General features: G+C 58.7%; 51 protein-coding genes, 3 tRNA genes and 1 pseudogene. 34 read left to right on the forward strand and 21 right to left on the reverse strand.

All coding sequences use genetic code 11. The annotated features are described in order from the left end of the window. Window positions 1-405: 405 nt before the first annotated feature. Window positions 406-1,707 carry a tyrosine-type recombinase/integrase gene (locus tag E9954_RS30350; protein WP_168442703.1) on the reverse strand — a complete coding sequence of 434 codons (1,302 nt, stop codon included), beginning with the start codon at window positions 1,705-1,707 and terminating at the stop codon, window positions 406-408. Between the two features lie 344 nt (window positions 1,708-2,051). Here E9954_RS30350 and E9954_RS30355 point away from each other — a divergent pair, with 344 nt between their 5' ends. From E9954_RS30355 to E9954_RS30415, 14 genes are all read left to right on the forward strand, one after another. Beyond that, on the forward strand, window positions 2,052-3,620 hold the full coding sequence (locus E9954_RS30355; RefSeq protein ID WP_136083073.1) for a tyrosine-type recombinase/integrase: 1,569 nt from the start codon (window positions 2,052-2,054) through the stop codon (window positions 3,618-3,620). Between the two features lie 480 nt (window positions 3,621-4,100). Further along, window positions 4,101-4,625, forward strand: a complete 525-nt coding sequence (locus tag E9954_RS30360; protein ID WP_136083074.1) for a hypothetical protein — start codon at window positions 4,101-4,103, stop codon at window positions 4,623-4,625. Window positions 4,626-4,838: 213 nt separating this feature from the next. Further along, window positions 4,839-5,009: a hypothetical protein gene (locus E9954_RS32830; RefSeq protein ID WP_168442704.1), complete on the forward strand. Its 171-nt coding sequence runs from the start codon at window positions 4,839-4,841 to the stop codon at window positions 5,007-5,009. A 153-nt stretch (window positions 5,010-5,162) separates the two neighbouring features. Next, window positions 5,163-5,567: a hypothetical protein gene (locus E9954_RS30365; RefSeq protein ID WP_136083075.1), complete on the forward strand. Its 405-nt coding sequence runs from the start codon at window positions 5,163-5,165 to the stop codon at window positions 5,565-5,567. Between the two features lie 12 nt (window positions 5,568-5,579). Further along, window positions 5,580-6,104 (forward strand): hypothetical protein, encoded by a 525-nt coding sequence (locus E9954_RS30370; protein WP_136083076.1) that lies wholly within the window; start codon window positions 5,580-5,582, stop codon window positions 6,102-6,104. A 131-nt stretch (window positions 6,105-6,235) separates the two neighbouring features. After that, window positions 6,236-6,454, forward strand: a complete 219-nt coding sequence (locus E9954_RS33995; RefSeq protein WP_407947782.1) for a helix-turn-helix domain-containing protein — start codon at window positions 6,236-6,238, stop codon at window positions 6,452-6,454. Continuing rightward, entirely contained in the window at window positions 6,451-6,696 is a 246-nt protein-coding gene (locus E9954_RS30380) for a hypothetical protein (protein ID WP_136083078.1), read from the forward strand. The genes E9954_RS33995 and E9954_RS30380 overlap by 4 nt, the downstream gene beginning before the upstream one ends. Continuing rightward, on the forward strand, window positions 6,696-7,148 hold the full coding sequence (locus E9954_RS30385; protein WP_136083079.1) for a hypothetical protein: 453 nt from the start codon (window positions 6,696-6,698) through the stop codon (window positions 7,146-7,148). The genes E9954_RS30380 and E9954_RS30385 overlap by 1 nt, the downstream gene beginning before the upstream one ends. Window positions 7,149-7,151: 3 nt before the next feature. Continuing rightward, on the forward strand, window positions 7,152-8,171 hold the full coding sequence (locus E9954_RS30390; protein ID WP_136083080.1) for an IS1595 family transposase: 1,020 nt from the start codon (window positions 7,152-7,154) through the stop codon (window positions 8,169-8,171). A gap of 176 nt (window positions 8,172-8,347) precedes the next feature. Continuing rightward, a complete protein-coding gene (locus E9954_RS30395; protein ID WP_136083081.1) occupies window positions 8,348-10,513 on the forward strand; it encodes a phage tail protein in 2,166 nt (721 codons plus the stop codon). A gap of 2 nt (window positions 10,514-10,515) precedes the next feature. Then, complete coding sequence (locus E9954_RS30400; protein ID WP_136083082.1) at window positions 10,516-10,812, forward strand: helix-turn-helix domain-containing protein; 297 nt, start codon at window positions 10,516-10,518, stop codon at window positions 10,810-10,812. A gap of 90 nt (window positions 10,813-10,902) precedes the next feature. Next, window positions 10,903-11,595 carry a hypothetical protein gene (locus tag E9954_RS30405; protein ID WP_136083083.1) on the forward strand — a complete coding sequence of 231 codons (693 nt, stop codon included), beginning with the start codon at window positions 10,903-10,905 and terminating at the stop codon, window positions 11,593-11,595. 3 nt (window positions 11,596-11,598) lie between these two features. Beyond that, a complete protein-coding gene (locus tag E9954_RS30410; protein ID WP_136083084.1) occupies window positions 11,599-12,870 on the forward strand; it encodes a toprim domain-containing protein in 1,272 nt (423 codons plus the stop codon). Beyond that, window positions 12,863-14,356 (forward strand): DUF5906 domain-containing protein, encoded by a 1,494-nt coding sequence (locus E9954_RS30415; protein WP_136083085.1) that lies wholly within the window; start codon window positions 12,863-12,865, stop codon window positions 14,354-14,356. The genes E9954_RS30410 and E9954_RS30415 overlap by 8 nt, the downstream gene beginning before the upstream one ends. Before the next feature lie 902 nt (window positions 14,357-15,258). Here E9954_RS30415 and E9954_RS30420 read toward each other — a convergent pair. Next, window positions 15,259-15,335, reverse strand: a tRNA-Asp gene (locus tag E9954_RS30420). A gap of 342 nt (window positions 15,336-15,677) precedes the next feature. Between E9954_RS30420 and E9954_RS30425 the strand changes: the two genes are divergently transcribed. Further along, window positions 15,678-17,666: a hypothetical protein gene (locus E9954_RS30425; RefSeq protein WP_136083086.1), complete on the forward strand. Its 1,989-nt coding sequence runs from the start codon at window positions 15,678-15,680 to the stop codon at window positions 17,664-17,666. Between the two features lie 9 nt (window positions 17,667-17,675). On the opposite strand, the gene E9954_RS30430 is transcribed toward E9954_RS30425, so the two are convergent. The 7 genes from E9954_RS30430 to E9954_RS30460 all read right to left on the reverse strand — a co-directional run bounded on the left by E9954_RS30430 (window position 17,676) and on the right by E9954_RS30460 (window position 27,964). Continuing rightward, window positions 17,676-18,932 (reverse strand): glutamate-5-semialdehyde dehydrogenase, encoded by a 1,257-nt coding sequence (locus E9954_RS30430; protein WP_136083087.1) that lies wholly within the window; start codon window positions 18,930-18,932, stop codon window positions 17,676-17,678. Between the two features lie 14 nt (window positions 18,933-18,946). Continuing rightward, window positions 18,947-20,035, reverse strand: a complete 1,089-nt coding sequence (proB, locus tag E9954_RS30435) for a glutamate 5-kinase (protein WP_168442705.1) — start codon at window positions 20,033-20,035, stop codon at window positions 18,947-18,949. Between the two features lie 69 nt (window positions 20,036-20,104). Then, window positions 20,105-21,355 (reverse strand): Wadjet anti-phage system protein JetD domain-containing protein, encoded by a 1,251-nt coding sequence (locus tag E9954_RS30440; RefSeq protein ID WP_136083089.1) that lies wholly within the window; start codon window positions 21,353-21,355, stop codon window positions 20,105-20,107. Beyond that, a complete protein-coding gene (locus E9954_RS30445) occupies window positions 21,352-24,819 on the reverse strand; it encodes an ATP-binding protein (protein WP_136083090.1) in 3,468 nt (1,155 codons plus the stop codon). Before E9954_RS30445 ends, E9954_RS30440 begins: the two co-directional genes overlap by 4 nt. A gap of 2 nt (window positions 24,820-24,821) precedes the next feature. Further along, entirely contained in the window at window positions 24,822-25,514 is a 693-nt protein-coding gene (locus tag E9954_RS30450) for a DUF2398 family protein (RefSeq protein WP_136083091.1), read from the reverse strand. Further along, window positions 25,504-27,054: a DUF2397 family protein gene (locus E9954_RS30455; protein WP_136083092.1), complete on the reverse strand. Its 1,551-nt coding sequence runs from the start codon at window positions 27,052-27,054 to the stop codon at window positions 25,504-25,506. Before E9954_RS30455 ends, E9954_RS30450 begins: the two co-directional genes overlap by 11 nt. A 100-nt stretch (window positions 27,055-27,154) precedes the next feature. Then, entirely contained in the window at window positions 27,155-27,964 is an 810-nt protein-coding gene (locus tag E9954_RS30460) for a PaaX family transcriptional regulator C-terminal domain-containing protein (RefSeq protein WP_136083093.1), read from the reverse strand. Between the two features lie 123 nt (window positions 27,965-28,087). Here E9954_RS30460 and rsmD point away from each other — a divergent pair, with 123 nt between their 5' ends. Both rsmD and coaD read left to right on the forward strand, forming a co-directional pair. Continuing rightward, the gene (gene rsmD, locus E9954_RS30465; protein ID WP_136083094.1) at window positions 28,088-28,645 is read left to right on the forward strand and encodes a 16S rRNA (guanine(966)-N(2))-methyltransferase RsmD; all 558 of its coding nucleotides are present in this window, start codon (window positions 28,088-28,090) and stop codon (window positions 28,643-28,645) included. After that, window positions 28,642-29,127, forward strand: coding sequence for a pantetheine-phosphate adenylyltransferase (gene coaD, locus E9954_RS30470; protein WP_136083095.1), 486 nt, complete (start codon window positions 28,642-28,644; stop codon window positions 29,125-29,127). Before rsmD ends, coaD begins: the two co-directional genes overlap by 4 nt. Here the strand turns inward: coaD and E9954_RS30475 are convergent. From E9954_RS30475 to E9954_RS34000, 5 genes are all read right to left on the reverse strand, one after another. Continuing rightward, window positions 29,114-29,935 (reverse strand): metal ABC transporter permease, encoded by an 822-nt coding sequence (locus E9954_RS30475; protein ID WP_136083096.1) that lies wholly within the window; start codon window positions 29,933-29,935, stop codon window positions 29,114-29,116. The genes coaD and E9954_RS30475 overlap by 14 nt on opposite strands. Then, the gene (locus E9954_RS30480; RefSeq protein ID WP_136083097.1) at window positions 29,928-30,605 is read right to left on the reverse strand and encodes a metal ABC transporter ATP-binding protein; all 678 of its coding nucleotides are present in this window, start codon (window positions 30,603-30,605) and stop codon (window positions 29,928-29,930) included. Before E9954_RS30480 ends, E9954_RS30475 begins: the two co-directional genes overlap by 8 nt. A gap of 2 nt (window positions 30,606-30,607) precedes the next feature. Further along, window positions 30,608-31,510 (reverse strand): metal ABC transporter substrate-binding protein, encoded by a 903-nt coding sequence (locus E9954_RS30485; RefSeq protein ID WP_136083098.1) that lies wholly within the window; start codon window positions 31,508-31,510, stop codon window positions 30,608-30,610. Between the two features lie 10 nt (window positions 31,511-31,520). Next, the gene (locus E9954_RS30490; RefSeq protein WP_136083099.1) at window positions 31,521-32,780 is read right to left on the reverse strand and encodes a zinc-regulated TonB-dependent outer membrane receptor; all 1,260 of its coding nucleotides are present in this window, start codon (window positions 32,778-32,780) and stop codon (window positions 31,521-31,523) included. Between the two features lie 63 nt (window positions 32,781-32,843). Further along, window positions 32,844-33,176, reverse strand: a complete 333-nt coding sequence (locus tag E9954_RS34000; protein ID WP_407947783.1) for a DUF2946 family protein — start codon at window positions 33,174-33,176, stop codon at window positions 32,844-32,846. Window positions 33,177-33,316: 140 nt separating this feature from the next. On the opposite strand from E9954_RS34000, the gene E9954_RS30495 reads away from it, so the two are divergent. The 3 genes from E9954_RS30495 (at window position 33,317) to E9954_RS30505 (ending at window position 34,710) form a co-directional block, all read left to right on the forward strand. Beyond that, a tRNA-Ser gene (locus E9954_RS30495) sits at window positions 33,317-33,406 on the forward strand. Window positions 33,407-33,431: 25 nt separating this feature from the next. After that, window positions 33,432-33,506: transfer RNA gene (locus E9954_RS30500), tRNA-Gly, on the forward strand. 94 nt (window positions 33,507-33,600) lie between these two features. Next, window positions 33,601-34,710: an ABC transporter ATP-binding protein gene (locus E9954_RS30505; RefSeq protein ID WP_136083100.1), complete on the forward strand. Its 1,110-nt coding sequence runs from the start codon at window positions 33,601-33,603 to the stop codon at window positions 34,708-34,710. Window positions 34,711-34,715: 5 nt separating this feature from the next. On the opposite strand, the gene E9954_RS30510 is transcribed toward E9954_RS30505, so the two are convergent. Further along, window positions 34,716-36,221 carry a sulfatase family protein gene (locus tag E9954_RS30510; RefSeq protein ID WP_222847379.1) on the reverse strand — a complete coding sequence of 502 codons (1,506 nt, stop codon included), beginning with the start codon at window positions 36,219-36,221 and terminating at the stop codon, window positions 34,716-34,718. A 147-nt stretch (window positions 36,222-36,368) separates the two neighbouring features. Between E9954_RS30510 and E9954_RS30515 the strand changes: the two genes are divergently transcribed. Beyond that, window positions 36,369-37,802: a sulfatase family protein gene (locus tag E9954_RS30515; protein ID WP_136083101.1), complete on the forward strand. Its 1,434-nt coding sequence runs from the start codon at window positions 36,369-36,371 to the stop codon at window positions 37,800-37,802. A gap of 96 nt (window positions 37,803-37,898) precedes the next feature. Here the strand turns inward: E9954_RS30515 and E9954_RS30520 are convergent, their stop codons facing one another. Beyond that, window positions 37,899-38,099, reverse strand: coding sequence for a hypothetical protein (locus tag E9954_RS30520; RefSeq protein ID WP_136083102.1), 201 nt, complete (start codon window positions 38,097-38,099; stop codon window positions 37,899-37,901). Window positions 38,100-38,126: 27 nt separating this feature from the next. Continuing rightward, window positions 38,127-39,002: a S1C family serine protease gene (locus tag E9954_RS30525; RefSeq protein WP_136083103.1), complete on the reverse strand. Its 876-nt coding sequence runs from the start codon at window positions 39,000-39,002 to the stop codon at window positions 38,127-38,129. A 97-nt stretch (window positions 39,003-39,099) separates the two neighbouring features. Here E9954_RS30525 and E9954_RS30530 point away from each other — a divergent pair, with 97 nt between their 5' ends. Further along, complete coding sequence (locus E9954_RS30530; protein ID WP_136083104.1) at window positions 39,100-39,420, forward strand: hypothetical protein; 321 nt, start codon at window positions 39,100-39,102, stop codon at window positions 39,418-39,420. A gap of 71 nt (window positions 39,421-39,491) precedes the next feature. Here E9954_RS30530 and E9954_RS30535 read toward each other — a convergent pair whose 3' ends face one another. Beyond that, on the reverse strand, window positions 39,492-40,799 hold the full coding sequence (locus E9954_RS30535) for an RsmB/NOP family class I SAM-dependent RNA methyltransferase (protein ID WP_136083105.1): 1,308 nt from the start codon (window positions 40,797-40,799) through the stop codon (window positions 39,492-39,494). A 79-nt stretch (window positions 40,800-40,878) separates the two neighbouring features. On the opposite strand from E9954_RS30535, the gene E9954_RS30540 reads away from it, so the two are divergent. The 12 genes and pseudogenes from E9954_RS30540 (at window position 40,879) to E9954_RS32835 (ending at window position 52,123) form a co-directional block, all read left to right on the forward strand. Next, window positions 40,879-42,039: a nucleoside-diphosphate kinase gene (locus E9954_RS30540; protein ID WP_136083106.1), complete on the forward strand. Its 1,161-nt coding sequence runs from the start codon at window positions 40,879-40,881 to the stop codon at window positions 42,037-42,039. Between the two features lie 75 nt (window positions 42,040-42,114). Beyond that, the gene (locus E9954_RS30545; protein WP_136083107.1) at window positions 42,115-43,311 is read left to right on the forward strand and encodes an amino acid aminotransferase; all 1,197 of its coding nucleotides are present in this window, start codon (window positions 42,115-42,117) and stop codon (window positions 43,309-43,311) included. Window positions 43,312-43,503: 192 nt separating this feature from the next. Next, window positions 43,504-43,935: an RrF2 family transcriptional regulator gene (locus tag E9954_RS30550; protein WP_136083108.1), complete on the forward strand. Its 432-nt coding sequence runs from the start codon at window positions 43,504-43,506 to the stop codon at window positions 43,933-43,935. Next, window positions 43,932-45,119 carry an FprA family A-type flavoprotein gene (locus E9954_RS30555; protein WP_136083109.1) on the forward strand — a complete coding sequence of 396 codons (1,188 nt, stop codon included), beginning with the start codon at window positions 43,932-43,934 and terminating at the stop codon, window positions 45,117-45,119. The genes E9954_RS30550 and E9954_RS30555 overlap by 4 nt, the downstream gene beginning before the upstream one ends. A gap of 11 nt (window positions 45,120-45,130) precedes the next feature. Beyond that, window positions 45,131-45,250 carry a rubredoxin-like domain-containing protein gene (locus tag E9954_RS33765; protein ID WP_342793912.1) on the forward strand — a complete coding sequence of 40 codons (120 nt, stop codon included), beginning with the start codon at window positions 45,131-45,133 and terminating at the stop codon, window positions 45,248-45,250. A gap of 92 nt (window positions 45,251-45,342) precedes the next feature. Beyond that, the gene (gene rd / locus E9954_RS30560; RefSeq protein ID WP_136083110.1) at window positions 45,343-45,507 is read left to right on the forward strand and encodes a rubredoxin; all 165 of its coding nucleotides are present in this window, start codon (window positions 45,343-45,345) and stop codon (window positions 45,505-45,507) included. Between the two features lie 115 nt (window positions 45,508-45,622). Next, a pseudogene (locus tag E9954_RS33770) lies at window positions 45,623-45,769 on the forward strand (type II toxin-antitoxin system HicB family antitoxin); the annotation flags it as partial. A 113-nt stretch (window positions 45,770-45,882) separates the two neighbouring features. Next, complete coding sequence (locus E9954_RS30570; protein ID WP_136083112.1) at window positions 45,883-46,224, forward strand: hypothetical protein; 342 nt, start codon at window positions 45,883-45,885, stop codon at window positions 46,222-46,224. A gap of 50 nt (window positions 46,225-46,274) precedes the next feature. Beyond that, window positions 46,275-47,519 (forward strand): TolC family protein, encoded by a 1,245-nt coding sequence (locus E9954_RS30575; protein WP_136083113.1) that lies wholly within the window; start codon window positions 46,275-46,277, stop codon window positions 47,517-47,519. Continuing rightward, window positions 47,516-48,688, forward strand: a complete 1,173-nt coding sequence (locus E9954_RS30580; RefSeq protein WP_136083114.1) for an efflux RND transporter periplasmic adaptor subunit — start codon at window positions 47,516-47,518, stop codon at window positions 48,686-48,688. The genes E9954_RS30575 and E9954_RS30580 overlap by 4 nt, the downstream gene beginning before the upstream one ends. 10 nt (window positions 48,689-48,698) lie before the next feature. Beyond that, entirely contained in the window at window positions 48,699-51,782 is a 3,084-nt protein-coding gene (locus E9954_RS30585) for an efflux RND transporter permease subunit (RefSeq protein WP_136083115.1), read from the forward strand. A 194-nt stretch (window positions 51,783-51,976) separates the two neighbouring features. Then, on the forward strand, window positions 51,977-52,123 hold the full coding sequence (locus E9954_RS32835; protein ID WP_168442706.1) for a hypothetical protein: 147 nt from the start codon (window positions 51,977-51,979) through the stop codon (window positions 52,121-52,123). A gap of 224 nt (window positions 52,124-52,347) precedes the next feature. Here the strand turns inward: E9954_RS32835 and E9954_RS30590 are convergent, their stop codons facing one another. The 3 genes from E9954_RS30590 to E9954_RS30600 all read right to left on the reverse strand — a co-directional run bounded on the left by E9954_RS30590 (window position 52,348) and on the right by E9954_RS30600 (window position 56,347). Further along, window positions 52,348-54,168 carry a DUF2062 domain-containing protein gene (locus E9954_RS30590; protein WP_136083116.1) on the reverse strand — a complete coding sequence of 607 codons (1,821 nt, stop codon included), beginning with the start codon at window positions 54,166-54,168 and terminating at the stop codon, window positions 52,348-52,350. A 74-nt stretch (window positions 54,169-54,242) separates the two neighbouring features. Continuing rightward, entirely contained in the window at window positions 54,243-55,670 is a 1,428-nt protein-coding gene (locus E9954_RS30595; RefSeq protein WP_136083117.1) for a sensor histidine kinase, read from the reverse strand. After that, window positions 55,667-56,347: a response regulator gene (locus tag E9954_RS30600; RefSeq protein WP_136083118.1), complete on the reverse strand. Its 681-nt coding sequence runs from the start codon at window positions 56,345-56,347 to the stop codon at window positions 55,667-55,669. The genes E9954_RS30595 and E9954_RS30600 overlap by 4 nt, the downstream gene beginning before the upstream one ends. Window positions 56,348-56,433 lie beyond the last annotated feature (86 nt).

Here is a 56,433-nt window from a genome sequence, read left to right on the forward strand (position 1 = left end):
GGGTAGGGGGTGTGGGGCCCCAAACGACGTTTCACATCGTTTCATCGCTTCCAGCCATTGGAACATCAAACCAATAACTGTCAACCGGAGCCGAAGGCCCCTCGGTTTCCCCCCAGAGGGCCCCCCCTTCCGTCGCGTCGCGTGCGCGCCGCGCCCCTGTTAATCCCTGTTATTAACAATGAAATGTAACGACATGAAACAACCCTTCTTTGCTCCGTATGTTTCCCTGATTTAGAGATTGCCGGAACGTCGGAGCACAACCGAATGGTTTCCCCCCTGAAAGGAACCCCCCTTCCGTCGCGTCGCGCCCTGTACTTCCCTGCACTAAGCAGGGAAAACAGTCTGAAGCAAGTCTCTGCTATCCCTTATGCCTTCCATTTTATGGATCTCTGCATATATTGGATGCTATGCAGCCATTTCGTTGAGGATCTTTTCAATCTTTCTGACCAGTTCTTTCTTTTTCATCGAGTCTGCCTGGTCAATTAGTTCCCTTAATTGTGCTGAGGGGGATTTCCTTTTTGTGTTTCTGCCCGTCAGGGTTTTGGGTAGAGCGGACTCGAGCGCCTCTCGAAAATCTTCCCGTCCCGGCCGGAAATAATGCTTCAGCACAATATTAACTGTTGAATGTCCCGTTACCCGCCGAACCAACTCCATCGGAACTCCTGCCGTCAAGGCCATGGTGATCCACGTTGTGCGCAGAGAATGGAAGCCTTTGATATTGGAGGCCTTTTTATTCGGACCCGCCTTTGTCGCCGCAATACCTGCCGCTTTGATCGCCTGCGACAGCCGCCAACTGATTCCATGATGATTCACCCGATACATTTCGGCCGCCTCTGGGAACACATAAATTCCTTTGCGAGGCTGCTTTTCAATCTCCTCTCTCAAAAGCGGAAAGAGGGGAATCTCAGCTGTTTCTCCCGTTTTCGAGGTGTCCACCGTGATAAATCCATTCTTCAGGTCTACGCTCTCCCATTTCAGCATACAGCAATCGCCTCGGCGCATCGCCGTACACATCCCGGTAATGAAGATGGGGCGAAAAAGTTTATCGCAGTGTGAAATAATGGTGTTTAGCTCCTTCTCGGTGAACGGTTCTCTGTGCACATTGGTTTTCCGTTTTGGTGGAATGCCATCAAACGGATTCCGGAGCACACCAGTTCCGGCGGAGGGGACGAAGACGCTTCGGAGTAGGATCAGCTTATGATTGTAGGTTTCCGCACCAAAACCTTTCTCATCAAGGTTTCGCATCCACTCTAAGGCCATGCTGTGCGTGATTTGCGACATGAAGCCAACATGTGGGTGCTTATTAACGGTGTAGTCTCGGAAGGCCTTTAAAGAGCCATGTTGCGTCCGCCGCCAATTAGCCGACCGCGGCTTTTTGGATGGGAGATCATCCCAAACTTCTTCCATCTGGGTAAGCGGCGCGTTCTGAAGCGCATCGCCGGCCTTCAGCTCATAAAGATCCTGCAGATGTTTTTCCGCAGCTTTATGGCTTCGAGCCTCGAAAATCAAACCGTCCAGTTTTACCTGGGCTTGAGCGCGCGATCGTTCAAACAGCGAATCCCCGACTTCCCGAAGAGTAAGGGGAACCTTCCCCTTTATTTCAATGCCGAGGTTCGCGCATTTAGACTTCCCATTAATTTCAAAACGGCCATACCACCATTTTGATTTCAGGGATTTGTCCTTTTTCCGAATAATTTCCAGGGCCATTTCCATTCTCCGTCTTGCGTTACAGTTTGAAGCGCTCCTATACATAGAGAACTTTTCAAACGGCCGAACCCGAACTTTCCCCCGAACTCGGCCGACAAGGCAGAAAATAAAAAAGGCCTGCTTTTCAGCAGACCCTTGTAAACATTACCTTAAATAGTGGCGAGAGTGACGGGACTCGAACCCGCAACCTCCAGCGTGACAGGCTAGTCGCGAATCGGTAAAAACTGGGGAAATAATTGCAAAATATAAAAATGTTCCCGGAATGTTCCCAAAAACAGCTTGTTTTGCCCTGCCAATTATCCTATTTATTCTGACGTTATCAGAATAAATCAGGAGGCTGTAAAATGGGCTTGGCGATTAAGAAAAATTCGGCGTGGTGGTATGGCCGCTACATGATCGATGGCAAAGAGCATTTCACCAACCTGCAAGTCAGGATCAGGGGAAGTCGTCCGGTCAAATTGAGCGAGACGGGAAGCGTCCAGTTTGAGAATTCACGCGGGGAGGCGCAGGGGGCACTTGATAAGCTGCTGGAAAACATTCAGGCGGGGCGTAGTGAGGCGAAGTTGGCGGAAGCGGTCTATGAGGCGCGTTCGGGCGAAAAGCTCAAGCGGTACACCATCAGCGACCTTCCCCAAATCTGGATCGACAAGCCCCGCCAGCGGAAGCCGTCGGAGCGGCATTCCAAACAGACAGTGGCCAAGCTGGAACGGTTCGGCTCGTTCCTGGCATCCGCCTATCCGGAACTCTCCCGTATTGACCAGTTGCGCCCGATGCATGTACAGGCCTTTCTTGAACAGCTGGGACGGCGGGGCGTCACCTCCGAGACCTGGAATAAATACCTGGTGGCTATCAAGGCGGTATTGAAACGGGCAGGGGTTCCTGCTGCCCGTGAAATCCTATCGAAGGAAACCGAGACCGTTTCCCGGCAACCGTTTTCGATTGATGAACTACAGGCCATCTTCGAAGCGGCAAGGGAATCCGATCCGCTAATCTATTCGCTGGCCGTAACTGCCGCCTGTACCGCCATGCGGCAAAAGGACTGCTGTTATCTCCGGTGGGATGATGTTGACCTAGGCGCGGGGTTCATCAGCGTTAAAACCAGCAAGACGGGGCAGGAAGTGGATATTCCGCTTGCTGATGTGCTGAGGGATGAAATCAAGGGGCAGGTGGGCAACGGGGCGGAATACGTCTTTCCGGATGCGGCCAAGCTGTATACGGCGAACCGTAGCGGGATTTCCTCCCGGTTCAAGCGGGTGCTGAAGGTTGCCGGATTCGATACGGGAAGCCCTCGGCCTCCCGTTGAATGCAAATCCGATCCGTGTAAGCCTGGGGAACTGCACCGGGCGGCAAGCAAACTGTTCAAAGGCGATAAGCTGGAACGCGCCAAAGCGGTGGTTGATGTTTATATGGCAGGGAACGGGGTAAGGCCGACCGCCAAGGAAACCGGCTTGAGCGTTAGCACGGTCTCGCTTTATCTCAACGAACTGGAGGCCGCAACCGGAAAGGCGATCATCCGGGGCAAGCGCCGCCCTGTCGATCCCGCCAAGCTTCCGACGCGGGGAGCCATGGCCAAGGAGCGGGAACGCGGATTGCTCAAAGCCTCGCTAAGGGATTTCCATTCCTTCCGCACCACCTTCGTAACCCTCGCTCTGATGCGTGGCATGCCGCTGGACATTGTTCGGAAGATCACCGGCCACAAAACTGCCGACGTGGTTATGAAGCACTATTTCCGCCCGCAACGCGAACAGCTCCGCGCCGCCATGCAAAGCACCATGCCCGGCCTGTTGACCAGCGGGGCGAAGCCCACCGATCCGGCGGCCCGCGCCGCCGATCTACTACGCACGGCCAAGGCCGACAACTGGCAAGCGGTCATTGATGAAGCCCTTGGGGTTCTGGAGTCTAGTGATCATTGAACAAATAGATTCTTTTGTTTGGGTATTTTTTAGGCCTCAGTGCAGTAAAATAAACCCGTACAAATTGAACGTTTATTCTTGGCAGGATTCTAAAAGATCAAATATAAACAAACGCATGAGTGGAAAGAAATCGGGGAAAAGTCAAGGAAAGGTTACATGGGCACAGGCGTTCAGAGATATAGTAATTGCCTCAATGAACAAGGGTCAGCTCCCGGTGTTGGCCGTCTTTATGCTTATTGGATTGCTTATATGGAAGCTTCCGGAAACTGAGGTTCTAAAGCTGTGGGGGGTTCTTATTGACAAGTTGTCGAACGGAGAGCTACTTTCATACCCCCTTTTAGGTTTTGTAACATTAGGGTGGTTCTACCACTCCAGACGGCAACGGCGGCACTTTCTTGCGGAATATGAAAGGATCGCTACCGAGAAGTCTGAGTTGCAAGAAAAACTGACTGGAACTAAATTGAAATCGAGCAGTAACTCATGATGGCAAATTTCATTATATTTTTCTCATTCATTGCGCTCTTGCATTTTTTATACGAAGGAATTCTTCTTCCTTTGGTTCATATGCGTTTAAGAAATAAGTTCTTTAAGCTGCGTGATGAATTGCGTCGGGAGCGGATTGATAATCCAAAGGAATGCAAACTTGAAGTATTCTCATATCTGGATGATGGCATTGGAAGGTTTATAAATAATCTACCTCATTTGACGCCATCGGCACAGGCTCGCGCCTACAGCGAACTTGGCTCAAATAAAGAACTCAGGAAGGCCACCGAAAAGCGGCTAGATATGATTCAGAGTTCAGAGTCTGAGCAGGCAAAAAAAATCTTCCGAGAAGTTAACTCGGCTGTAGAAATGGCACTTATTGCAAATGTAGGTATCTGGTTTATATACTTGGTTCCTATTGCGTTGCTATGTCTGTGCTTCTCGAGGTTGGCTCAATTGGCTAAGGATCTGGTCGCTATGCCACCTAAAAGCGCTGATCAGGTTTTGCAACACGCATATTAACCTTCCGCCGCTTTGGGCTTGGATTGGGGTAGCTGGCGGGTTACACCTTTTTTGAATTAGCTGGCCGGGTGGTTGGCGCGGGATTAGAGCCCCGTTTAAAACAATAAACAGAAATCCAATGAACTTTTGCCGTCCAACTTTGTGTGGAGCCCTCTTCTGTTGGGCTCGCTCTAACGCATGAGGTTGGGCGGCTCTTTTGTTGGGAAATAGACAATGGAAACAATAGTATCGGCAAAGAAAAACGAAATCGTTATCCGGGGTAAACTGGCAAAGCAACTTGAGGAAATATGCCCGGAAGGAATGGGCGTAGAGGCATTCACAGAACAATTTATTAAGAATGCAATCGAGCACCGCAACCTTGTCGTAGAGATATTGGCCGCTTGATGAAACAATACGGGCAGCCTGTCTTCTCAGGGAGGGTGCGGCCCGTTTTGTCTTTACCGGCATTGCTCCTGACTCAACCTTGGTAGGCGTTCATGATTCATTAAGCTCAGCGAGAGCTGGCATAATCCGCCAACGTGAACAGGAGAAAATGCAATGAAACCGGAAGCACGTTCAGCGGTTCAGGTAGATAGCGATTTGGTCACACGGATTCGGGCGTTATGCCCAGATGGGATGGACGCGGATGAATTTCTTTCCATGTTCGCGGAAAAGGCCATTGCGCATAATCTGGATACGCTGGGCATGCTTCCGCCGGATGCGGTTGCCCGGCATCTTTCCGGCAACCGCATCCAGCCACCACACTTGATGGAACGCGATGAAGTTGCCGATTGGTGCAACGTAAACTGGCCAGACCGAAAGAAGCCAATTACCGCTGAGTCGGTGAGAACATGGGAGCGTAAGGGATGGATTAAGCCGCATCCGTATTACACCCGTCCTGCCCGATATCCGGTCGAAGAAATTCTTGCCTTCGTAAATGCAAAATTCAAATCTCCTTTCTAACCGGATTGCACAATGCGAATTGATAAAGTCCAGATGATGTTGCCCGATGGGGATGAGCTTTTGCCGCCGAAAGAATTGGCGGATAAAATACACTGCACTCCCCGTTTGATATCGGCTATGCGCCGGGACGGGTTTCTTATGCCTGCTGGTCTGGCAACTGCCAACTGGGCGCTTGAATGGCTTTCGATAAACCCCGAATTTCGACAAAATAAACCTATGGATGGAGTTGCTAATTCAATAGCAGACTATCGGATCACTGACGGGGATGAACTTCTTGACTCTAAAGGTATTGCCGCAAGGTTTGGGCGGAATACGGGCTATGTCTATGCAATGAAGCGCGATGGCTTCCTGATGCCTGGTAGGCGTGCCACCCTCAATCATGCACTGGCCTGGCTGGCAGCCAATCCGGACTTTCGCGTAAACCGTGCAGAATCGACTAATCCTGATCCATCGATTAAGCGGAACCATAACCAAACCGACATTACCGAATTCTATACCGATGGAATCCCTGTCCGGGGTGAAATAAAATCGGATTAGTTCGATAGCACCAGCATAGACCCGTATGGTCATATTTGGGGTGTTTTGTGCCCTACCCCTTCTGGCGTATTTTGTCGCTTAATGAGTCCTGTTGAAACTAACAGGGAGCATAAGCGATGAAAACAACCTCCATGGAACATGTAGCCGCAAACGCCAGTAGCGGTGATTCCAATTCTACAACGGAAAATCTTCTTACTGCCGATGAATTTGCAGCGCGTTACGGATGCAGCGCTCGCACCGTTCAGCGTTGGTGTCGCGAGGGAATCCTTCAACCCGTTCGGATTGGACGCCTTGTCCGCATTCCATCCAGCCAACTTTTTTCCGGCGGAATAACTGGGGGTGGGAAATGAGAACGCCTTTAAACCAACTGGTTATCATCAAGGGCAATCTCCAGCTTATTACTCGTTTGGATGGAGTCCGCGCCGCTTTCAAATTATTAGGAAAAATGAGGCTCCCATTTGCCCGGCGGCAAAACAGTATTTTCCATCAAATCACAACAGCCCCTGGAGATAAGTTTTTCAGCAAATTCGGGAAAGGTGGGAGCGCCGAGAAATGGGGTAAGCCCAACAACGAAAAACGGAGGACGGATTAATGCCCGCAATAGCCGCCGTCGCCGCCGTCTGGGGAGCCATTGGAACCGGCTTTGGTGTTAGTGTCACCGTTGGTGTTATGCTTCAGCAAGCCATCATTGCCGTTGGTATCGCCGCGATCACCCGCGCCCTGGGTGACCACTTTGCCGATGACCAGGCGCAGGATTACGGCGCAAAGGTCAACACCACCTCGAATACTGCCCCGGTCGTTGTTTTCTATGGTGAGCGCGTCGTGGGCGGTTGTGAGTACCGCGCCGCCTCCGGCCTTGAAAACGAATACCTCCACCGCGTGCTTGTGCTGGGCGAGGGCGAAATGGAAAGCGTTGAAAACATCTATTTCAACGACAAGGATATTGCCACCTACAAGGATTCCGACGGCAACCTGGTCTATGATGGCCTTGTTCGTTCCATGCCTATCCGATTGACACAGGTTGGTGTTTTTGGCACACCCTAACGCATGTCGAATTACCCTCGAACCCTGTTGGAGTTTCAACATCGCTTTCCTGATGAGTCATCCTGCTTGCACCATCTGGAGCATGTCAGGTGGCCAGCGGGTTTCGAATGCCCGTCCTGTGGAAACGTCGGTGACCCTTGGCGACTTCGAGCCAGACCCCGCGTGCTGGAATGTAGGCAATGCGGGAATCAGGCCAGCCTCACAGCAGGAACAATTATGCACCGAACACAACTCCCCCTGACGATTTGGTTTTGGGCTGCCTACCTGGTGACGACGCAGACCCCGGGTATGAGTGCTCTGCAATTCCAGCGGCAGCTCGGTATCAAACGTTACGAAACTGCGTTTCTGATTCTGCACAAGTTGCGCATGGCTATGGTTCGGCCAGAGCGAGACCGAATTGGTTCCAAGTGGCCCGTTGAGGTGGATGAGACGTTCGTCGGTGGCACAACCCAAGGGGAGGGCCGGGGACGGCATCACAAAACACTTGTTGTTGGTATGGTGGAAGTTATGCCTCGCAAGAAGGCTCTGGGGCCTGATCCGAACCTGACAACAGGGCAGAGTCCACAGCATCAGGGAGGACATGGACGGAGTTTTATTGCGGGAAGGTTGCGGCTTCAGGTTGTTCCCAACCGAAAGCAGGAAACGCTGGAGCCGATCCTTGTGACCAACGTCCAGAAGAAAGCCGAAGTACGAACCGACGGATGGACGGGCTATGACAACTTGCATGGATTGGGGTACAAACACATCGCCGTGCCCATCAGAGGGGATCAGGCCAAAACGGACCAGCATCTTCCGATGATTCACATTGTATTCGGAAATCTTGATGCCTGGCTTCTGGGAACACACCACGGCGTGAGTTCGGCGCACTTGCAGGGCTATCTCAACGAATTCGTATTCCGGTTCAATCGCCGATTCTGGCCCATGGTAGGCTTCGAGAGTGTGCTGAAAATTGCGGTCCAGGTGGAGTCTCCGACTGTGCAAAACTTTTATAAAGCCGCAAGGGAATCGAAAGATTCGACCTAGCCTGTGTTAATCGGATAGGCAGGGTTCGTTCAACCTTCCATTCCGGCACCGATGGCCAGGCCGCCGACCTCGATCTGGTTACGGAGCTGGACGACTGGGGGCCGGATCATCGCGGCTTCGGCGTCGCCTACCTCTATATCCGTACCGAGTGGGACAAGGATGCCTTTCCCTCCGGCATGCCGACCATTACCGTCAAGGCCCGTGGCCTCAAGGTCTACGACCCGCGCGACGGATCCACGGCCTGGAGCGACAACCCCGCCCTTTGCCTCCGCGATTTCCTCACCAATACCCGCTATGGCGCGGCCATACCCGAAACCGCAATCGACGACGATTCCTTTTCCGAGTCCGCCAACTACTGCGATGAACTCGTTACCTTTAAAAATTCCGACGGCGTCGAATACCAAGCCAAGCGCTACACCTGCAACGGTGTCCTTAATCCCGACGACGGCGCACTCGAAAACACCAAGCGCATCCTTTCAGCGTTCCGCGGAATCCCGGTTTTCTCCGGCGGAAAATGGCGGCTGGTGGTCGATAAGCCCGACGTGGCCGACTTCGAATTTACCGAGGAAAACATCATTGGAAGCTGGAGCTTTTCCGGTAGCTCCAAGCGATCAATCGTCAACCAGGTTCGCGCACGCTTCTACGATGCCGCCCTCGATTCCGAGGATACCATGACCGTCGTTTCCGTCGGCGACTACATCGAAGAAGACGGCCAGATTTTCGAGCAGGATGTCTATTACCCACTCACCAACGATCTAACCCGCGCCAACATCCTCGCCCAGCACTACCTGAAGCAGGCCCGCCAAGGGCTCGCCGTCTCCCTCTCCGCAACCCTCGAAGCCTTGGCCCTCGACGTTGGCGACGTGGTTTCAATCACCCACCCGACGCCGGGTTGGGAAGCCAAGCCGTTCCGTGTTCAAAAACTGGAGCTGGAGGCCGCCGATAAAATCCGCGTCACCCTCTCCGAATATGACGACTCGGTTTACACCTTCGATGTCCTCACGCCGCCCGCGATCCCCGATACCAACCTGCCCGATCCATTCAGCAGCCCGCCGCCTTCCGGCCTGACGCTCGAAAGCGGAACCGAACATTTGCAGGTTACCGCCAGCGGCACCGTGATTACCCGCATGCTCGCCCAATGGGCCGCCGCGCCGTCAACCTTTGTGGATACCTACGAAGTGGCCTACAAGCTTTCCGCCGCCTCCGGCTGGACATCCTTCGAAACCTCCGAACGCCAGCACTATTTCACCCCGGTTTCCGATGGCCACGCCTACGATGTCCGCGTTCGCGCCGTCTATTACAATGGCCGCCGTTCCAGCTGGATCGAGGTTTCAAATTATATGGTCGTCGGCAAAACCGAACCGCCCGCCGCGCCAACCTCCTTCTCCTTCGCCTCCCAGCGCGACTACACCCGCGAATTTTCCTGGACGCTCAACACAGCCGATCCCGATGTCGCCGGGTATCAAATCCGCTTTTCAACCACTCTGACCGACGAATGGGACGCCATGACGCCCATGCACCTGGGCCTCTTGGTGTCCAGCCCATGGGAAACCAATATTCTCAACGCCGGAACCTACCGCTTCGCCATCAAGACCGTCGATACCACCGGCAACGAATCCGCCACCGCAAAATATATCACCGCAACCCTGGAGGAATCCCCGGCAAGCAACATCCTCCTGGCCCGCTATCCGCGCCTGGAGGGCTGGCCCGGCACCATCACGAACGGCTACGTGCTGCCAAACTCAAACGACATCGAATCAACCGATTCCACCACCTGGGATGACCTCGAAGTCGATGCCGCCAGCTGGGACGCCTGGTTGTTGTGGGGGATCGATGGCGACGACCTCACCTATCAATATTCCGACATCGACCTGGGCCTGGTCTTAACCTTCCGCCCGATGCTTTCCGCGCAGGCCGACGGCGCGATTGTCTACGAAATCAACCACTCGCAGGATAACGCCACCTGGAGCGGATGGATTACGCCAACCGCCGAAATCGATGCCAGATACATCAAGGTTCGGATCACCGTAACGGGCGAAGCGCCCCGCATCCAATCAATGACCATCCTGCTTTCCGGCCAAAAAATAACCGAAGATATTTCCGACCTCGACACCTCGACCCTGTCGGCAACCTATCGCACCGTTGCCGGGGATATCCGCCTGCCCATCAAAACCACCTTCGCCACCATCAAATCCGTACAGGTGGCCTTGCAAAATACCGGCGCGGGCTGGTCGTGGGAATTGATCGACAAGCAAACCACCACCGGCCCACGAATCAAGATTTACGACAACACCGGCACCCTCGCCGATGCCACCATCGACGCAACCATTAAAGGATATTAGCCATGGAATCTAAAATTCCTGAGAGCACGTTGTCCATGGCCGTAGGCATGCTGATGCCCTACCGGCCCGATCTAACGCCGGAACGGTTGCTGGCGGCCATCGACTTTGAGCCGGAGACCGAAGTCGTCGAGAGCCTCTACACCGTTCCGGAAGCGGCCAAGGCATTGAGTCTTTCTGTTCCGACGATCAACCGCATGATGCGAGACGGGCAGTTGCCGAAACGGAAGATTCGCGGTGCTGTCCGGGTTCCTCGCTCTGCAATCGCCGATATTTTGGCAGGGAAGGAAGCGGCGGCATGAGTGAAACGAAAAAGAAAGTTGCCCTCTAAAACAATCCGCTGGCGAATGCCGATCAACTTGACCCAATGGAGCAAAAAGGAAAACACAAACATGAGTGATAAAGCCGCCATCTCTAAATCCGAGTTGCAAGATGTTCTTCGGGGGATGCTTGCCGTCGTGAGCAAATATCAAAGCCGAAAAATCCTGGATATGGATAAAATCGGAACAATGGATGAAGACTCGTTAAAGACAGAAATCAAGCGAGTGCTGAACATGGGTTGTGGCTTATATCTTGACACACGACAGGCCGTTAATTCGCTGCCTATTAAATTCGCGGAAAACTACGCGGGGAAGGCGTTGCTGGATTACGGCCTAGTTGACTCCGTGTTCTTTAATTCGGTACGAGGGGAATACTGGGTTCGCGGTGGTCGTGGGAGCTGGATCATGTGTGATCGTCGCGATCTTGAAACCTATCTCATCGGCAGAGGTGTTCCTGTGGAACCGCTCTCGGAGTTCGGCGGGCGCAATCTGGTTGAGATGATTGCTTTTTGGCTGGCCTATGATTCCAGAGAGGAGCCTCCGGTTGATCCTGATCTGTTGATAATGGCTTGTGGCAACTGCCAGTCGTTTTGCGAAGGAGGAGAGGGGGTAGTTGATGGTTATTGCCGACGAGTCGCGCCCGTTGCATGGCTCAAAGACGAATCAGGTATTGGGGGCGAATCCAAAGACCTTGACAAGGCGGCAATATGGCCAGTTGTTGAATGTGATCATTATTGCGGCCAGTTTTCACCAAAGAAAATCTAACTGATGGATAATCAGTTACAAGTTGCCTTTGAAACCGTCTCCATCTGCAAGCTGGCGGAAGGGCTGGGTATTGAGGGATTGCGGGAAGGCGCCGGGCAAAAGAACCCTTTCCGGCAGGATCGGAAGGCGGGTTCGTTTTCGGTGCAGCGGGACTATTTCAAAGACCATGCGCATGAGGATCATAAAGGCGGGCACATAGCTTTTGTTCAGCTTGCCCGCCCTGGGTGGAGCAAAAAGGAGTGCATCGAATTCATTATCCGTACGGCAGGCATGGAGCCGGAAAAACAGTCTGCTGGACGGGTCAAGGCCGTGGTGCAACAGAAGCGGCACAAGCTCTATAGGGCTCAACGGGAAAAGGCCGAACAACTGCCAAGCCTCTGCATGACCGAGCCGGGGCCGTGGTCGGTTCCTGTGCGCGAACGGTGGACGGATGGGCACGAACACCTCTTGGCGGTTGCGGACAAGCTGGCGGAATCACGGGGCTGGAAAACGAACGTGCTGTGGAAGCTGGCCGGGTTGGGAAAAACCTCCCTTCCGCTTTTGCCTTGGAGCGATGCCAAGGGCAACAAACGCGGCTGGGGCTGGTTGGTGGAAAAGCCGGTCATGAACCCGCGTTCCGCTGGCCGTGCCTTGGAGCTGGTTCCGGTCGGCTACCATACGCGCTATAAGGTTTTCCCGAAGGATGCACCGCCGGAAAAGCGATGGGTTTACACGCCCTATGTTCCGGCCACCACCAACCCGCAAACCGGGCAGCCTAAACGCCTGTCCGATTTCCAGCAGCATCTACTGGCCATGAAAGGCAAGCTGCCCGCCTATCCGTTTGTCCTGGGCAATCTGGATAATCCCCGGCTGGTGGTTGTGCTGGAAGGGCAGTTCGATGCCGCGTCGTTCGCCCTGGCCTTTGGGTGGCTGGAGCATGGATTTCCGCCCGGTGTGTCGGTTGTTGGCTTGCGCGGGGTGCAGTCGCAATCCGTCTTTCTTTCCGCCTATGGTATGTGGCTGCGGAAAAATAAGCCCTTCGTTTGGATCATTGGCGACAACGACGACGCGGGGCGGCTGCTGGACAAACGCGATGCGTCTAACGCCATCGATGTGGAACCTACGTTCCTCGACCGGTTGCGGGCGCAGGGCTGCACCGTCCGCGCCGAACTGATCGGCTATGAAGGTGCAAAGGATTTTAACGATGTATGGCGGATGGCTCCGCCATCGGTTTCGACCATGAACAAATGGGCGGCGCATGTTGGCGTTCCCCTGGAGGTGCTGGGAAATGAGTGACACACCCGCAAAGGAATTCGATCCAACCCAAAACGTGGACTTGGGAAACAATCCGGTCGAAGCCAAGAAAAAGGAAGGCGCTGCCCTGCTCGAAAAACACGGCCTTGCCAACCGCTTCTATTTCGATCCGGGGAACCGGGGTTCCTATTGGCACCGTACGGCGGATGGTGAGTGGATCGGCGAACCATCCCGCGAATTCGAGGAAATGCTCTGCGATGTCTACAACATTTCGACGGGCCGGAACGACAAAGACCAGAGCGGCGCGCGGCTGTCTGAATCAAAGCAGGTTGCCCGCTACGTCAAGAGCTATTGCCGTGTGGACTATGTTGGCCGCTTGGCCGGCCAAGTGGCCGGTTTCCAGAAAAATAATTCCCAGCGGGTGTTGGTCACGCATACCGCCGACATCATGCAACCCGATCCGGAGCAGGCCTGCCCCACATTGCTGGAACTGTTTGAAAACATCTTTGGTGACCGGGACGGTGAGCAATTGAACCAAATCGAACACTTCTTTGCCTGGTGGCAGCATGCCCTGAAAGTCCTGCATTCGCGCCGTGGAGGCAATGGCCAGAACGGGCTGGCCATCGTGTTGGCTGGCGGCACCGGATGCGGCAAGACGCTAACCACAAAGCTTATCCGCGAAACCTTTGGCGGGCGCGAATGCAAGCCGTTTAGTTTTATGATCGGGCTGGAGCGGTTCAACAAGGAATGCAAGGAGTCGGAAGCTTGGATCATCGATGATGAACAGAGCGCCATCGATGCCAAGAGCCGGTCCGCGTTTTCCGCCAGCATCAAGGCCGTGGTGGCCGATCCGGCCTACCGTGTCCGTGCCATCCAGAAAGATGGGGAAGTCCTGGAGTTTTTCCGCCGCTTGGTCATCTGCACCAATCTGGAGGATGATCGGCTCCAGTCGCTGCCATCGATCAAGAATGACATTGCCGATAAGATCAGCCTTTTCCTGTGCCACTCGAAACCGATGCCTATGTCCGCGGACACCAAGGAAGAGCAAGACCTGTTTAGGGATACGCTCTTTGAAGAGTTGCCGGGGTTCGTGAATTGGCTGTTGAACGTCTGGGAGCCGAAAGACAAGAGCGTCCTGGGGGGTCGTTTCGGTGTCCGCCATTACCACCACCCCGATTTATGCCGCGACCTGTTCGAGGTGTCCAAGGATCAAATCCTATGGGATCACATACAGAAAGTGCTGTTCCGCTCGGATGATGAGTTTGCCAACTGGTGGTGGGATGGATCGACAACCAAGCTACGCGAGCTGCTGGTGTCCGATGAGTCGCCACTCTCCAAGGCCGAACGGGGCTATGTCCCGCAATCCAACCATCTTGGCCGCTCCATCTCCACCATTTCCAATCAGTTCCCGGAACAGCTTTGGAAACATCAGGTGGAAGGCAAAGACCGCTGGCTGATCGTGAAGCCGGGCAAGACCGTGGCTGAATACCGCGAGCTTCAGAACGTGAACCGGTCATACAAAACCTAAGCTGCCACACCCTCCAGCCAAGCCCCGCCATGTGGTTCCGTTTTGTTTAACGGGAGCCGCACCCCTGCTATTCATGGATGCAATTTGCCGGATTGGTGTCCAATTAGAAGGGGGTAAAGCTAGTAAAGCTAGTATATTCATACATTACATACGCGCACACACGCGCTATATATGGACGCGCGCGGGCGCGGTATTAGATGCGCGCGCATGCGTATGTGTATGGAGTATTCGTTTTTACCGGCTTTACTACCTTTACCCCCTTTTCGGGATCGGCTGCACGTCTTGCCCTGGAGCTGGCCAGACTGATCCAGATGTTTTAGGTTCTGTGAGAGCTATTGAACGGGGGTAATTCGCGAGCTCGTTGTTTCTTTACGTGTTGATCAGTTCTACCTTCTCAACGTTTTCGTTTAACCCGACCCGTTGAATTTGTTAACCGGGCGTTCAATTAAAGCTGGCCAAGCGAGCGCGAAACCGCATCGCCATTCAAACGGGGGCGCGGTTTTCTATATGGGTGCTTGGTAGTTCGTCCGTCGGCTGCGCCTGAAGCTGTCGGCATGCGGACAAGGGGCGCGGATTTCCTCTGCTGTGCATCGCCCATTCCAATCCGCTCCAATGCCCGCCCACAATTCCGCCAAGCCCAACCCGCCGCAATTCCGGCGGTTGCCGGGGCTGTCTGGAAATCTTCCGCCCGGATCGGCTCCATCTTCATGCGCGTGACGTTTTCAGCTGTGCGAAAAAACGTCACGCTTGGGGGGCTCTGGAAAAATGTTCCCGGAATGTTCCCGACCCAAGGCGGTTTTATTCTAGCTTTATCCAGTTGTATCAAAATCCGCCCAAAAGAAGCGGATTGCAATTACAGCCAATAAAAAAGGGGCTTTCGCATAATACGAAAGCCCCTAAAATGGCGAGGATGACGAGACTCGAACTCGCAACCTCCAGCGTGACAGGCTGGCGCTCTAACCGATTGAGCTACACCCCCGTGAAAGGAGCGCATATAGTATTCATTTCGCCGCATCGCGCAAGTGGATTTTTTTATTTTTTTTTCGATTCGTCCTAACCTGCGCAAAACAAGGGTTTTGGGCCTTGTTTTTTGCCTGTTCGCATTGCGGGGAGAGCGGGGGAACGACCCGCCGCGTTGTTTTTCCATGCCGGGAATTCTAGTATTATATACTAGAATAAAGGGGAGTGAATGACTTCCCTTTTTATTATGGGCATTCTAGAGTCCTCGCCAACTTCAATGCTTGGGAAGGGATGATGGCATGATGAATGCTTTTACTTGCGGCACTCCATAGTGCAAGCATAGTAAGGAAAAATTTCGGACATGGGTTTTTTAGTTAAATACATTATTGTTTTCATGGTCAGTCTCGTGGCCTCCCTGTTGCTGGTGCCCCTGGTTAAAAGGATGGCTCCTGCGCTTGGCATGGTGGACGAGCCGGATGAGCGGCGCATCCATACGATCCCGATTCCCCGATGCGGCGGCATCGCCGTCTTCATCGCCACGCATCTTGCGCTGGTCTTCGTCTTTCTCGGGCCGTGGCGGAACCTGGCCGGTTCTACCCAGCTTAAGGATTGGGGCTTCATCTTTCTTGGCTCCCTGATCCTGTTGCTGGTGGGCATCTTCGACGACCGGTTCGATATGCGCGCCTGGTTCAAGTTGCTGGGGCAGCTGGCGGTTGCCTTGCTCATGTTCTTCGGGGGCTTCACCGTCGAAACCTTTTTGCATCTCGAACTGCCCTACTTCGTCAACATGGGCATAACCCTGTTCTGGTTTGCCCTGCTCATCAATGCCTTCAACCTGATCGATGGCATGGATGGCGCGTGCGCAGGGCTGGGTATGATTGCCAGCGCCGGCCTGGCCGGAATGTTGCTGTCGCTGAACCAACCGACCGATGCGTTGGTGCTCGTTGCCCTCGTGGGCGCATGCCTGGGCTTCCTGCGCTACAACTTTAATCCGGCGTCCGTTTTCCTAGGCGATTGCGGCAGCATGTTCATCGGTTTCATGTTGGCAGCGGTTTCCCTCAAGGCGAACGTAAAGCAATCGATGTTGGTGGCCCTTATTGTCCCGCTGCTGGCCGTGGGCGTTCCCGTGTTCGATGTCATAATGGCCGTTTGGCGCCGTATGGCGCGCAAACTGGTTTCCATGATCACCAAGGACGGCCGTGCCGCCAAGGTATTCGGCCCAGACCTCGACCATATCCACCATAAGCTGATGCGAAGCGGCATGACCCAGCGCAAGGCGGCGATTGCCCTCTATGGAATGGCCATCTTTTTCTGCGTGGTGGCCCTCGGTGCGGCGGCAATGACCTCCAACCGCATGGCGTTGCTGATGATCGGCATGATTGTGGTGCTGCACGTGGTGGTGCGGCAGGTGGCGCAAGTAGAATTATGGACGACCACCCAAGTGGTGCTCCAGGGCGTCAAACGCCCGCGCAGCATGGTGGGCCTGCTCGTGGCCATCGGCTGGGATATTAGCTGTCTGATGCTGGCGACCTACTTCGTTTTCGGGCTCGTGCTTGGCAAGGCCTTTTCCGTCCTGCACCTCACGGTCTGCATCATGATTCCGTTTGCGACGGTCTACTTCTACAATATCTACAAGACGGTGTGGACTCGTTCCCGCGTATCCCAACTCGTTGTTCTCATGCTCCAACTGATGGCCGGTGAAGCGCTGGCGTACGTGGCCTTACTATGGGCCTCCGACCTTACGCCTCTGGAGTTGGTCAAGGGGCTGGTCCTGCACACCATTGTTTCCGGCATTGGCATCGTCGGTGTCCGCGCGGGATTGCGCGCCGTGCGGGACCTCAACGCCTGGCTGCGGTGTTCCACGGCGGCGGAAGGCGATTTGAACACGCTCATTCTTGGGGCCGGGGAAAACGCGATCCTGTATTTGCGCCAGGCCACGTTCGAGGACCAACAGAAAGCCCCGCGCAGGATTGTGGGCCTGGTCGATGACAACCCCTCCCTCTACCACAAGATTGTCTATGGCTATCCAGTCCTGGGTAATTTCAGTGAACTGCAGCGATTGCTCGAAGAGCACGGGATTAACGAAGTCGTGTTCACCCACCACTATAGCGATGAGCTTCGCGCAAGCGTATTGGCACTTCAGTCCAGCCACAAAATACTCATTCGCGACTTTGTGTTCGCCCTGCGCGACCTCGACCGGCACGGTATGTGCCATGGCATCGTGAAACCCTATTCCGTGCACGAACTCGATTGTCGCAACAGCTGCTCCAGGATGATCCCGGCTGCGTGTTCGGCCAAAGCGAAAACGGAAAAGGCCGACGAAAGCCGGCCTGTTGAAATGTCCGTTTAACCGCCGGGGTTATTCCCGGATCTGTCCCTTGCCTTCGATGACGAACTTGTAGGTGGTCAGCTCCTCCAGCCCCATCGGGCCGCGTGCGTGCAGCTTATCGGTGCTCACGCCGATTTCCGCGCCCATGCCGAACTCGGCGCCATCTGTAAAGCGAGTCGATGCATTAACGTACACCGTGGCCGAGTCCACTTCGTTCAGGAAGGTGACGGTCGCCTTGTCGTCTTCCGAGACGATGGCGTCGGAATGTCCGGAGCCATAGGTGTTGATGTGCTCGACTGCGGCGTTCACATCGTCCACCACGCGGATCGAAAGGATCAGATCCACATATTCCGTCCTCCAATCCTCTTCCGTGGCCGGAACGGCGGATCCGATCAGCTTGCAGGTCGCTTCGTCTCCACGCATCTCGACATGGCGCTTTTCCAAGATCTCGCCCATCGCCGGCAAGAACTCGGCCGCAATGTCCTTGTGCACCAGTAGGGTCTCCATCGCATTGCAGACGCCCGGGCGCTGGCACTTGGCATTCTCGCTGATGCGCAACGCCATGGAAAGATTGGCCGATGCATCCACATAGGTGTGGCAGACGCCGGTATAATGTTTGATCACCGGCACATGCGCCATCTCCATCACGGCGCGGATCAGCCCCTCGCCGCCGCGCGGGATGATCAGGTCCAGATAAGCCGTCATCTGGCTCATCACCCGCACCGCCTCGCGGTCGGTGGTGGGGATCAGCTGGATGGCGTTGGCCGGCATCCCCTTGGCTTCGCCGCCCTTCTGCATGGCGGACGCGATCGCCAGGTTGGAATGGATCGCTTCCTTTCCGCCACGCAGGATCACGGTATTGGAGGTCTTGAAGCAAAGGGCCGCCGCATCGCAGGTCACATTCGGGCGCGATTCGAAAATAATCCCGATCACGCCGATCGGGACACGGCGCTTGTGGATTTCCAAGCCGTTCGGGCGGTTCCAGGTGCTGATCTCGTGCCCCACCGGATCGTTCAGCACGGCAACGTCGCGCAGTCCCTTGATCATGCTATCGATTCGCGCATCGGTCAGCTCCAGGCGGTCGAGCATGGCCGGCGTCAGCCCGGCGGCCCGGCCGGCTTCCAGGTCCTTCTCGTTTTCCGATTGAATGAAGGCGCGTTGCGCATCCAGCTCCTCGGCCATCGCTTCCAAAATCGCATTTTTCTTGCGCGTGGAGAGCTTGGCCAGCTTGCGGCTGGCCGCCTTCGCGTCGGCCCCGATTTTCAAAACCTGTTCTTCAACGGTCATCTTTGTTTCCTTCCTTAAAGTATCACCATGTTGTCGTGGTGGATCACCTCGCCGGCCTTGCCGGCGGTCTTTTGCCCCTTGAGGATCTCGATTTCATCGCTCGAATATTCAACCAAGCCTCGTGCGATGTGCTCCCCCTCGCGGGACTGCACATCAACCATGGCCCCCACCTTGAAGGAACCTTCCACGGCCTTGATGCCCACCGGTAGCAGGCTCTTGCCTTTAATCATCGCCTCGGCCGCCCCGTCATCAACCACCACGTGCCCCTCGACCCGGTTGAAAAACGCAATCCAACGCTTGCGCTTCGAAATATTGCCTTCCTTCGGGAACAGCAGCGTGCCCTCGTCCTCGCCCTCGAAAATACGGGTCAGCGCACCGGTTTTGCGCCCGTTGGCAATCACCACCGGAATGCCATTTTGCGCCGCAATCTGCGCCGACTTCAGCTTCGAGGCCATCCCCCCCGTCGAAAGCTTGTCCTGCTTGTCGGAAACCAGCGCGAGAATCTCGTCGTCCACCTCTTCAATATAGGAGACCCGCTCGTTGCCGGCATCGCGCAGCCCGTCGGTCGTGCTCAGCAGCACCAGCGCATCGGCATCGATCAGGATCGCCACGAGCGCCGCCAACACGTCGTTGTCGCCAAACTTGATCTCCTCCGTCGAAATCGTGTCGTTTTCATTGATGATCGGCACGATGCCGTGCTCGATCAGGTTCAGCAACGTATTGCGCGCATTCAGGTGGCGTTCGCGATGCTTCAGCGCATCGTGGGTCAGCAGCACCTGCCCAATCCGGCACTTGTTTTGGCTGAACAGCTCGTCATAGACGCTCATCAGGCGGATCTGGCCCACGGCGGCGGCCATCTGCAGATCCGGCATCGCTTTCGGGCGGGTCTTCATGCCCAGCGCATCCAGCCCGGCCCCGACGGCACCCGAAGAAACAAACGCCACCTCGCCCCCGCCGTTCCGCAACGCCGCCAGCTCATCGACCAGCTGCTTCAGTTGCTGTTTATCCGGACGCCCCGAACTCTCCACCAGCACCTTGCTGCCCGCCTTCACCACGATCCGCTTCGCCTTTTTCAGCGATTCCCTATGTATTTTTTGCGCCATAATCCTTCCCGATTGGGTAAAACAGCCCAACGTGCTACCACATCCCCCCATCTTTGTCGAGCAGGGCGATCATCCCCGCCCGACACGTCCGCGCTCACGATCGTGAGCGCGGACGTGTCGGGATTCCGGGAGCCACCGTTCCTGTTCGAGCCATTGGTTGGTGTCGAGGGTGAGTTGCAGTTCCTGGCGGAACTTGAAGCGGGGTTGGGTCTTGAGGATGCGCCGCCCACGCGTGGAGTTGGCGGAGTCCAGTGGCTTGAGGTGCTCCTTATGGCGCATGACGTCGTCGATGGTGCAGCGGTATAGGGTGGTATCGATGTAGCGGTCGATGAGCGCGGCGATCAGGTAGCCGTCTGGATCGGTATCGCCCCAGTGGCGGCAGGACGCGCCGGCTTCGCCCAGGAGGCGGAGCAGGCGGCAGACGGCGGCGTTGGGGTAGCCGCCGGTGTAGATGAGGATGGCCTTTGGGCGTTCGGCGACCAGTTCGTAGAAGGGGGCTGCGTTTTCGGAGGTGATGACGGATTCGTGGCCGGTCCGCAGGCTGATCGCTTCGACGCCTTCGAGGTTGTAGCTGTTGAGGGTGACGGGTTCCCCTGCGATGAAGCGTTCAACGATCCATCGATCCGGCTGGCCGTCGCGAATGAGTTCGAGCGGTGCGAAGAGCGTGACGGTGGTGGTGGCGGGGTTGTCGATGACGCCGAACTGCTGGAGGGCGATCTCGCGGTTGCCGGGCGTATCCTCGGTACCCAGCCGGGCGTTCATTATGCCGCCCAGCAATTTCCGGGGGGTGCCGGAGCGAAGGATCTTGCTATCGTTGAAAAACATCGCCCCCAATTTGGAGAGGGTGGTTGGCTGTTCTTCCCGAAGGAGGAAGATGGCCGTCTCCATCAGCTTCAGCAGAAGTGTTTCCTTTCCCGGATCGCGGGCAAGGAGCCGTTCGATTTCCGGCGCATCCGCCAGCCAATCGTGGATGCGGTCAAGATGCGGGTGCGTGAGGCGCAGGCGGAGGATGGAGGCCGGGGCGGTGTTTGCTTTGGGGGTTGCCCGCTCGATTCCGAGTTCGGTGGCGAGGGCCGAAAGTTGTTCCTCGTTTCGCAGGGCGCCCGGGAGGGTGGCAACGACTTTTCCCTTGGAAAAGGAGACTCCCCCGAAGAGGCGGTCGAGCGCGGCGCGGACGGCGGGGTCTTGGGGTTCGTCGCCGAGGGTCATGCGTTTGGGAAGCGCCGCCCCTCGCGCCCATTTCCTGGCAACGGGTTCAAGATAGTCCCGTAGGCCGGGCGTTTGCTCCAACCGTTGCTTCCACTGCCCGGCGGGGGTCATTCAAGTTCCTCGCCGAAGTGGACGGCTTGCGGTTCATTGGCCTCGGGGTCGAGCAGGTCCTGCTGGGTGCCGCCCTTGGGGTTTTTCCAGTGGAAGTCGTGGAGGTGGATGTTGTAGTCCTTGTCCTTGATGACGAACAGCGAGGTGGAGAAGGGGATTTCCTTCTTCACGCCGTCCTGGTCGGGCGAGGCGACGAAGAGCTGGAGGTTGAGGTCGGAGGCGAAGGCGAGCAGCTGGTCGCGGCGCTGGGCATCGATGCCGTAGAACGCCTCGTCGAACAGCAGCAGCGGCAGCTTGACGGCCGGCACATCGTAGAGGAAGTGGGCGATGGTGAGCACGAGCAGGTAGTTCGGCACGGCCTGCTCGCCGCCGGAGCCGATGCTCTTTTGCTTGCGGTCCATCACGATGCCATCGACCGAGCCGGTCTTGACCTGCAGCTCGAAATGGAACCAGTTGCGGTAGTCGAGCAGCTCGGGCATATCGCCGGGTTCGGTGTTGATGATGGCATCCTGGTGCTCTTCGATGAATTCCTTGAGTTCGCGCGCAGGGTCTTCGGCGGAGAGTTCGGAATAGTTGCGGATGAGGTTGTAGAGCCGCTTGTACTGGTCGAGCGGCTTGGCGTTGAAGGCGTAGCGGTTGTTGCCGAACTCGCGTTCCTTGAGAATCTTGTTGATGCGGCGGCTCATATCCATCAGGCGGCTCACGCGATCGCGCAGGGCGGTGAGCAGATCCTGCATGATGAACTGCTCGAAAAGCTTCCGCGTCTCTTCGGTAATGATTTCCTGCTGCTCGTGGAAGTTGCGCGACAGGTCTTCAAGCACGTGTTCGGCCGACATGCTGCGGTGGTCGACGAGGGTGTTGGCTTGCTTGTCGTAGACGAACCGGAAGGTTTGCCCTTCGGCGCCCGTGGCCAGCCCGCGCAACTCGGTTTCCTTGACGATGGTTTCCTGGAACAGTTCGTTGAATTCGGCTTCGGCCTGCCCCGCATCGGCATAGGCCGCCTTATCCACCAGTTGCGCAACAAAGGTTGCGGCGTCTTCGAACTCCCCGATGGAGTGCAACGCCTGTTCGGCCTCGGCTTGCCTGGCGAGTTCTTCCTGCATGCTCATGACGAGGCCGGAGGCAAAGGCGGCGGCGCGCTTGATCTGGCCTTCGAGCAAGCCGGCGGCCTTGGTATCGTCCTTGAGCAGCTTTTCCTTGCGGGCGAGCTTTTTCTTCATGTCGGCAATGCGCTCTTCGAGATCGTGAAGCCCTTCGCTCTCGATCCGCAGGCGGACATCTTCGAGTTTTTCGTGGGCCGCCGACAAATCCTCCTCCGCCCGGTTGACCTGTTCGTAGGTGCTTTCCGCCTGGATGCGGAGTTGCTCCCCCTCGTGGAAGGCGGCGATGGTGGCGTTGGCCTCGGAGGCAAGCTCCTGGAATTCGAGCGTCGATTTCAGGCCAAGCAATGCGGCGATATGGGCCGTGGTTTTTTGCAAGGCGCCCTCGGCCAGTTTCTTTTCGGAAGAGACGGCCTTGATTTCGGCTTCGATGGCCTTGATTTCGAGCTCCAGCTGCTTGCGGCGCATTTCCGCGCCGATCAACCGGACCGGGTTGCCGTGTACCTTGTGCTGACGGGCGCGGAAGCGCACAAATTCAAAGTCGTCGAGCTTCCTGGTTTCGGGCGCATGGGCCGAGGCCATTTCGCGATGCAGCGCAATCAGGGCGAAGGGATCGGATTTTACCGGATCGAACCAGTGCCGGATCCAGTCGGCCAGTTTGTCGTTGGCGTTCTCCTCCACCACGGCGAGGGTTTGCGCCGGAAACTGGGTGAAGAGCAGGCGCCGTACGGCGTTTTCCTCGTGTTCCCCCGTGAGCCAGGAGCCGAGGATCTCCTCGCCGATCAGCTGCTCCAGAACCGACAGTTCCTTGCGGCCAATCCCATCGCGCGGTTCGAGGCCCATGTAGAGCGGGCGGGCGCCGAACATTTTTTCGGCCAGCTGTTGCCTGGTTTCGGCAAACCCGGCGATGTTGGGTTCCGACTCGCCTTGACGTCGCTTGGTTTCCAGCTGCATTTCGAGGGCGTGGATCTTTTCCGAAAGCGAATCCAGCCGGGCCTGCTGTTCCTGCTTGCTGCCCTGCGCCTGCATCAATTGGTCGTCGGCCTCCTGGCGCACGGCCTGCGCGTCGAGCCGGGCGAGCCGTTGTTCGGGGAAGGGGTCGGATGCGGCGGCATCGAGCACGTTGAGCACCGGCAGCGCCGAGATGGTGAGACCGTCGGCGGCGCGGTGGACGGCGGTGAAGCGCTTGCGGATCGCCTTGATGAGCTGGGTGCGGCGCTTGCCGAGATCCTTGTCGCGTTCGGCCTGCCGGGCGGAAAGGTTTTCCCATTCGAGCTGGAGGACTTCGAGGTCGGAGGTGGCGCGCCGTACTTCGTGCTCCAGCTGCTGCTGGTGCTTCACCAGGCCCTCCCGGTCCTTGTTGCTGAATTCGTGGATGCGTTCGCGCAGCGCCTCGAGGTCGAGCTCGGTTTTGCGGATGGCGGCCTCCAGCCCCTGGAGCCGGTTTTTCTCGGCTTCGGTTTCCTCGACCAGGTTGGCGTGCTCCGTGTGGAGCTGCTTTTGCCGGAGGTCGTGGCCGAGCCAGCGCAGGGCGCCTTGCCGGCCGCGAAGGTTGCCAACGGAGCCGCGCAGCGAGGTGAGTTCGGTCAGGAAGGCGAGGCGCTCCTGCATGCGGTCCAGATCCTGCCGGCTGATGTCGAGCGTCTTGAGGTGGTCGATCACCTTCTCGAAGACATCGGGATCGGGCTCCTGCAGGAGCTCGCGGAAGAGCTGGTGGTAGTCGGCGGTGCGCGAGACGATCTCGCGGTAGGCCTTGCCGGTGGAGAGGAATTTGCAGACCTCGGCATAGGTTGCGTGGTCGCCGAAGAGGCGTGCGGCGAGGTCGCGGCGGTAGCCGCCGATCTGGCCATAGAAGCCCTTGCCCCCGAGCGCGGCCTTCATTTCGCGCCGGTTGCGCGGGCGCGTGCCCTTGAGTTCCTCGATCAGGAAGGGGATCTCCTCCAGCGTACCGGAGCGGATGATGCCCCAGCGCTGTATGGCCTCGTCCATGCTGGTGCAGGAGAGCCCCATGGCGAGCACGAGCGGGTTGCCGCGGGTGTCTTCGAGTTCGATGGCGGCATAGCTGACTTCGCCCGCCGGGTTCAATACGCCCGGCCCGGTGTTGTAGCGCATCACGATGCCCTGCACACGCCGGCCGCTATCCTTGCGGCTGCCGGCGACGCGCGCGGCGGAGTTGAACTCCATCGATTGCCCGGCGGTGATGACATAGTGGACGGCGTCGAGCACGGTGGTCTTGCCGGAGCCGTTGTCGCCGAGCAGGAACAGGTGGCCGCCGTTCTCCACCTTGATGGTTTCGTTGGTGAAGTTGTGGAAGTTGATCATCCGAATCTTGCGGATGCGGAAGCTGTGTTTTGTTGGGGGCATGGTTATGCGTCCTCCTCTGCTTCGGCAACGGGGCCGGATGCTTCCTCGATGTGGTCCACGGGGCGCGAGAGGCGGGCGACGTTGTAGTGGTAGAGGGCCGGAAGGGCCTCGTAGATGGTGTCGTCGTCGCCGATCGGTTCGTCCTTGGGCGGCGGGATTTTCTTGAGGAAGCGGTGTTTTTCGAGCTGCGGCATGATGGGGCGGACGATCCGCGCGCGCACGGCTTCCTCGGCATAGTCGGCCTTGCTGTGCGGATAGAGCTCGTGGAAGCGCTGGACGATGTAGAGCAGCAGTTCGCCAAACTTGAAGCGCAGGTTTTCGTGGTCGTCCACCGTAATGGATTCGACCTCCAGCTGGTGTTCGAAGAATTCGAGCAGGAGCATGAAGGCAATGCACTCGTCGCGCTTGGAAAAGTTGAAGAGTTCGCGGTTGGCGGGGGTGATGGCCTCGTTGTGCCACAGGGGCTTGTAGACGCGCGCGCATTTGGAATCGATGATGAGCTCCCAGCCGAAGTGGTCGGCGAAGAAGCGGGCGAACTCGTGCTTGTGGCGGGCGAGGAAGCGGAAGGCGTCGTCGTTGTCCTGGGGGTAGAAATAGGGGCTTTCAAGCAGGATGTTGAGCACGGGCTGCACGCGGTCGCGGTAGCGTTCGAGCAGGTCGGCCATCGAGTTCGGCCGCTGGAAATCAGTGTCCATTGTCTTGTTCCTTGTTGGCCTTGGAGACCATCAGTTCCTTGAATTCAAGCAGCCTCTCGTCGATTTCGACGCCGGCCGGCGTGGCGGTGGTTTCGAGTTTGAGATCCACCTTGGCGAGGTTGCGGCCATTGCCGAGCAGGCCGTTGCGGGCGAGTTCGATCAGCGAGGCCTGGTCGGAAAAACCGGTGTAGCCGCCCTGGGAGAGGGCGGCCGGGAGTTCGGCATGGGTGGCCTCGATCCATCTTCGCAAGCGGTGGATCTTTTCGTCGTTGAGGGAGCGGATGGAGGAGGCATCGCCCTTGGGCTTGGGCTTGAGGTAGCCGATCGGCGCCTGCCGGACCGTGTGCTGCTCCTGCCGCGGCTGGGGTGGGTCGGCCTTTTCGGCGGCATCCCAATAGTGCATGTCCGCCACCATGCGGGCCGGGGCGATGAGCTGGTTGATGAACCCCGCAAAGCCGTGTTCGCCGGAACATGCGGCCATCTCGGCAATGCGGTCGCGCAGGTCTTCCATGCGGTGGCTCTTGCGTTCGAGCTCGCGCAGGTGGGTGTAGAGCTTGCGCCAGACGCTTTGCGCCGAGGCGCGGATGCGCGCGCAGAGCTGGTCGAGCTGCCCGCCGAGTTCGTAGAAGCGGATGAGCCGGTCGATTTCCTGGCGGGCATCCGGAATGGTGCGGCCCCGCATCAGCATGGAGGAGTGCTTGATCTCGTCCTCCATCAGCGTTTTGCAGAGTTCCCACTTGGGCTTGAAGCGCGGGGAGGCGAGGTTTTCGAGCTCGGGCACGATTTCGCGGCGCAGGATTTGGATGCGGTTGATATAGTTTTCGAGGAAGTGTTGGAGCTCGTTCAGGATGGCCTGCGCGGTGGCAATGTCGTAGCGCTCCAGCGTGAAGGCCACCAGCCGCGTGTTGAAGTCGGCCAGCGAATGGTTGATGTCGAGCGCAAGGTGCCCGATGCGGGAGAGCTGGTAGGTGGCCGTGCGCGCCTTGTCGGGATCGGGCTTGGTTTTCTGGATCTTGTTGAGTGTGCGCTGGAGTTCGCGCACGCCGCCGGCGGCCTCTTCGAGCAGGTTGCGGGTGTCCGCGCCCTCGGGTTCGATGGCGGCGCGCAATTGGTCTTCGAGCCATTGCAGGAACGAAAGCGCCGGGTTGGAGATGCGGTAGCGGAACTTGCGGCGGCGCGTGTCCTTATAGCCCCGCAGCCGCTCCCGCTCGATGCGTTGGGTAACCAGCTCCCATTTTTCGAGCTGCCGCATATCCTGGTTGAAGGCGTTCGCATCGTAGCCGTCGTCGGCCTCCACCTGTTGGGCGGGCAGGACAAACTGGAAAATATCCTCGTGCAGCGGCTCCAACTCGTGGCTGCGCCGGAACAGCAGCAGGCCATAGAGGATGTTCAGGTAGAACGCCGACCGCTCCGCGCCGATCAGATGGCCGAGATTCGGATTCTGATGCCGCAGCAATAGCGTCCCCGCATCCGCCGGCAATTGCCTCGGATTGCTTTCCTGTAGAAGCCGCCTGGCCTCGCTTTCCTCTTCCGCACTCATGGCAAACCAATCTACAGATCCTGCAACGCGGATTCCATCGTCTTTTGCAAGGAACCGTCAAGCACGTCCGCGCTCACGATCGTGAGCACGGACGTGTTGGCTAAAGGAGGGAGGCGGTGGCTTGGACGAGCTGGTTGTGTTTTGCGAAGGCCTCCTTGCCGCAGTAGCCGGCAGGGTGGAGCTCTTCGGGCAGCAGCGGGTCGAGCGCCATGGCCTGGGAGTAGGCGAGGTTATCCATCCGAAGCAGCTGCACGAGTTCCGCCTCGCCGCCGGCATGGCTCCCGAGTTTTTCCAGGTTGCGGTCGACGAACCGGATGTATTCGCCCTGCAGGGCTTCGAGTTGGTCGAAGTTCCAGGCATGCCGGACCACCGATTGGGCGCCGTGGCCAAGAACGGTTTGTGCCTCGAACAGGAAGGCCACGCTATCCACGGCGGCCGCGCGTTCGAGGTCGTCGTATTCAGGGCGCACGTCCCGCGGCGTGACCCACACGCTTTTCTGGAGACAGCCGAAGTGCCTCTGTTTCAGGAAGGACCGAAGGTGGTCGCGGTAGGCGCGTTCCCGCTCGGGGACGTCGAACATGAGCACATACCAACGCTTGTTCCATCTCGTTTCCCAGAATTCACGGGGGCGGTAATAGTCCGGGATGGCCGCCTTCCCGTCGTCGGTCAGCCTTAGGCTTGGCAGCGAGCCGTCGCGGTGCAGATGGGCAACGAGCCCGCTCTTCTTGAGACGGGCGACAGAGGAGTGGTAGGCGCGTTGGTTGGGGTAGCAGTGGCCGTAGAGATCGCTGGCTCCGCGCGAAAGGAAGAACGCGGCGGTTTCTGAAAGCAGGATGATGAGCTCATCCCTTGTCCGCCGGCGAATCACCGGCAACGAAACGTCGGGGTGGTGGAAGGTGTCCCAATTCATGCGCGGAAAATAGCACGTGGTTTTCCGGATGTCACGCCTGTGCTCACGATCGTGAGCGCAGGCGTGACGGGAGTTGTGCGGAATTGGATTTTCATCGGGGAGGTTTCCGGTAGGGTGTTGGGGATGAGGATTACAAGTGGACTATTGAGGAACCGGCGGTTCAATGTGCCGGAGAGCGAGGTGCGGCCGACGATGGAGTCGGTGCGCGAGGCGGTGTTTTCTTCGCTGGGCGGAAGCTGCGCGGGGTTGAAGGTGCTGGATTTGTTTGCCGGATCGGGGGCGCTGGGCCTGGAGGCCTGGAGCCGGGGTGCGGCGTCGGTCACCTTTGTGGAGCAGCATCCGCAGGTCTTCCGCAATCTACAGGCGAACATTGAGTCGCTGGAGGATGAGGGGCTGGGGCCGACCAAGTGCTTCAAGGGCGATGCCGTCCGGTGGCTGGAACGGGCGGGGGGGCCCTATGACCTAATCCTGGCCGATCCGCCCTACGATCTGCCGGATGCCATGGCCAACACCTTGGAGGGGATTGCAAGGCATTCGGTTTTGACAGGGGACGGAATCCTGGTGTACGAGATGCGTTCGAAGGGCGATCCGGTTGTTTCCTCCCATTGGAACATTGTGCGCGACAAGCGTTATGGGAAAACACGCGTCCTCATAATGAAACTGAATAAGGATGCAGAATGAACGAAGCCGCCGTATGTGCCGGAACTTTCGATCCCATCACCATGGGACACCTCGACGTAATCGAGCGCGCGGCGCGTGTTTTCCCGCGCGTGGTGGTCGGGGTGGCGACCAATCCCGGCAAGAACCCGCTGTTCGGCCTGGAAGAGCGCATCGAGTTGGTGAAGCAATCGACCGCCCACCTTGCCGGAATTGAAATCGATAGCTTCAGCGGGTTGCTGGTTGATTTCGCCGAATCCAAGGATGTTAAGGTGATTGTCCGCGGCCTGCGTGCCTTTTCGGATTTCGAGTATGAATTCCAGATGGCGCTCACCAACCGGAAGCTCAGGCCGAAACTGGAGACCGTTTTCCTGATGCCGAAGCAGGACTATTCCTACGTCAGTTCCAGCAACGTCCGCGAAGTGGCCCAGCTGGGCGGCGACACGTCGTTGTTCGTGCCGCCGCCGGTGCAGGCCGCGCTGAAGGCGCGCTTCAGCGCAGGCTGAGCGAAACCAGCCGCTTCACGCCTGCGCCAACCACGAACAGGATGCAGGCGATGATGCAGATGGTTTGGTTGGTGGGCAGGTCGTAGTTGAATGAAACGACCATTCCGAGGAACGTGGCCAGCATCCCGAGCAACGGGGCGAGAGCCAGCACCACCTTGATGCGCTTGCTCAGCACCAGCGCCGTGGCCGGGCATACGACGAGATAGCAGAACACCAGCAGCGCGCCGGCAATCTGCGACGTGGCGGAAATCACCGCGCCGAGCATCAGGAAAAACAGCGTTTCCCAAATCCATGTCCTGATGCCGAGCACCTTGGCCGCCTCGCGGTCGAGGAAACTGTAGAGGGAGGGGCGCAGGAACAGCAGGAATCCCGCCAGCGCGGGAACCAGTACCGCGAAGAGGATGGCCAGCTCTTTTTTGGAGGCGAGGATCAGGTCGCCATACAGCACCGCGTTGACCTCCATCAGTCCGGTGCCGCTTTTCGAAACCAGCAGCACCGCAAGCGCCGAGGCGGCGATGAAGATGATGCCCATCAGCGTGTCGCGCGGGATGCGCTGGTTGTCGAACGGGATGGCGAGCGCGCCGACGGCCGCAAGCACCAGCGCCAGCGAGCCGGCAAAAGGCGGGATGCCCAGCAGGAACGCGGCGGCCACGCCGCAGGTCGCCACCTCCGAAAGCGTGATGCCAATGAACACCGCGCGCTTGAGGATCACGAACACGCCGAGCATGGCGCAGACGGCGGAAATAAGCAGGCCGGCGCGCAGCGCTTCGGGAAACTGGCAGTAGAGGCATTGCATGGCGTCATGCATTGTCGCCACCTCCTTTGCCGGTCGAAACGATCTCCGCGTTGCCGCGCTGGATGCGGCACATGGTGTGGGTGAACCGCTCCACCAACTCGCGGTTGTGGTGAACCATCAAGACCGTGATGCCGCGCTGCGCGTTGAGTTCGACCAGGTGGCTGAGCACTTCGTTTTCGGATTGTTCATCGAGTTCGGAGGTCGGTTCGTCCATGACGATAACCTCCGAACCGCTAACGAGCGCCCGCGCGATCAGCGTCTTCTGCTTCATGCCGCCCGACAGTTCCCGGAAGTTTTTTTTCGCGTGTTCCGCGAGGCCGAGCTGTTCGAGCGCGGCGGCGGAAGCGTTGCGCTGCTCCTCGTCGAGGCGGCGGAAGCGCCGCCGCCGTGGATAGAGCCCCATCTCGACAATCTGGCGGACGGACACGGGGTAGAGCGGATCGATCACCTTATGTTGCGGGACATAGCCGGCCGGCGCCCGGTCGAACGGGGTTTCAATCAGCCCCCGCCGTAGCGGAACCAATCCCAGGATGGCGCGCAGCAGGGTGGTCTTGCCCGAACCGTTGCAACCGATGAAGGGCAGGAATGCGCCGCGCGGGATCTCGAGGTTGACGTTGTGCAGCACCTCCTGCCGGCCATAGGCCACGCAAACATCCTTGCAAACAATGATCGATCCACCCATGGCTATTCCCCGGCCAGCCGTTGCACGATCAGGTCGATCAGCGAGAAATAGTCCGTCGCCGCCGGATCGCCGCCGGTGGAGGTTGGCGCCACGACCACGCGCGCACCGGTCTTTTCAGCCACGCGGTCGGCGGCCTTTGTGCTGTACCACGGCTCCTGCAGGATGACGCCGATCTTTTCCGCCTGCACCGTTTGCACCACGCGGGTGAGGTGGGTCGGGCTAGGCGGAATGCCCGGCTTTGGCTCCAGCTCGATCGCGATCCGGATACCGAATCGGTGGCAGAAGTAGATCCAGCTCTTGTGGTAGGTCACGACCGGCTTGCCGAGGAATGGTTCCATTTTTGCCTTCCAGTCTTCCATGCGGCGGTCGACCTCCTGCTGGAAGCGCACCGCATTGGCCTTGTAGGCCTCCTCGTTCTTCGGGTCGAGCCGGGCGAGGCGCGCGGCAATGTCGGCGGCGACATGCTTTGCGTTCTCGGGATCGATCAGATAGTGCGGGTTGCCTTGCGCATGCACGTCGCCCATGGCGCGCGAAAGCATGCTCGCCTCCGGAACCTCCAGCTTGTGGATGTGCGCCGAGGCGTCGAGGTGCCCGGGTTGCCCGGGGCGGATCCCGCGGTTGCGCGACCCGTCGATCACCGGCATTTCCCAACCGACCTCCAGTTCCATGCCGGTGCGGATCCACAGGTCGGCGCCGCGCGCCATCATCACATATTTCGGCCGCGCCTGCAGGTGGTGGGGATCCTGCTTCCCGGTGCAGATCGAATCGACCTTCGCCAGGTCGCCCGTAATTTCGCGGGCGATGGAAGCGAGGTCGGCGGTGGTTGCAACCACCTTCAACTGGCCGGCGAACGCGGTGGTTGAAAGCGTGAGCATCAGTAGGGGGAACCGTGTTTTCTTAAACATGGCATGCCTCCTAGAAGTTGTGGGCGCCGTGGGCGCCGATGGAGAACGTCAGCTGAACATAGGCTTCCCAAACATTCTCAATCCCTTCGTCGCCGAGATCGTAGTCCCCATTGTTCACCTGGAAGCGAATCTGGGAGAATTCCGAAGGGCGGAAGTCAAGCATGGCCGATGCGCGCCAGCTTTCGCCGAACTTTTCTTTTGCTTCTCCCGGTTCCTGTTCTTCGTTCGTCAGGCCCACCTGTTCCCATCGGAGACCACCCCGCCAGCGGGGCAGGATTCCATAGGTTCCCTGCAGATAATAGCCATCTTGCGCACCGGTCAAAGCGCCCGTTCCATTTTGAAGGTCGAGATCCTTGTTGCGATAGAAATATTCGGCCTGAACGATGGCATCGCCCTGCCCGTAGGGCTTGCCGGAATCAAACTTGTAGACGGCATCGGCACCGGCAAACCAGTTGACGCCATCGAAGTAGTTTGTTCCTCCGCCTTCTTCATGGATTTCCTGCTGGCTGCCGGACGCCCCGAACAGACCAAGCTGGAGTTCACTCTTTTCAAATTGGAACGGAGCGAGTTTCACCCAGCCCACGCCCAGGTTCGGGCCATCATTGTCCGGCAGTTCTTCGGCGTCTTCCTGAACATACATGTTTTCATTGTCGCCCTGGAAGACCTCTGCACCGAACAGCAGGAAAACCGGGGTCGGTGCGAGCCAGCTCAACTGGACGCCTTTGTCGTTCAGGCCGTGCGAGCCGAGGGAGAGCTCATGGATCAGCGGTTGGTCACTGAAGTCCCATTCGTGCGAATGCTGAGCGTTGATGTAGCCAAAATCACTGTAGAACTTACCGGCCTTCGCCTGGAAGCCCCACGGCAACCCGGTGGTTTCCCCCCAGGCCTCTTCAATCTCGGCACCATCTTCCGAAACGGCAACGTTGGCCATTGCCTTAAAGTAGTTATCCACTTCGGCAGAGAAGGTCAGCTCGATATGGTTCAGGTTGAAGCCATTTTCCTTGCCACCATGTTCGTGGTCGTGCTCGTCGGCGTGTCCATGGCCACCAAAGCCGGGCATCTCTCCCTTCATGTGGGAGAGGCCCTCTTCGGAATCCTCGTAGTAGTAAAACATGTCGACGATGGCCGAAACGGCCGGATTGAATGCGCTAAGCGCACTGGTGGAATCATTTCTTGTGGGTACAGTGGTCTCCGCCTCTTCTTGGGCGGATGCGTTAAAAGCCAGTAAAGTACCCGCCAATACGATGGCGGTTGAATGGGGATATTTCATTTTTTCTCCGTTGTTGAATATAGGTCTGTATGATCCTGCCGAGGCAGGGGGGTAGCGTTGGGGCTAAACAGACCTAAACGGAGGGGCGCGCGCCTGGTGCGGCTGTGAAACTTGCGCGCTATAGGAAGTGGGGGTGGCTTTCCAACCCTCGGAAAAGACGTGAAGTGCTTTCGGAACAAGTAAGACCCGGGGAAGTTCGGCCTGGACAACGGCCAGATTACAAAGGCCGCAATCGTCGTGTTCATCCGAATCATCGGCCGGCGTTTCGTGGTGTCCGCAACCCGACGCGCAGGTGGTAGCCTCGCTGACGTCTGCATGCAAGGGCATATGCATCCATGGCAGCAAGACCATCAGTAGCAGATAGAGCAGGCTTAAAAATGTGCGGATTGATTTCACGCCGCGAAACAAACAGGATTCCCCGCGAGAGGTCAAGTTCGTTGGATACTGAAATGGTACTATTTGAGGTGGGAATTAACCGAAAAACCCGGTTGCTTTCCGAAAACGAAGTGTGTAGCTTTCCCGACTCGTTCCATTTAGGAGAGGTGTCTGAGTGGTTTAAGGAGCGCGCTTGGAAAGCGCGTGTGCGGGTAACTGTACCGGGGGTTCGAATCCCCCCCTCTCCGCCATTAAGTTGGGAACGAAACAAATCAAGCGAGCGTAGCTCAGTGGTAGAGCTTCACCTTGCCAAGGTGAATGTCGAGAGTTCGAATCTCTTCGCTCGCTCCATTCTAAACCCGTTCCGGTTCCGGAGCGGGTTTTTCTTTTGGTTGTTTCGGGAAACCTTCTGCGGTAGCGTGGGTGTTCCATGTAGGAGCGAAGCATGTCGAAAGTCAGCCTGAAGAACGTCTATAAGATCTATGCCGATGATGTGGCGGTGGTCAACGATTTCAATCTTGAGATCGAGGACGGCGAGTTTCTGGTGCTGGTGGGCCCGTCGGGTTGCGGCAAGTCCACGACCTTGCGCATGGTGGCCGGCCTGGAGGAAATCTCGAAGGGCGACGTGAGGATCGGGAACCGGCTGGTGAACGATGTGCCGCCGAAGGACCGCGACATTGCCATGGTCTTCCAGAACTATGCGCTCTATCCCCACATGAGCGTGCGCGACAACATGGCCTTCGGGCTCAAGCTGCGGAAGATCAAGAAGAACGAGATCAACCGGCGCGTCGAAGAGGCCGCCCGCATCCTGGGGCTGGAGGACTATCTCCACCGCAAGCCGAAGGCGCTCTCGGGGGGGCAGCGCCAGCGCGTGGCCATGGGCCGCGCGATTGTCCGCGAACCCGCCGTCTTCCTGTTCGATGAACCGCTTTCGAACCTCGATGCGAAGATGCGCGTCGAAATGCGCAAGGAAATCCTGCAACTGCATAAGCGCGTTGCAACGACCATGATCTATGTCACGCACGACCAGATCGAGGCCATGACACTCGGCGACCGCATCTGCATCATGCGCGACGGGGTGATTGAGCAGGTCGGCCGGCCGACGGCGGTTTTCGACTCGCCGGCGTCGCTGTTTGTTGCCCGGTTCATCGGCACGCCGCCCATGAACATCCTGGCAGGTGTGCTGGTCGAGGAAGGCGGGCGGATCTGGTTCGATGGCCAGACGGTCAGGGCGCCGGTCGCCGAACGGCAATATGGCCAGGTGCGCGGCCACCTTGGCAAGCAGGTGTGCCTGGGGCTGCGGCCCAAGGCGTTCTGGACCGCGGCCGATCGGCCAGATGCCGAAACCTTTTTTACGGGCGACGTGGAGGTTTCCGAGCTGTTGGGGGAAGAAACCCTGGTGCATCTTACCAGCGGCGAACACCGGTTCACCGTGAGCCTCGATCCGCATCATACCTCGTCGCTGGGCGACGCCTTCACCGTGGTGCCCGACATGGAGCGGGCCCACATCTTCGATGCGGAGACGGAACAAAACCTCACCATGACCCATAGTTAGCCGGGCTACTTTTTCTTTTTACCCTTCGTGCGGGCCTGTGTTTCCTTTTCGGCCCAGGGGACGTGGCGGTCGAAGATGGTGCCGTAGGGTTGGTAGTTGTGGTAGGGCACGGCCTCGGCTTTCCAGTGGGCCAGCCGGGCATCGTAGGTCTTGCGCAGGGTTTCCAGCGCCTGTCGGTATTCGGGGTTTCCGGCCTGGTTGACCAGCTCGAGCGGATCCTTGCCGAGGTGGTAGAGTTCCTCGGTGACTTCGAAGCCCTCGGCGGCATAGCCCCAGTGGATGTATTTCATCTCCTTGGTAACCACGGCCAACGCGTGGGTTGCCGGCTTGCCCCAGACATTGATGAGCGAGAGGGCATCGTGGATGTCGCCCTTGGGGTTGGCATATAGCTCGGTCAGGTCGCCGCCATCCATGTTGGCGGGAGCCGGCAAACCGGCGAGCTTGAGGATGGTGGGGGCGAAGTCGATGTTGCCGGTGAGGCCTTTAGAGCGCAGCTTCTTGCCGGAGTTGGGGTGGCGGGGATCGAACATGATCATGGGAACACGCGAGCTCTCTTCGTAGGGCAGCACCTTGGAGCCGTAGCCGTGGGAGCCGCAGAAAAAGCCGTTGTCGGAGGTGTAGATGATGACGGTGTTTCCGGCCACGCCGTGTTCCTCCAGCGCCTGGCGGATCATGCCGACGGCGACATCGATGGCATGGATCTGCTGGTGGTAGGTGGCCATCACCTCGTCATACTGGTCGGAATAGTTCCAGGAATGGAAGCGCTCGTACTGCCGGTCATGCTGGCTTTGCCGGGAAAAATGTTCCCCGTTTTCGCGGCCGTAGTTGGCGGGCTTCGTGAAGGTTTTTCCGGCATAGACGTCGTCGAACCGCGGATCGGGGGAGGCGGGTTTGTGCGGTGCCTTGAAGCTGATCGAGAGGCTGAAGGGCTTGCCGGCCTTGGCGGCATCGCGGATGAAGTCGCGCCCGAACGCGCCGTAGGAGAGGGTGGAGTGGGGATATTCCCCGGCGTAGGCCGCCATCGATTTGTTCTTCGCGGTTTCATAGTTGGTCTGGCCGGGGCCGCCGCCCCATCGGTCAAAATCGGGTGCCGGCAGGGGCAGGCGCTTCCCCTCGGGGCCATCCTTGAGATCGAAGCCGAATTTGCCGGCGAAGGCGGTCATGTAGCCGGCCTCGCGCAGTAGCATGGGGTAGGATTTTTGCCACGTTTCCTTCAGCATGTCGCCGTGCGAGAAGTTGCAGCCGGTCTTGTATTCATACATGCCGGTCATCACGGTGGCGCGCGAGGCCATGCAGATGGCGGTGGTGTCGTAGTGGTTGTCGAAGGCGATCCCGTCGGAGGCCAGCTGGTCGATGTTCGGCGTCTGCACATCGGGATTGCCGTAGCAACCGAGGGTGTAGGTGCTCTGGTCGTCCGCCATGAGGAAAATGATGTTGGGCCGTTTTTCGGCCTGCGAAACAAGAACGGCGGCAAGTGCCAGCCCGATGGCGATGGTTGGTGCGGTTTTCACTTACGTCCCCCTGGTTAAAGGATTGTTATAATTAAACGACGTCCCTGCGGGAAAAACAGGGACAGCCGGCATTGCCCGGTGTCCAGCATGGCTGGGTTGGCGCGTCTACCCAATGGATACCGCACCGTAAATTGAACAGGGGAAAAGATGCTCAGACGATGTTTTTTGGCGGCCGCTGCGGCGGTATCGGTTTTGGGGGCGCGGGCCGAGGCCGACCGGCAACCCAACATTATTCTCATGATGGCCGACGACCTTGGCTATGGCGACACCGGCTTCAACGGCAACACCATCATCAAAACGCCGAACCTCGACCAGATGGCGAGGGACGGCGTTAAGCTAACCCATTTCTACGCCGGCAACTCGGTCTGCTCGCCGACGCGCGGCACGTGCCTGACCGGGCGGCACCATCACCGTTTCGGCATCTGGACGGCCAATGCCGGGCATTTGCCGAAACAGGAAATCACCCTGGCCAGCATGCTCAAAAGCAAGGGCTACACCACCGGCCACTTCGGCAAGTGGCACCTCGGCACCCTCGACAAAGTGGTTTCCTCCAAGGGGACGGGCCGCAAGCCGGTCGAAAACTTTGCGCCGCCGTGGCAGCGCGACTATGATCGCTCGTTCGTAACTGAATCGGCCGTCAATACCTGGAATCCGGGAAGCGGCAACCGCTCGAAGAACAATCCGTTCTACGACGATGGCAAGGCGCTGGCCCCGGACGATCCCCGTCTGGCCGGCGGCGCGGCACGCGTGGTGGTCGACCAAGCCGTGCCGTTCATGGAAAAGGCCGTGGCCGAAGGCAAGCCGTTCCTTTCCGTCGTGTGGTTCCACGCGCCGCACGAGGATATCGAGGCGGGGCCGGACTATCTGGACATGTATGAAGGCCACGGCGAGGGGGCACACTACTACGGCTGCATCACCGAACTCGACGAGCAGGTCGGCCGCATTCGCCAGACGCTCGAAAAACTCGGCGTGGCCGAAAACACCCTGCTCTTTTTCTGCTCCGACAACGGGCCCGAAGGCGCCGCCCCCAAGGGCCGGCGCCAAGGCGTGACCAACGGACTGCGCGGCCGCAAGCGGGCGCTCTACGACGGCGGGGTGCGTGTGCCGGCCTTGGCCGCCTGGCCGGGAAAAATCCAGCCGGGGTCCGTGGTGGGATCGCCGCTCTCCACGCTGGACTATTTCCCGACGGTCAAGAATCTCGTCGGCTACCAAATGCCCGATGCGCGCCCGATCGACGGGCAGGACATCTTGGGGATCCTCACCGGCAAGACCCCCGAACGTGAAACCGGTATTCCCTTTGTGCGCGGCAACGAAGCCTCGCTGGTCAAGGATGGCTTTAAGCTGAAGATGCCCGGGAGCGAGCTCTACGACCTCTCCAAGGATTGGGCCGAGGAAAACAATGTGGCCGCCGCCCACCCGGAGCGGATGGAGCGCATGCGGAAGGAGCTCGACGGCATGCTGGCCAGCTTCCGCAAGAGCCATGCCGGCGCCGACTACAACGATCCGTCGTACAAGCCGGGCGATCCCTGGAAGGGGCCCGGCGCCACCACGCCCAAGGCCGGAAAAAAGAAGAACAAGTAGCCGATCCGCCTATTCCGCCTGCTCCAGCAACCTCAGGCCATCGCCTATGGCGAGTGCGCAAACCGCCATGCCGGAATGGATGCGCCCACCCATGGTTTATTGGGGTTTGCGGAAGCCTTTTTGCCAGAACCAGATGGTTTCCTTCGACTTGATTTCGTCGTGGGGGTCGGAGCCGAACGATCTGTTGGAGGGCTGCGCACCACGATGCTCCGTTTGTTTGATGACGGTGCGCTGGACGCAACCGCTGGAAAGGACGGTGGCGGCGGCAAGGCTGAAAAGAATGATGGATGCTTTCATGGACGTTCTCCTAATGTGAACGGTGGATTATTCAACGGTTTTGCCTTTCCCCTCAAGCACATTGGAGAGGAATTCCTTCACCTGGGAGCTGGGAACCGTGAACCCGATGCCCTGGCTGTCGGCAATCTGGGCCGTGTTGACGCCAACGCACGCCCCGGTGAGCGTGATGAGCGGGCCGCCCGATGAGCCGGGATTGATGGCGGTGTCGGTCTGCAGATAGCGGACATAGCGGCCGGCCGGATCCTTTTCCTCGAACAGGCTGCGGCCGGTATGGCTGATGATCCCCGCCGTGACCGTATGGCCGAAGCCGAGGGGGTTGCCCACGGCAATCACATGGTCGCCGCCCCGGATGGCGTTGGAGTCGCCGATCGGAATAAAGGCGAAGGGAATCTGGTTGGGCGATTCGATCTTGAGCAGGGCGAGGTCGTAGACCGGGTCGGAGGCCACGAGCCGGGCGATATAGTCGGTGCCGTTGTAGGTCATTATGCGGATATCGGTGGCGTTGCGGATGACGTGTTCGTTGGAAAGCACGTAGCCGCTGGGATGGATGAAGAATCCCGAACCGAGGCCAATGCCCGGCAACGAGGCCCGAATGCCGGTGAACGAAAACTTGATCGGGATCAGCCGCACCTTGACCGGGGTTGCGGTGCGGACATAGATGCTGACCACGGCGGGATCGGCCACGGCGGCCACGTGCTGGATGGTGCGCGAGCGCAGGGGGATGTCCGCCACGGTCTGTGGGCTGTCGACGTAGAGGTTGAGCGGTTTGGCGCCTTTCAATTGCTGCGCGGGGGAGAAGAGTTGTACGGGGGTGTCGGGCTTGTTCTTTTCCTCGTCCAGCGACACGCAGCCGGTCAGGGCCAGGCAACCAAACAGGGCCAGAAGGGGAAATCTTTTTTTCATGGCAAACCTCTCTTGTTAAAGACGTTGATTTTCCAGACTGTGGAAAAAATGGAAAGCCAATTTTCAAACGGGTCTGATTCGTCTATCTTTCGGCCCAATGGAAGATTCTAGGAACCAGCTGGATTTTAACTTTGTGTCGGACGACCTGCTCGAATTCCCGCGCGATTTGGGCGAGGAGGGCTGGTTTCAGTTCCATTCCGAGCAAAAGGTCGCCGTCCAGCGGGTGGAGGATAAGTTCGGCATCGTGCTCAACCGCCGCGTACGCCTGCGGTTGCGGGGGTGTGAAGAGGAGTTCGAGGGCAAGCTCGTGCTCGATTCCCTGCTCTTGCCGCCGCCCCACGCCGAAACCGTCCAGCTCCGCCTAGGCCGCCTCACCTTCGAAAACACCGATATCGACGATTTCCACACGCTGGATTGAAGTGCAGTTCCCGACCTTTTCCCCGATCGCCTTCTGCTGAAATGCAGATGGAGCCTCCTGCCCCATTATAGTTATTCCACATCGCGCACGAAGCGGGCGATGAACATGCCGTCGCCGCCGGCTTCCCAGGGCCAGACCTGCATCTGGCCGTTGGTTTGCTTCCCGGTGATCGGGTTGGTGAAGGGGGCGAGCTTGAAGTTGCTGTGCTGGTCGAGGAAGTTCATGACGACCTCTTCGGTCTCGGGGCGCGTGATGGTGCAAACCGCATAAACCAGAAGACCGCCGGGTTTCACGCACCACTTGACGTTGTTGAGGATCTTGAGCTGGCGGGAGGCGCACTGCATCACATCGCGTTTGGAGGCGCGCCAGCGGGCGTCGGGATTGCGGCTCCAGGTGCCCCAGCCGGAGCAGGGGGCGTCGGCCAGCACGCCATCGAAGGTTTTGGTGAAGGGTTCGTCGTTCACGGCATTGAAGGTCTGGGTGCGGATATTTTTGATCCCGTAGCGGCGGGCGCGCTTCTTCAATTCCTTGAGGGGGGGGATGCGGACATCGGTGGCGAGCACCTTGCCGTCCTGCTCCATCAGATCCATCAGGTGCAGGGCCTTGCCGCCGGCGCCGGCGCAGCAGTCCCACCAGTCGCCTCCCTTTTGGGGGGCGCAGGCGAGGCCGACGCATTGCGAGGCAATATCCTGAACCACGAATTGGTTGGTTTTTCCGGAAAGGGCATTGCCGAGGCTTTGGCCGCCTTCCAGCGAAATGGCGGTTGGAACCTGGTCGTGGATGCGGCCTTCGATCTGCTGCTCCGCCAGTGCCGAGATCAGTGTTTCCGGTTCCGTTCGGCTACGGATCCATGTGGGCGGCCGCGCCTGGAACTCGTTGATGCATGGCACGACCTTTTCGGGGTCGACCACGCTGGCGAAATCGGGGAGCACCAGATCCGTCAGTTCAAGAGGTTCAAAACCTTGCCTTTCCTTGAACCGCTCGTTGAGGATGCACCGGTTTTCCTCGATACCCTTGCCGCCCATGGCCTCAATGGTGAAGGGGAGTTGGCAGCGGCCGGCCAGGAATTCGAAGCTTTGCGGTAGCTCGGCCAGGTCGAGCGCAACGCCCACCAAAACCGCCTCCGGGGCGTCGAGCTGGAGTTTGGAAACCGTCCAGCCATACCACCGGAAATAGGAAAAGATGGCCTGGGAGAGAAAGCGCCGATCCCTCGAGCCGAGCTCGCGGTGCGTTCGCAGGTAGGCGTTTAGCACGGCATCGGCCGGCCTTCCTTCCTCAACGACGAGCTTCGTAAAGTCGGGGAGAATCTCGCCGATCATTTCCGCATGGCGCCGGACAACCTTCTCGGGAAGGGGTTTTGGTTGGGTATTGTTATCCATAAAGTCGCATTTCGATATTGTGCCCTTAATCCCAGGCAGGTATTTAAGTCGAACGCTTCAATACTGGAGGAGGATGCAAATGTCAAAGGAACTTGGATATGTGTTGGTGACGCCGTACACCCTGCGCAAGTCGCGCACGGGAGGTGTACTGGGGCGGTTGCTCAGCACAACAGGGCTGGATTTGGTCGCCGCGCGCATGTTCGGCCCCAGCCACGACTTGGTGAAAAAGCACGCGGAGCTGATCCGAAACAGCGAGGATGTGTGGCCGGAAATCCGGGAGATCCTATCCGAATACATCGAACGCGAATTCGCCCCCGACGAGGACGGCCAGGTGCATCGCGTACTCATGCTGCTCTTCGAAGGCGACAATGCCGTGCGCAAGCTGCGCGACTCGGTTGGCGGATTCGAAGACTCGATCGAAAGCGCCGACACGATCCGCGGAACCTATGGCGACTATATCAAGGCCAACGATGGTTCGGTCACCTATTTCGAGCCGGCCGTGCTGGTGGGCCCCACCGTCGAAGCCGTCAAGGATGTCCTCGGCCTTTGGGCGGAATATTCCGATGCCGACGGCGGCATTCTCGACAATGCCATCCGACTGGCCGACCAAGAGCATGTCCAGAAAACGCTGGTGATCATCAAGCCCGACAACTTCACCTTCCCGAGCTCGCGCCCGGGCAACATCATGGATATCTTTTCGCGCTCCGGCCTCCGCCTGATCGGCGCCAAGCTGTTGCGCATGAGCCTGGCCGAGGCCCTCGAGTTCTACGGCCCCGTCCAGCCCGTCCTGCGCGACAAGCTCGGTGGAATGGCCGTCGACCGCGCCTGCAAAGTGCTCCATGAGGAGTTCGGGTTCGAAATGCCCGACGAGGTGAAAGACGCGCTGGGCAACACGCTCGGCCCCGCCTTCGGCGACCACCAGTTCTTCAGCATCATGAATTTCATGACCGGCCAGTGGGCGCCCGATTGCGATGGCGACGCCACCCTCTGCGAAGGCAAGGTGCGCTGCATGACCCTCGTCTATGCCGGCGAAAACGCCGTCGAGAAGATTCGCAACATTCTCGGCCCCACCGACCCGAGCAAGGCCGCACCCGGTTCGGTGCGCAAGGAGTTCGGCACCGACATCATGGTCAACGCCGCCCACGCGTCCGACTCGCCCGAAAACGCCCTGCGCGAAATCGGAATCGTCAAAGTGGCCAACGACACCATCAAGCGGTGGAACGACCTGTATTTTTCGTGATGCGTGAGCCGTGAAGCGAGATGGACTTCACGTTTCAATCGTCACTTGTCACTCAACAAGACGGAGATATAAACCATGTGGAAAGAAATTGATGCGGCTCCGGCCGATGCAATCCTCGGACTCACCGAGGCCTTCAAGAGCGATTCCAACCCCAAAAAAGTAAACCTGGGCGTTGGCGTCTTCAAGGACGACCAGGGGACCACCCCGATCCTGAAATGCATCAAGGCGGCCGAGAAAAAGCTCGTCGAAACCGAATCGACCAAAGGCTACCTGCCGATATCGGGAAGCCCGGCCTATGCCGCCAATGTGCAGAAACTGCTCTTTGGGGCGGATAGCGAGGTGATCGCCTCCGGTCGCGCGGCCACCATCCATTCCCCGGGCGGCACCGGTGCCCTGCGCGTCGGCGCCGACCTGCTCAAGAAATTCAGGCCGGATGCCACGCTGTGGGTCAGCACCCCGACCTGGGCCAACCACAAGGGCATCTTTACCGCCGCCGGGTTCGGGATCGGCGACTACCCCTACTACGATCCCCAAACCAAGGGGGTTGATTTCGAAGGCATGCTCGCCGCGCTCGAAAACGTGCCGGCCGGCGATATTGTGCTGATGCACGTCTGCTGCCACAACCCGACCGGCGTCGACCTCGTCGGCGGCCAGTGGGACCAGGTGGTTGAAGTGGCCAAGGCCAAAGGGTGGATGCCGTTCCTCGACTTTGCCTACCAAGGCTTCGGCGACGGCGTCGAGGAAGACCGCGCCGCCGTCGAAAAGTTTGCCGCCGCCGGCATCGACTTCTTCGTCGCCAGCTCGTTCTCCAAGAACCTCGGCCTCTACAACGAGCGCACCGGCGCCCTGACCGTCGTCAGTCCGACCGCCGCGGAATCCGCCGTGGCCATGAGCCACATCAAGACCACGATCCGCGTGAACTATTCCAACCCGCCGGCTCACGGAGGCCTCGCCGCCAGCATGGTGCTCGACGATTCCGCGCTCTACGACCAGTGGATTGGCGAGGTGGCCGAAATGCGCGACCGCATCAGGAACATGCGGGCGCTGTTGGTCGACGGCCTCGTTGCCCGCGGGGTTGGGCAGGATTTCTCCTTCATCAAGGAGCAGCGTGGCATGTTCTCCTTCAGCGGCCTTTCCAACGAAGTGGTTGCCTGGCTTAAGGAAAACAAGGCGATCTACATTGTGGGCGGAGGACGCATCAACGTCGCCGGCCTCACCACCGCCAACATCGGCTATGTCTGCGACGCCATCGCTGAAGCGCTGAAGGCGTAGCCGGAGGGTCGGGCGCCGTTCGTCCCCGACCCTCTCCAAAACAAGAAAAGCCCGACCCACCCCGGTCGGGCTTTTTGGTTTTCCGGCAAGGCCGCAGAACCCGTCCGCCTGATATTCATGCAGGTTAGGATTGATCCGGCGGAGGTAATTCCGTAAACAGGTGCGCCTATACCTATTTGCGGAAGGAAGACTATGGCGGATATTTTAAAAATTTCGGATGCGACGGCGCTGGCCTTGCATTCGATGGTGCATTTGGCCATCGAGGTGGACGGGCATTCGACCACGGCCGAGATCGCGGAGCTGTTCAAGGCTTCGCGCCACCACTTGGCCAAAGTGCACCAACGGCTTACGAAAGCCGGGCTGATCAAGTCGAACCGCGGGCCGGCGGGCGGGGTTGCCCTTGCCAAGGAGCCCTCGGAAATCACCCTGCTTGAAATTTATGAGGTAATGGAAGGCTCCATGCTTTGCAATCCGTGCCTGTTTGGTAATGATACATGCCCTCGTACCGATTGCGTGTTGGGCAACCTGTTGCCGGGCCTGGCCCGGCAGGTACGCGATTATTTTGAAGAAACCACCCTGGCGAAGCTCGCGCAGGAATCAACTTGGGGGAAACAAGCTAAATGAATACTGAATTGAAAGAAGGAATCAACTGGGTCGGCTACATCGATTGGACCGTCCGCGACTTCCACGGCTACAAGACCGAAAGCGGATCGACCTACAACGCCTACCTGGTGCAGGACGAAAAGAACGCCGTGATCGATGCCGTGAAGGGGCCCTTCGTCGATAAGCTGATCGAGCGGATCAAGGCGCTGGCCGAGCTGGAAAGCATCAATTATGTGGTCTGCAACCACGCCGAGCCGGACCATTCGGGCGGCCTGCCCGGGCTGATGGCGGTTTGCCCCAACGCGGAGCTCGTCTGCAACGCCAAATGCAAGGCCGCCCTGGAGATGCACTTCGACACCAGCAGTTGGAAGTGGCACGTGGTGGCCGATGGCGACACCATTTCCCTCGGCAAGCGCACGCTGGCCTTTGTTGATACCCCGATGGTGCACTGGCCGGAATCGATGTTCACCTACCTGCCCGAGGAAAAGCTGCTCTTCTCGATGGACGCCTTCGGCCAGCACTATGCCTCCGCCTTCCGTTTCGACGATGAGGAGCCGCTGGATGTCATCCTGCAGGAAGCCAAGGCCTACTACGCCAACATCGTCATGCTCTACGGCCGCCCGATCGCCCAGACCATGGCGCGTGCCGCCGATCTGGAAATCGAAATGATCGCCCCGAGCCACGGCGTCATCTGGCGCAGCCACATCAAAGAGGTCTTCGAGGCCTACCAGAAATGGGTGGTCTGCAAGCCGACCCCCAAGGTGGTTGTGCTCTACACCACCATGTGGAAAGCCACCGAGCAGATGGCGCAGGCCATTCTCGAAGGCGCCCAGGAGTGCGATGTCGAAGCCCAGCTCTACAATGTCGATTCCACCCACATGACCCGCATCGTGACCGAGGTGCTCGATTGCGCCACGGTGGCCATCGGCTCCCCGACCCTCAACAACGGCATCATGCCCAGCATGGCCGCGGTGCTGTGCTACATGAAAGGGCTGCGCCCGACCCACAAGAAGGGGTTCGCCTTTGGTTCCTACGGTTGGAGCAAGCGCGGTGGCCCCACCGAGGTGGGCCAGGTGATGGAGGAGATGAAGATCGAAATCATGCAGGAGCCGTTGCGCGCCCAGTATACGCCGTCGCCGGAAACCCTCGAAGAGTGCCGCGAGGCCGGACGCGCCATGGGAAAAATCGCCGAGGAATATAAATAGGAGTTGAACCGATGACTGAAAAACAATGGGTTTGTTCCATCTGCGGCCACGTGCACAAAGGGGAGGAGCCTCCCAAGTCATGCCCGCTGTGCCATGCGCCCGGAAGCAAATACACCAGCTCCACCGTTTAGGCCGTGTGAGCGAAAATTGAGCGAAATTCCCCTTGCCGCCCGTGCGAAAGACGGGAATTATCGAACCACTTTTTTAACCAAGGAGAATATACATGAAGAAATACATCTGCGACGTTTGCGGTTGGATCTACGATCCGGAAACCGGCGATCCCGATAGCGGCATTGCGCCCGGCACCGCCTTTGAAGATATTCCCGACGATTGGGAATGCCCCGAGTGCGGCGTTGGCAAAGACGACTTTTCCGTGATCGAAGACTAGTCTTTCCGCTGTCCGAACAAACCGTCCTGCCGAAACGCAGGGCGGTTTTTTCTTGAACGCCGTTACCACAAGCTTGTCTTGATATGGTGTGATTAATCAGGTAGTGAACAAGGCCATGAATAACCAATATACAGCGATAACGAAACAAGCCGATGGGTGGTGGATTGGCTGGATCGAAGAAATTCCAGGTGTTAATTGCCAGGAAACAACCCGGCCTGAGTTGTTACTCAGTTTAAGGGAAACCTTGCGTGAAGCATTGGATTGTGGGGCAACGCCGAGTTGAGTACGAGATCGGCAGTTCCTCGACACAAGGGAAGTCCAAGATATTTTGGCGAATAAAATATGCAGGGATCTGAAAATTTCGAAGATTAAGAAATGAATGGGTTGAAGCACATTTTGGTGGTGATTGCGTTGTTGATGGCGGCCATGCCGTGTTGCCACGGGCATAGCCATGGAATGATGGCCGAGGCAGCCGGTTCGGAATCCGTCATTACGGCAAACCACTCCTGTTCCTGCCACTCCTGCGAAGAAGCCCCCTGCACCGACGATCTCGAAATGCCGCAGGATCTCACGCTTGCCACCGCACTGGCCGCGACGCCGGCTTCCACCACCATTACGCTTTTCACCCTCTACGAAATCAAACCTGTCGTACGGCAGGCTCCCCCCTCGGTCCGTGGTGTTCTTGCCACGATCCAGACCGTCCGACTCCTGATTTGATCCGTTTTCGTTTTCCCCACAAACGAAAAATCATCAATCAGGAGTAACCAATGAAAAACCATATCGTGCTGCTTTGCGGCATTGTCCTGGCCCTCGACATGGCCAGGGCAGAGACCCATGCTTCATCCCCGCCGGCAACCCAACGACTCACGCTGGAACAGGCGCTCGGGCTGGCCCTGCAAAACTCGCCCGAGCTCCGCGCCGCGCGCCTGCAGACCCAGGCCGCCGAAAAAGCGGTGGCGGCTTCCGGACGCTGGAAAAACCCGGAACTCAAATTCGAGGCCGAAGGCGTCGGTGGCGACCTCGATGGCTTCAACGAGGCCGAATACCTCATCGGCGTCAGTCAGACCTTCGAGCGCAGCGGCAAACGCAAATACGACCGCGCCGTGGCGCAGGAATCCATCGGCATCGTCTTCCAGGCCGAGGCCGAAAAGGAGCTGGCGCTGTTGGCGGAGGTTCGGCGGGCTTTCATCGAAGTCATGGCGCAACAGGAAACCGGCAAGGTGCGCGAAGAGCAGGAAGAGCTCGGCCGCGCATTTGTCAAGGTGGCCAGGACGCGTCTCGAAGCCGGCGGCGCCTCGCAGATGGAACTGGTGCAGGCGGAACTGCAGCTGGAGGAAATCATCCTCTCGCAAACCTGTTGTTTCGGCGACCTCGAAGCCGCCCGCATCCGGCTGGCCTCCCTCATCGGCATCCCCGAAAAGGAGCTGGGCGAGCTGACCGGCGACTACTACACGCTCGACACCTTTGAGCCGGCGGCTATCGCCGAATCGCATCCGGCGCTAAAACGGATGGATGCCCGCATCGCGGCCACCCGGGCCCAGGCGCGCCTCGCGAAAGCCAAGGATGCAACCGATATCACGCTGGGCGCCGGCTATAAGTATGAGGCGGCCGCGGACATCAACACCTTTGTGCTGGGTGCAAAAATCCCGCTCAACTTTGTCCGCCCCGGTCGTGCCGAAGAGGCGGCGACGTTGCTGCGGGCCGATGCCCTGCATGCCGAGCGCAACGACCTCTCGCGCAGCCTGCAGCGGGAACTCTCCGTTGTCGCCGCGCTCTACAAAGGCGCCAAAATGGAAGCCGAAATGACGCGCGGCAAGTTGCTCCCCAAGGCCGAGGAGGCCTACGAACTCAGCAAGGCCGGCTATGCCGCCGGGCGCTACTCGTGGGTTGAACTGATTGCGTCCCAGCAGCACCTCGCCGAAATCCGTGTGCGTGAGATCGAGGCGCTAAGAGACGCCCATCTCGCTCGGGCGGAACTCTATCGGTTTATGAAGGAAGGATTACAAAGATGAAACAATATTGGATAATCACGCTGTTGGGTCTGGCGGTTGCCGTTTTTGGGCAACAGGCGGAGAAGGATATGGAAGTGGATTGCGACTGTCCATCGTGCCGGGAAAAAGCGGCTTCCGGCAAGGAATTCTCCCTGCCCGGATTGCAGGGATTGGACGCCGCAAACGACGAACAGGTCTTGCAACCTGCCCAAGTCGAACCGGATCAGGATCACAGTCACGACCATGCCGACCATGAGCCAGAAGCGGTGCCGCACGACCACGACGGCGATGGCGTCCCGGACCATGGCGATGACGCCCACGCCCACGACTCGCACGATGGCCACGACCACGGCGCCCATGCCGCCGAGGGCATCACGTTCACCCAGGAAGTGTTCGAGAAGACGGGCATACGGGTGCACGAAGCCGAGGGCGGTTCCATTGCGAAAACCTCCTCGTTCCCGGCCGAGATCAAGCTTAACCGCGACCGCACGGCGGCCGTCTCCCCGCGCTATGCCAGCATCGTGCGCCAGGTCTTTGCCGAGATCGGCGACACCGTGCGCAAGGGCGATGTGCTCGCCTCGCTCGAAAACCGTGAAACGATGGCGGTATACACCGTTGCCGCGCCCCAGGATGGCGTCATCATTTCGAAGGATCTTGCCGTAGGCGAAATCGCCGCCGATGGAAAGGTTCTCTACGAAGTGGCCGACCTCTCCACCGTTTGGGCCGACATCAGCATCTTCCCGCAATACCAGCACAAGCTCCGCAAGGGGATGCCGGTCGGGTTCATCGCCCACGATGGCCACACCGCCAGGGGAACCATCAAATACATCAGCCCGATTGTTTCCGAACAAACCCGCACCTTCACCGCCCGCTGCGTGCTCGAAGGCGCGCGCGACGACTTCAGCCCCGGTGCCTTCGTCCGCGCCCGCATCGACCTCGAAACGGTGGACGCCCAAGTGGCCGTGCCCCGCGAGGCGGTGCAGACCATCGAAGGCGAAAACGTCGTGTTTGTTCCCAGTCCGCAGGGCTTCATTGCCGCTCCCGTGAAAACCGGCCTGGCCGACGATATGAACGTCGAGATCAAGGCCGGATTGAACCCGGGCGATCGTTTCGTGGCCGTGGGCGCCTTTGTGCTCAAGGCGCAGATGGTTACCAGCGGCATGGACCCCCACGCCGGCCACGGGCATTAGGAGGTGCGGCATGATTGAACGAATCATTAACGCCGTGCTGAAAAACCGCGGTTTGGTACTGCTGGCCCTGCTGGGCGTGGTCGGGCTGGGGGTCTACGAATACAGGCAACTCGATGTGGAAGCCTTTCCCGACATCTCGCCGATCATGGTGCCGATCTTTGCGGAGCCGGACGGCATGGCGCCGGAGGAGGTGGAACAGCTGATCACCTATCCCATCGAAACGGCGATGAACGGGTTGCCGAACGTGACGCAGATCAAATCGACCTCGGCCTTCGGCATGGCGGTGATCTATGTCTATTTCACCGACGACACCGACATCTATTTCGCGCGCCAGCTGGTGGCGGAGCGTCTCGCGGCGGCCTCGGCCGACCTGCCGGAAATGGAGGAGCCGCCGGCGTTGGGGCCGATCTCCACCGGGTTGGGGCAGATCTTCCTGTACTACCTCGAGCTGGAGAAGGGGGCCGACACGGACGGTTTGGACGAGCTGGCCTACCTGCGGGACCTCAACGACTGGGTCGTGAAACGCCAGTTGCAAACGGTACCGGGCGTGACCGACATCCTGAGTGCGGGCGGCCACGTGCTGCAGTATCAGATTCAGTTGGATCCCTATCTGCTTCATCAGTACGGTCTGGCGATCGAGGATGTATCCACGGCGGTGCAGGCCAATAACCGCAATGTGGGTGGCCAGTATCTGCAGATGAATTCGGAAGAGCATCTGATTCGTGGGGTCGGGTTGCTGGACGACCTCGACGATATCCGCGGCATCACGCTCAAGACCTACGAGGGAACGCCGATAGCCATTGCCGATGTGGCGGAAGTGGACTATGGGCACGAAATGCGCCGCGGGATTGTGACGTTGGGGACCGGCGAAGAAGTGGTGTGCGGCATCGTGATGAAACTCTACGGCGCCAACGCTTCCAAAGTGATCAACGACCTCTATGCCAAGGTCGATGAGGTACAGGCCGGATTGCCCGAAGGCGTCAAGCTGGTGCCGTACTATGAGCAGGCCGATCTGGTGGCCAATTCCACGCGGACGGTGAACGTGGCCCTGCTGCAGGGCATGGTGCTGGTGCTGCTGGTGCTCTTCGCTTTCCTCGGCTGTTTCCGCGCCGCCGTGATCGTGGCGCTGGCGATGCCGTTTTGCGCGCTCGTCGCCATCATTGGCATGAACCATTTCGGGATCTCCGCTAACTTGATGTCGCTCGGCGGCATTGCCATTGCGCTCGGCATGCTGGTCGATGGCTCCATCGTCGTGACCGAAAACATCCACCGCTTCCTGGGGCTCAAGCACACTTGCGCAAGTGTGCGTGGGAATCGCCTTCAGTTGATCCATGACGCCACCAAGGAGGTGGGCCGGCCAATTGCGTTCGCCATCATGATCGTGATCGTGGTCTTCCTGCCGATCCTCACGCTGGAGTCGACGGAAGGCACCATGTTCAAGCCGTTGGCCTACACGGTCATGCTGGCGCTCGGGGGTTCCATCGCGTTTGCGTTGGCGATTGCCCCGGTGCTGGCGAGCTGGCTGCTGAACGAGAAACCCTACAAGGAATCACGCTTCTTCCAGGGGCTGAAACGCGGATACCGCACGATGTTGGATGGAGCGCTGAAAGCCAAGGGGCTCGTCTTTGTGCTGCTGGCCATGCTGGTGGTGGTTTCCGCTTTTTTCCTGAACCGGATAGGTACGGAATTTATCCCGGTGCTCGACGAAGGCTCCATCAGCGTGGACGTCAGCATGGCGCCATCCATCTCGCTGGAGGAGGCCGAGCGAACCGTCCAGCGGGTGAATGCCGAGATCATGCAGATTGACGGGATTCGGGAGGTGGTCGCCATGATCGGCCGTCCGGAAGCGGGGGGCCATCCGCACCCCGTCAACTTTTCAATGATCCATGTCGAACTCGACCAGCCGAGGGAGAAGACGCGGATCGTCGATGAGATGCGCGAGCGCCTGAAGGACTATCCCGGCATGCAGGTCAACTTTTCGCAACCGATCCAGCATTTGTTCGATGCCCTGCTTTCCGGTTCCCGCGCCCAGCTCGCCATCAAGGTGTACGGCGAAGATCTGGATGAAATCCGCGAAACGGCGGAGTCGATGCGCATGGCGCTGGAAGGCATCGATGGGTTGGTCGACCTGTCGGTCGAGCAAAGCTTTGGCCAGCCGCAGTTCCAGGTGGTGCTGGATCACGACGAACTCGCGCGCTACGGTGTGCCCGGGGAAACCGTGCTCGAACAGGTGGAGGCCGCGGTCGGCGGTGAAGTGGTCGGCACCTTGTACCGCAACACACGGCGCTACGGAATCCATGTCCGCCTTGCTTCGGAATTCAGATCAACCCCCGGGCAGCTCGCCGAGCTGTTCATTCGCTCGGACGACGGTGCGCTGCTCCGGTTGGATCAACTGGCGGATATCCGCGCCGTAGATGGCCCGCTGCAGATCAACCGCGAACAGAACCAGCGACGCTGGGTTGTGCAGGGGAACATTCGAGACCGGGCATTGAGCGCCGTTGTTGAAGATATCCAAGCGACCGTTGCGCAAAAGGTGGATGTTCCCTCCGGGGTGTTCATCGAATACGGCGGCCAGTTCGAACAACAGCGCCGCGCCATGGCCCGGCTGGGTTTCATTGTGCCGGTGGTTTTGGGGCTGATCTTTGTGCTGCTGTGGGTCACCTTCCATTCCGTTCGCCATGCGGCCATGATCATCCTATGTGTCCCGATGGCCTTGATCGGCGGGGTGATCGGGCTTTGGGTGACCGGGCAATACCTCTCCGTGCCGGCATCGATCGGCTTCATTGCCCTGTTCGGCATTGCCATGCAGGACGCCATGGTGCTGCTGACCGACTTCAACGATTTGCGCCGGGAAGGGCAGGGCGTTCGCGATGCCGTCGTGAACGGAAGCCTCATTCGCTTCCGCCCCGTCATCATGACCACGCTCACGACCCTGCTCGGTTTGACACCGCTGCTGATCTCGCGCGGGGCCGGAGCGGAGGTGCAACGGCCGCTCGCGGCCGTGGTGGTGTTTGGCCTAACGACCTCGACGTTCCTCACCCTGTTCGTGTTGCCGTCGATCTATGAATGGGTTGAGAAAAAATTGGAAAATTGAACTGGAAGGTCGCCGGCCTCGGCGACCGGGGACAGCGAGGCCGCTGTCCCGCCAAAGGTTCTGTAAAATTTTCGATGAAAGAGCCGATGGCAGAGAAGCAAGGTGAGATGGGTCCCCTTACTGGGCCGAAAGAAGGCTTTTGATGGGGATGGTTTCTGTGTCGGCGATGATTTGATTGTTGTTTTTTAGCCCTGATGAGGGCGGCGACGCACATCACGACCTTCTCGCGCAACGCCACGCTAAAGCCCGGCTTCTCGGCTTCGGCAAAGGTGCATGCGGATCAGGTCGAGGTGGTTCGCGTAACCCACCACCCCGACACCATGCAGGAGTGCGCGTTGTAGAATGTGTGGGAGGGCGGGGTGCACCTCGCCCTCCTTTTAGTTCCTTACATCCAAACTTCTTACCATCTTGCGTGACATAATGAATGACCCTTTACCTGTTTGCTTCCAGTCAATAGCATAGATTTTCAAGCAACGAATTCATGAAAAGCAACGAATGCTTCGGATGTTCGGATTCGTTGCTTTTCATACATTCGTTGCCACCTATTCCCTGCTGCGGAGCCTCGTTAGAACATCTTCCGGAACTTGTCCTTCAAGTCCTTGGCTTCATCGGATTCGAGGGCCTTGTTGATTTCCGCATCGGCCTTTTTCTTGGCTTCGGCCTTGGCTTTTTCGACTTCTTCGGCGGCCTTCTGCTTGGCCTTTTCCACTTCCTCGTTGGCGCGTGCCTTGGCGGCGTCGATGGCGGCGTCCTTCAGGTCGCCGAGCTCCACCTTGACGCGCGGGGAGGAGAGGGAGCCGTAGAGCGAACCGGTAACCTCCAGCTTATCCATGGCGTTGAGGGCGGCGTTGTCCGTTTCCAGGTCGCGGACGTTCAGGGTGAAGGGAATGGCGAGCTCGTCGAGCGAGAAGCTGCCGTCGGCCTGGATGTCGGCCTTGCCGCCCTTGACTTCCAGCGCGTCGCCGGCATCGAGGGAATCGCCGATCTCAACGTTCTTGATGTTGGCGGCCAGCTCGTGCATGGCGGCGGGATCGTCGAAGCGAAGGACGATCTTGGCGGTCGGGTCGGTGCCGTTTTGCGGGGTCATGACGAAGGTGGTCGCCTGGCCGTTGAGTTCGGGGTGGCTGGAAACCTCCGCCCCCTCCAGTTTTTGAATGGGGAAGTCGGAACCGAGTTCCACGTTATCGATCATGATCTGGCGGATCGTCCAGGCCGGGCGGTTGGCCACGAGATCGGCGGCGGCCTTGAGGTAGCCCAGCTTCCTGGCATCGGCGACGGCCTTTTCCTTGGAGGGCTTGGGCTTTTCGCCTTTGGCGGTCTGCTCGGCGTTTTCCTTGCGCTTCTTCAGGTATTCCTCGGCCTTCTCACCATATTTTTTCCATTCCTTGGCCTTGGCGAAATAGTCGTCGAGCGATTTACCAGGATCCTTCTCGTCCTTGGGCTTCTCCTCTTTTTTCTTTTTCTCTTCCTTCACGATCAGCTTGCCGGGCGATTCGCGCAGGACATCGCGCTTCAGCATGGAGCCGGAGAGCAGGTCGATGGTGTAGGTGCGGCGGAGCAGGTCGCCCACGCTGACGTCGGCGGCGAGGGTGCCGATCTGGATCATGTTATGCGTGGGCTTGTCGGGGTCGGTGATCTGCAGGTTCTCGATTTCGAGCTTTCCGCCCGCCAGCGAAAAGTTGGCTTTATCGATATTCACCTCGGCCCCGGTCTTGGCGCCGATGGAGGCCTGGATGCCCTTTTTCAGCGCGAGGTCGAGCAGGAAGAATTGTAGAACCAGGCCAATCACCACCACGCTGCCCACCAGGATCAGGCCGGACTTGCGCAGCAGGGGCGACTGCTTGGCGAGCACGTCGGCGGTGGAAATCTTCTGCTTGCCGAAGGCGAGCCACATGAGGAATTTGGAAAACTTGTTGCCGACGGCCTTGCCGACCTTCTCATGCCCGCCGGCCTTCACCATCTGTTCGCGGATCTTGGTGACGGTGGCCGACATGAACGCGCCGAACGCGATGCCGATAACGATGGAGAAGGGCAGGCTGCCGACCATGGCATAGACATCCAGATCCATCAGCGCCGTCACCGGGGCATTGACCAGCTTGGCAAAGAGGCCTTCCAGGCCAAGGTTGTGGATGAGGAAATAGCCCATGTGGAAGCTGGCCACCGAAAGGATCAGCGAGCAAACCTTGCCGAGCGCAACACCCAGCAACGTGAAGCCAATGTTCGCATTCAGCAGCAGCGTAATCAGAATGGCAAAACTCAACGTGAGTCCGGCCACCGGATTGAATCCGATCAATACCCCCAGCAATGCCCCAAGAAAAATTTCCTTCTTGCCCGCGCCGCCGCGTAGCATTTTTCCGATTTTACGAACCAGCTTGAACGTGATCATGCTTCATCCTCCGATAAAAGTTAGTCCGCCAAAGATAATTCCTTATCCGCCGTGGGGTCAATGGAGGAAGTTGATTAAGAACCCAGCGAGATGCAAAGCCGTTGGTTGGCGTCCAGCGTGGCCTCGAGCGTGAGCCCGAGGGATGCCGCGGCGGTCTTGGCAATGGAGAGGCCCAGGCCCGAGTGGCTGGATTCGGTGCGCACGGTGTCTTTTCGCCACATGCGGTCGAACAGGCGCGGGATGTCTTCGGGCGTAAGGTCGGGCGCGTCGTTGGCGCATTGGAACAGTGCGCCGTCCGGATGGATCGTGAGTTCGATCTCGCTATGCTCCGGCGCATATTCCACCGCATTGTTGACGAGGTTGGAAACAATGATGCGCAACAGCCGGGGGTCGGATTCGATCGAGCGGTCGCCGTCCAGGTTTTCAATCAAAACCAATCCCCGTTCCCGGGCCTTCTCCGCGCAAAGGGCAATGCAATCGTGGGCCAAGCCGGAAACGGGCAGCGATTCCCGGATGGCCTCCGCATCCGAGGATTCGACGCGCGCGAGCAGCAGCAGGCTTTCGAGGATTTGTTGGAGGTTGCACGAAAGGTTGTGGATCTCCTCGAAATCTTCGGCGGAGGCCTGGTCGGGCCACTTGATCGCCACCTCGCTGGTGGTGCGGATGGCGGCGAGCGGCGTGCGCAGCTCGTGCGCAAGGTCGCCGCTGAAGCGCCGCTCGCGGGCAAAGCTTTCCTCCAGCTTCGCCATCAGATTATTGAGCCGGCCGACGATGGGGCGGATGTCGGAGGGGATGTCTTTTTCCGGGAAACGTTTGTTCAGCGATTCGGCGTCCATTCCCTCCACCTGGTCGCCCAGGCGGTGCAACGGGCGCAGCGCGGTGCGCAAGGCGAGCATCAGCATGCCGCTGAGCAGCAGGCAGAACTCAATGCCCCCGACGGCGAGGTTGCGCGCCAGCCGCTTCAAGGTTTCATCGGTTTCATCGCGGCTGACCGCCAGGATAACCCTCGGCCGCCGCTTGTCGTGCGTCACGGAAAGCCGCGAGGCCCAGACGCGGAACGGTTCGCCGTTGTTCAGGACGGCGTCGTAGAAAACGGGCTCGTCCCCAACCGCTGCGGGTTGGACAATATCGCCGTCCAGCTCCGCGCTCTTGAGTTTGACATCGCGGTTGCCGAGCCAGAGCTCGCAATAGACGTTGGACGGGAGGTTGGTGAACAGCGCGTCCGTGAACTGGACCGGGCCGGTTCCGCGGTTGCCGCCCGTCCGGAGGTTCATCCTGCCGCGCGGTTCGTTGCCGTCCGGGCCGTTCCAGCCGCGTCCGCCCTCGCGGTTCGGCGGTTCGGGCGCGAAACGCAGGTCAACCGCGATGCCCGCGAGCCGGGCATCGAGCCGCGCCTCGAGCTCGGCCTTGGTGGAATAGTAGACGCCGAAGCCCGCGGCAAGGCCGATGCCGACGAAGGCGGGGAGCAGGGTCCAAAGCAGATGGGCGCGGATACTGATCATTCTTCCGGCTCCGAAATAACGTAGCCCATGCCGCGCCGCGTGTGGATGAGCTTGGCATCGGATTCCGGGGTTTTAAGGGCGCGGCGCAGGGCGCACACCGCGGTGTCGATCACGTTGCTCATGGGATCGGCCTGCTCGTCGTAGATGTGTTCCTCGATTTCGGCCCGCGAAACCACTTCGCCCGCGCGCGCCATCAGGAACTCCAGCAGCGAGAAGAGCTGCGCCGGCAGCTTCAGCTCGGTTCCGCCACGAACGACCGTTTTTGCGGAGGAGTCGAGCGTGAGATCGGCCACCTTCATGACGGGGCTGCTGCGCTGGTAGCGCCGCCGGCCAAGCGCCTCGACCCGTGCAATCAGCTCTTCGATCGCGAACGATTTCACCAGATAGTCGTCCGCGCCGAGCCGCAAACCGGCCACGCGGTCTTCGATCGTATCCTTCGCCGTCAGGAAAAGCACCGGCGTTTCGTTGCCGTCGGCGCGGAGCTTCTTGAGGATTTCATGGCCGTCCATGCCGGGCAGCATGATGTCGAGCAGGATCACATCGTATTCGTGCTCGCTCGCCAGCCAATAGCCCTCCTCGCCGTCGCCGGTCTCGTCGACGGCGAAGCCGGAGGCCTTGAGCGCCTTCACCACCGGCTTCCGCAACGAAACCGCATCTTCAACCAATAAAACTCGCATGGGTTCTTTCCTTTTTCCCGGAACATCGCAAATCGAAGATGAACGTAGCATGAAGTGACGGGATCGCTGGAATATTTAGCAAAATA

The sequence above is a fragment of the Pontiella desulfatans genome (assembly GCF_900890425.1).
Lineage (GTDB): Bacteria > Verrucomicrobiota > Kiritimatiellia > Kiritimatiellales > Pontiellaceae > Pontiella > Pontiella desulfatans.

Bases quoted from the DNA above. Each gene is read 5' to 3' on its own strand.
- E9954_RS30425 (WP_136083086.1), top strand. From the start codon at position 15,678: ATGGGTTTTTTAGTTAAATACATTATTGTTTTCATGGTCAGTCTCGTG.
- E9954_RS30600 (WP_136083118.1), bottom strand. From the start codon at position 56,347: ATGCGAGTTTTATTGGTTGAAGATGCGGTTTCGTTGCGGAAGCCGGTG.
- E9954_RS30460 (WP_136083093.1), bottom strand. From the start codon at position 27,964: ATGAATTGGGACACCTTCCACCACCCCGACGTTTCGTTGCCGGTGATT.
- E9954_RS30360 (WP_136083074.1), top strand. From the start codon at position 4,101: ATGATGGCAAATTTCATTATATTTTTCTCATTCATTGCGCTCTTGCAT.
- E9954_RS30535 (WP_136083105.1), bottom strand. From the start codon at position 40,799: ATGGATAACAATACCCAACCAAAACCCCTTCCCGAGAAGGTTGTCCGG.
- E9954_RS30455 (WP_136083092.1), bottom strand. From the start codon at position 27,054: ATGAGTGCGGAAGAGGAAAGCGAGGCCAGGCGGCTTCTACAGGAAAGC.
- E9954_RS30545 (WP_136083107.1), top strand. From the start codon at position 42,115: ATGTGGAAAGAAATTGATGCGGCTCCGGCCGATGCAATCCTCGGACTC.
- E9954_RS30410 (WP_136083084.1), top strand. From the start codon at position 11,599: ATGGATAATCAGTTACAAGTTGCCTTTGAAACCGTCTCCATCTGCAAG.
- E9954_RS30555 (WP_136083109.1), top strand. From the start codon at position 43,932: ATGAATACTGAATTGAAAGAAGGAATCAACTGGGTCGGCTACATCGAT.
- E9954_RS33995 (WP_407947782.1), top strand. From the start codon at position 6,236: ATGGAACATGTAGCCGCAAACGCCAGTAGCGGTGATTCCAATTCTACA.
- E9954_RS30590 (WP_136083116.1), bottom strand. From the start codon at position 54,168: ATGATCACGTTCAAGCTGGTTCGTAAAATCGGAAAAATGCTACGCGGC.
- E9954_RS30490 (WP_136083099.1), bottom strand. From the start codon at position 32,780: ATGAAATATCCCCATTCAACCGCCATCGTATTGGCGGGTACTTTACTG.
- E9954_RS30380 (WP_136083078.1), top strand. From the start codon at position 6,451: ATGAGAACGCCTTTAAACCAACTGGTTATCATCAAGGGCAATCTCCAG.
- E9954_RS30350 (WP_168442703.1), bottom strand. From the start codon at position 1,707: ATGGCCCTGGAAATTATTCGGAAAAAGGACAAATCCCTGAAATCAAAA.
- E9954_RS30415 (WP_136083085.1), top strand. From the start codon at position 12,863: ATGAGTGACACACCCGCAAAGGAATTCGATCCAACCCAAAACGTGGAC.
- E9954_RS30385 (WP_136083079.1), top strand. From the start codon at position 6,696: ATGCCCGCAATAGCCGCCGTCGCCGCCGTCTGGGGAGCCATTGGAACC.
- E9954_RS30355 (WP_136083073.1), top strand. From the start codon at position 2,052: ATGGGCTTGGCGATTAAGAAAAATTCGGCGTGGTGGTATGGCCGCTAC.
- E9954_RS30370 (WP_136083076.1), top strand. From the start codon at position 5,580: ATGCGAATTGATAAAGTCCAGATGATGTTGCCCGATGGGGATGAGCTT.
- E9954_RS30575 (WP_136083113.1), top strand. From the start codon at position 46,275: ATGAAAAACCATATCGTGCTGCTTTGCGGCATTGTCCTGGCCCTCGAC.
- E9954_RS30480 (WP_136083097.1), bottom strand. From the start codon at position 30,605: ATGGGTGGATCGATCATTGTTTGCAAGGATGTTTGCGTGGCCTATGGC.
- E9954_RS30520 (WP_136083102.1), bottom strand. From the start codon at position 38,099: ATGAAAGCATCCATCATTCTTTTCAGCCTTGCCGCCGCCACCGTCCTT.
- E9954_RS33765 (WP_342793912.1), top strand. From the start codon at position 45,131: ATGACTGAAAAACAATGGGTTTGTTCCATCTGCGGCCACGTGCACAAA.
- E9954_RS30525 (WP_136083103.1), bottom strand. From the start codon at position 39,002: ATGAAAAAAAGATTTCCCCTTCTGGCCCTGTTTGGTTGCCTGGCCCTG.
- E9954_RS30515 (WP_136083101.1), top strand. From the start codon at position 36,369: ATGCTCAGACGATGTTTTTTGGCGGCCGCTGCGGCGGTATCGGTTTTG.
- E9954_RS30585 (WP_136083115.1), top strand. From the start codon at position 48,699: ATGATTGAACGAATCATTAACGCCGTGCTGAAAAACCGCGGTTTGGTA.
- coaD (WP_136083095.1), top strand. From the start codon at position 28,642: ATGAACGAAGCCGCCGTATGTGCCGGAACTTTCGATCCCATCACCATG.
- E9954_RS30390 (WP_136083080.1), top strand. From the start codon at position 7,152: ATGTCGAATTACCCTCGAACCCTGTTGGAGTTTCAACATCGCTTTCCT.
- E9954_RS30595 (WP_136083117.1), bottom strand. From the start codon at position 55,670: ATGATCAGTATCCGCGCCCATCTGCTTTGGACCCTGCTCCCCGCCTTC.
- rd (WP_136083110.1), top strand. From the start codon at position 45,343: ATGAAGAAATACATCTGCGACGTTTGCGGTTGGATCTACGATCCGGAA.
- E9954_RS30530 (WP_136083104.1), top strand. From the start codon at position 39,100: ATGGAAGATTCTAGGAACCAGCTGGATTTTAACTTTGTGTCGGACGAC.
- E9954_RS30475 (WP_136083096.1), bottom strand. From the start codon at position 29,935: ATGCATGACGCCATGCAATGCCTCTACTGCCAGTTTCCCGAAGCGCTG.
- E9954_RS30395 (WP_136083081.1), top strand. From the start codon at position 8,348: ATGCCGACCATTACCGTCAAGGCCCGTGGCCTCAAGGTCTACGACCCG.
- E9954_RS30450 (WP_136083091.1), bottom strand. From the start codon at position 25,514: ATGGACACTGATTTCCAGCGGCCGAACTCGATGGCCGACCTGCTCGAA.
- E9954_RS30440 (WP_136083089.1), bottom strand. From the start codon at position 21,355: ATGACCCCCGCCGGGCAGTGGAAGCAACGGTTGGAGCAAACGCCCGGC.
- E9954_RS30570 (WP_136083112.1), top strand. From the start codon at position 45,883: ATGAATGGGTTGAAGCACATTTTGGTGGTGATTGCGTTGTTGATGGCG.
- rsmD (WP_136083094.1), top strand. From the start codon at position 28,088: ATGAGGATTACAAGTGGACTATTGAGGAACCGGCGGTTCAATGTGCCG.
- E9954_RS32830 (WP_168442704.1), top strand. From the start codon at position 4,839: ATGGAAACAATAGTATCGGCAAAGAAAAACGAAATCGTTATCCGGGGT.
- E9954_RS30365 (WP_136083075.1), top strand. From the start codon at position 5,163: ATGAAACCGGAAGCACGTTCAGCGGTTCAGGTAGATAGCGATTTGGTC.
- E9954_RS30405 (WP_136083083.1), top strand. From the start codon at position 10,903: ATGAGTGATAAAGCCGCCATCTCTAAATCCGAGTTGCAAGATGTTCTT.
- E9954_RS30505 (WP_136083100.1), top strand. From the start codon at position 33,601: ATGTCGAAAGTCAGCCTGAAGAACGTCTATAAGATCTATGCCGATGAT.
- E9954_RS30550 (WP_136083108.1), top strand. From the start codon at position 43,504: ATGGCGGATATTTTAAAAATTTCGGATGCGACGGCGCTGGCCTTGCAT.
- E9954_RS32835 (WP_168442706.1), top strand. From the start codon at position 51,977: ATGAGGGCGGCGACGCACATCACGACCTTCTCGCGCAACGCCACGCTA.
- E9954_RS30400 (WP_136083082.1), top strand. From the start codon at position 10,516: ATGGAATCTAAAATTCCTGAGAGCACGTTGTCCATGGCCGTAGGCATG.
- E9954_RS30580 (WP_136083114.1), top strand. From the start codon at position 47,516: ATGAAACAATATTGGATAATCACGCTGTTGGGTCTGGCGGTTGCCGTT.
- E9954_RS30445 (WP_136083090.1), bottom strand. From the start codon at position 24,819: ATGCCCCCAACAAAACACAGCTTCCGCATCCGCAAGATTCGGATGATC.
- proB (WP_168442705.1), bottom strand. From the start codon at position 20,035: ATGGCGCAAAAAATACATAGGGAATCGCTGAAAAAGGCGAAGCGGATC.
- E9954_RS30485 (WP_136083098.1), bottom strand. From the start codon at position 31,510: ATGTTTAAGAAAACACGGTTCCCCCTACTGATGCTCACGCTTTCAACC.
- E9954_RS30430 (WP_136083087.1), bottom strand. From the start codon at position 18,932: ATGACCGTTGAAGAACAGGTTTTGAAAATCGGGGCCGACGCGAAGGCG.
- E9954_RS30540 (WP_136083106.1), top strand. From the start codon at position 40,879: ATGTCAAAGGAACTTGGATATGTGTTGGTGACGCCGTACACCCTGCGC.